Source organism: Microbacterium pumilum (genome assembly GCF_039530225.1).
Taxonomy (GTDB): Bacteria; Actinomycetota; Actinomycetes; order Actinomycetales; family Microbacteriaceae; genus Microbacterium; species Microbacterium pumilum.
Window position 1 is genome coordinate 2,233,858 of sequence record NZ_BAAAOH010000001.1, and the last position, 56,772, is coordinate 2,290,629.

Annotated in this window: 57 protein-coding genes and 1 tRNA gene (2 of these 58 cut by a window edge); 44 read left to right on the forward strand and 14 right to left on the reverse strand. The window is 68.7% G+C overall.

Translation table 11 applies throughout. The annotated features are described in order from the left end of the window. Positions 1-631, reverse strand: the 5' portion of a protein-coding gene (locus ABD188_RS09755) for an SMP-30/gluconolactonase/LRE family protein (RefSeq protein WP_344061196.1). 236 nt of this gene lie to the left of the window's left edge; only the first 631 of its 867 coding nucleotides appear in the window; it begins with the start codon at positions 629-631; its stop codon lies off the left edge, out of view. Between the two features lie 115 nt (positions 632-746). Between ABD188_RS09755 and ABD188_RS09760 the strand changes: the two genes are divergently transcribed. Together ABD188_RS09760 and ABD188_RS09765 are read left to right on the forward strand one after the other, a co-directional pair. After that, entirely contained in the window at positions 747-1,562 is an 816-nt protein-coding gene (locus tag ABD188_RS09760) for an SDR family NAD(P)-dependent oxidoreductase (RefSeq protein ID WP_344061198.1), read from the forward strand. A 52-nt stretch (positions 1,563-1,614) separates the two neighbouring features. Further along, positions 1,615-2,667: a mannonate dehydratase gene (locus ABD188_RS09765; RefSeq protein WP_344061201.1), complete on the forward strand. Its 1,053-nt coding sequence runs from the start codon at positions 1,615-1,617 to the stop codon at positions 2,665-2,667. A gap of 36 nt (positions 2,668-2,703) precedes the next feature. Here the strand turns inward: ABD188_RS09765 and ABD188_RS09770 are convergent, their stop codons facing one another. Then, a complete protein-coding gene (locus ABD188_RS09770; protein WP_344061204.1) occupies positions 2,704-3,132 on the reverse strand; it encodes a cupin domain-containing protein in 429 nt (142 codons plus the stop codon). A 102-nt stretch (positions 3,133-3,234) separates the two neighbouring features. On the opposite strand from ABD188_RS09770, the gene ABD188_RS09775 reads away from it, so the two are divergent. Continuing rightward, entirely contained in the window at positions 3,235-3,621 is a 387-nt protein-coding gene (locus ABD188_RS09775) for a glucose-6-phosphate dehydrogenase (protein ID WP_344061207.1), read from the forward strand. Between the two features lie 74 nt (positions 3,622-3,695). Here ABD188_RS09775 and ABD188_RS09780 read toward each other — a convergent pair whose 3' ends face one another. The 4 genes from ABD188_RS09780 to ABD188_RS09795 form a co-directional block, all read right to left on the reverse strand. Then, positions 3,696-4,133, reverse strand: a complete 438-nt coding sequence (locus ABD188_RS09780) for an SRPBCC family protein (RefSeq protein WP_344061210.1) — start codon at positions 4,131-4,133, stop codon at positions 3,696-3,698. Positions 4,134-4,205: 72 nt separating this feature from the next. Continuing rightward, entirely contained in the window at positions 4,206-4,331 is a 126-nt protein-coding gene (locus tag ABD188_RS09785; RefSeq protein ID WP_344061213.1) for a hypothetical protein, read from the reverse strand. Positions 4,332-4,477: 146 nt separating this feature from the next. Beyond that, positions 4,478-4,553: transfer RNA gene (locus ABD188_RS09790), tRNA-Arg, on the reverse strand. A 43-nt stretch (positions 4,554-4,596) separates the two neighbouring features. Further along, positions 4,597-5,406 (reverse strand): SGNH/GDSL hydrolase family protein, encoded by an 810-nt coding sequence (locus ABD188_RS09795; protein WP_344061217.1) that lies wholly within the window; start codon positions 5,404-5,406, stop codon positions 4,597-4,599. A 136-nt stretch (positions 5,407-5,542) separates the two neighbouring features. Here ABD188_RS09795 and ABD188_RS09800 point away from each other — a divergent pair, with 136 nt between their 5' ends. The 13 genes from ABD188_RS09800 to ABD188_RS09860 all read left to right on the forward strand — a co-directional run bounded on the left by ABD188_RS09800 (position 5,543) and on the right by ABD188_RS09860 (position 19,782). After that, a complete protein-coding gene (locus ABD188_RS09800; protein ID WP_344061219.1) occupies positions 5,543-6,403 on the forward strand; it encodes a transglutaminase-like domain-containing protein in 861 nt (286 codons plus the stop codon). Positions 6,404-6,465: 62 nt separating this feature from the next. Beyond that, positions 6,466-6,792 (forward strand): ArsR/SmtB family transcription factor, encoded by a 327-nt coding sequence (locus ABD188_RS09805; protein ID WP_344061221.1) that lies wholly within the window; start codon positions 6,466-6,468, stop codon positions 6,790-6,792. After that, positions 6,789-7,697, forward strand: coding sequence for an SRPBCC family protein (locus ABD188_RS09810; protein WP_344061223.1), 909 nt, complete (start codon positions 6,789-6,791; stop codon positions 7,695-7,697). Before ABD188_RS09805 ends, ABD188_RS09810 begins: the two co-directional genes overlap by 4 nt. Before the next feature lie 78 nt (positions 7,698-7,775). Further along, complete coding sequence (gene argS, locus ABD188_RS09815; protein ID WP_344061226.1) at positions 7,776-9,440, forward strand: arginine--tRNA ligase; 1,665 nt, start codon at positions 7,776-7,778, stop codon at positions 9,438-9,440. Positions 9,441-9,445: 5 nt separating this feature from the next. Beyond that, on the forward strand, positions 9,446-10,270 hold the full coding sequence (locus tag ABD188_RS09820; protein WP_344061229.1) for an LmeA family phospholipid-binding protein: 825 nt from the start codon (positions 9,446-9,448) through the stop codon (positions 10,268-10,270). A 98-nt stretch (positions 10,271-10,368) separates the two neighbouring features. Further along, complete coding sequence (locus tag ABD188_RS09825; RefSeq protein WP_344061232.1) at positions 10,369-10,650, forward strand: hypothetical protein; 282 nt, start codon at positions 10,369-10,371, stop codon at positions 10,648-10,650. A gap of 239 nt (positions 10,651-10,889) precedes the next feature. Further along, positions 10,890-12,377, forward strand: coding sequence for a diaminopimelate decarboxylase (gene lysA / locus ABD188_RS09830; protein ID WP_344061235.1), 1,488 nt, complete (start codon positions 10,890-10,892; stop codon positions 12,375-12,377). Beyond that, positions 12,374-13,735, forward strand: coding sequence for a homoserine dehydrogenase (locus ABD188_RS09835; RefSeq protein WP_344061238.1), 1,362 nt, complete (start codon positions 12,374-12,376; stop codon positions 13,733-13,735). Before lysA ends, ABD188_RS09835 begins: the two co-directional genes overlap by 4 nt. A 1-nt stretch (position 13,736) precedes the next feature. Next, a complete protein-coding gene (gene thrC, locus ABD188_RS09840) occupies positions 13,737-14,825 on the forward strand; it encodes a threonine synthase (RefSeq protein ID WP_344061241.1) in 1,089 nt (362 codons plus the stop codon). After that, positions 14,822-15,781, forward strand: a complete 960-nt coding sequence (gene thrB, locus ABD188_RS09845; RefSeq protein ID WP_344061244.1) for a homoserine kinase — start codon at positions 14,822-14,824, stop codon at positions 15,779-15,781. The genes thrC and thrB overlap by 4 nt, the downstream gene beginning before the upstream one ends. A 173-nt stretch (positions 15,782-15,954) precedes the next feature. After that, complete coding sequence (gene rho, locus ABD188_RS09850; protein ID WP_344061247.1) at positions 15,955-18,078, forward strand: transcription termination factor Rho; 2,124 nt, start codon at positions 15,955-15,957, stop codon at positions 18,076-18,078. 37 nt (positions 18,079-18,115) lie between these two features. Continuing rightward, positions 18,116-19,195 (forward strand): peptide chain release factor 1, encoded by a 1,080-nt coding sequence (prfA, locus tag ABD188_RS09855; protein ID WP_344066996.1) that lies wholly within the window; start codon positions 18,116-18,118, stop codon positions 19,193-19,195. Between the two features lie 185 nt (positions 19,196-19,380). Continuing rightward, complete coding sequence (locus tag ABD188_RS09860; RefSeq protein ID WP_344061250.1) at positions 19,381-19,782, forward strand: hypothetical protein; 402 nt, start codon at positions 19,381-19,383, stop codon at positions 19,780-19,782. A gap of 208 nt (positions 19,783-19,990) precedes the next feature. Here ABD188_RS09860 and epsC read toward each other — a convergent pair whose 3' ends face one another. From epsC to cysK (ABD188_RS09875), 3 genes are read right to left on the reverse strand one after another with little or no spacing between them, the layout of a single operon-like run. Further along, positions 19,991-20,572, reverse strand: a complete 582-nt coding sequence (epsC, locus tag ABD188_RS09865) for a serine O-acetyltransferase EpsC (RefSeq protein ID WP_344061252.1) — start codon at positions 20,570-20,572, stop codon at positions 19,991-19,993. Then, positions 20,569-21,522: a cysteine synthase A gene (gene cysK, locus ABD188_RS09870; RefSeq protein WP_344061254.1), complete on the reverse strand. Its 954-nt coding sequence runs from the start codon at positions 21,520-21,522 to the stop codon at positions 20,569-20,571. Before cysK (ABD188_RS09870) ends, epsC begins: the two co-directional genes overlap by 4 nt. Before the next feature lie 31 nt (positions 21,523-21,553). Continuing rightward, positions 21,554-22,492, reverse strand: a complete 939-nt coding sequence (cysK, locus tag ABD188_RS09875; protein ID WP_344066999.1) for a cysteine synthase A — start codon at positions 22,490-22,492, stop codon at positions 21,554-21,556. Positions 22,493-22,597: 105 nt separating this feature from the next. On the opposite strand from cysK (ABD188_RS09875), the gene prmC reads away from it, so the two are divergent. From prmC to ABD188_RS09940, 13 genes are all read left to right on the forward strand, one after another. Next, positions 22,598-23,473 carry a peptide chain release factor N(5)-glutamine methyltransferase gene (gene prmC, locus ABD188_RS09880; RefSeq protein ID WP_344061257.1) on the forward strand — a complete coding sequence of 292 codons (876 nt, stop codon included), beginning with the start codon at positions 22,598-22,600 and terminating at the stop codon, positions 23,471-23,473. 81 nt (positions 23,474-23,554) lie between these two features. After that, positions 23,555-24,241 carry an L-threonylcarbamoyladenylate synthase gene (locus ABD188_RS09885; RefSeq protein WP_344061260.1) on the forward strand — a complete coding sequence of 229 codons (687 nt, stop codon included), beginning with the start codon at positions 23,555-23,557 and terminating at the stop codon, positions 24,239-24,241. Further along, positions 24,238-25,410 (forward strand): MraY family glycosyltransferase, encoded by a 1,173-nt coding sequence (locus ABD188_RS09890; RefSeq protein ID WP_344061263.1) that lies wholly within the window; start codon positions 24,238-24,240, stop codon positions 25,408-25,410. The genes ABD188_RS09885 and ABD188_RS09890 overlap by 4 nt, the downstream gene beginning before the upstream one ends. After that, positions 25,407-25,886 (forward strand): Cg1360 family ATP-synthase-associated protein, encoded by a 480-nt coding sequence (locus tag ABD188_RS09895; protein ID WP_344061266.1) that lies wholly within the window; start codon positions 25,407-25,409, stop codon positions 25,884-25,886. Before ABD188_RS09890 ends, ABD188_RS09895 begins: the two co-directional genes overlap by 4 nt. 276 nt (positions 25,887-26,162) lie before the next feature. Beyond that, the gene (gene atpB / locus ABD188_RS09900; protein ID WP_344061269.1) at positions 26,163-26,852 is read left to right on the forward strand and encodes a F0F1 ATP synthase subunit A; all 690 of its coding nucleotides are present in this window, start codon (positions 26,163-26,165) and stop codon (positions 26,850-26,852) included. 49 nt (positions 26,853-26,901) lie between these two features. Further along, the gene (gene atpE, locus ABD188_RS09905; RefSeq protein ID WP_179437659.1) at positions 26,902-27,123 is read left to right on the forward strand and encodes an ATP synthase F0 subunit C; all 222 of its coding nucleotides are present in this window, start codon (positions 26,902-26,904) and stop codon (positions 27,121-27,123) included. A gap of 27 nt (positions 27,124-27,150) precedes the next feature. Next, entirely contained in the window at positions 27,151-27,699 is a 549-nt protein-coding gene (locus ABD188_RS09910) for a F0F1 ATP synthase subunit B (protein WP_344061273.1), read from the forward strand. Beyond that, the gene (locus ABD188_RS09915) at positions 27,699-28,490 is read left to right on the forward strand and encodes a F0F1 ATP synthase subunit delta (protein WP_344061276.1); all 792 of its coding nucleotides are present in this window, start codon (positions 27,699-27,701) and stop codon (positions 28,488-28,490) included. Before ABD188_RS09910 ends, ABD188_RS09915 begins: the two co-directional genes overlap by 1 nt. A 68-nt stretch (positions 28,491-28,558) precedes the next feature. Continuing rightward, positions 28,559-30,196: a F0F1 ATP synthase subunit alpha gene (gene atpA, locus ABD188_RS09920; RefSeq protein WP_344061279.1), complete on the forward strand. Its 1,638-nt coding sequence runs from the start codon at positions 28,559-28,561 to the stop codon at positions 30,194-30,196. A gap of 23 nt (positions 30,197-30,219) precedes the next feature. Further along, positions 30,220-31,116: a F0F1 ATP synthase subunit gamma gene (locus ABD188_RS09925; RefSeq protein ID WP_344061282.1), complete on the forward strand. Its 897-nt coding sequence runs from the start codon at positions 30,220-30,222 to the stop codon at positions 31,114-31,116. Positions 31,117-31,138: 22 nt separating this feature from the next. After that, the gene (gene atpD / locus ABD188_RS09930; RefSeq protein ID WP_344061285.1) at positions 31,139-32,596 is read left to right on the forward strand and encodes a F0F1 ATP synthase subunit beta; all 1,458 of its coding nucleotides are present in this window, start codon (positions 31,139-31,141) and stop codon (positions 32,594-32,596) included. Between the two features lies 1 nt (position 32,597). Then, entirely contained in the window at positions 32,598-32,858 is a 261-nt protein-coding gene (locus ABD188_RS09935) for a F0F1 ATP synthase subunit epsilon (RefSeq protein ID WP_344061288.1), read from the forward strand. A gap of 73 nt (positions 32,859-32,931) precedes the next feature. Then, positions 32,932-33,681, forward strand: coding sequence for a YaaA family protein (locus tag ABD188_RS09940; RefSeq protein WP_344061291.1), 750 nt, complete (start codon positions 32,932-32,934; stop codon positions 33,679-33,681). 43 nt (positions 33,682-33,724) lie between these two features. Here the strand turns inward: ABD188_RS09940 and ABD188_RS09945 are convergent, their stop codons facing one another. After that, entirely contained in the window at positions 33,725-34,216 is a 492-nt protein-coding gene (locus ABD188_RS09945; protein ID WP_344061294.1) for a DUF4282 domain-containing protein, read from the reverse strand. A gap of 152 nt (positions 34,217-34,368) precedes the next feature. On the opposite strand from ABD188_RS09945, the gene ABD188_RS09950 reads away from it, so the two are divergent. The 9 genes from ABD188_RS09950 (at position 34,369) to ABD188_RS09990 (ending at position 47,327) form a co-directional block, all read left to right on the forward strand. Beyond that, positions 34,369-35,289 (forward strand): large exoprotein, encoded by a 921-nt coding sequence (locus tag ABD188_RS09950; RefSeq protein ID WP_344061297.1) that lies wholly within the window; start codon positions 34,369-34,371, stop codon positions 35,287-35,289. 82 nt (positions 35,290-35,371) lie between these two features. Beyond that, entirely contained in the window at positions 35,372-36,364 is a 993-nt protein-coding gene (locus tag ABD188_RS09955; protein ID WP_344061300.1) for an aldo/keto reductase, read from the forward strand. Positions 36,365-36,429: 65 nt separating this feature from the next. Next, a complete protein-coding gene (locus tag ABD188_RS09960) occupies positions 36,430-37,044 on the forward strand; it encodes a TetR/AcrR family transcriptional regulator (RefSeq protein ID WP_344061303.1) in 615 nt (204 codons plus the stop codon). Between the two features lie 2 nt (positions 37,045-37,046). Next, positions 37,047-38,780: an ABC transporter ATP-binding protein gene (locus ABD188_RS09965; RefSeq protein WP_344061306.1), complete on the forward strand. Its 1,734-nt coding sequence runs from the start codon at positions 37,047-37,049 to the stop codon at positions 38,778-38,780. Continuing rightward, positions 38,777-40,858, forward strand: coding sequence for an ABC transporter ATP-binding protein (locus tag ABD188_RS09970; protein WP_425561339.1), 2,082 nt, complete (start codon positions 38,777-38,779; stop codon positions 40,856-40,858). Before ABD188_RS09965 ends, ABD188_RS09970 begins: the two co-directional genes overlap by 4 nt. Positions 40,859-40,932: 74 nt before the next feature. Then, entirely contained in the window at positions 40,933-41,712 is a 780-nt protein-coding gene (locus ABD188_RS09975) for a PP2C family protein-serine/threonine phosphatase (RefSeq protein WP_344061312.1), read from the forward strand. Between the two features lie 65 nt (positions 41,713-41,777). After that, a complete protein-coding gene (locus tag ABD188_RS09980; RefSeq protein ID WP_344061315.1) occupies positions 41,778-44,708 on the forward strand; it encodes an FtsK/SpoIIIE domain-containing protein in 2,931 nt (976 codons plus the stop codon). Between the two features lie 21 nt (positions 44,709-44,729). Next, positions 44,730-46,298 carry an APC family permease gene (locus ABD188_RS09985; RefSeq protein ID WP_344061318.1) on the forward strand — a complete coding sequence of 523 codons (1,569 nt, stop codon included), beginning with the start codon at positions 44,730-44,732 and terminating at the stop codon, positions 46,296-46,298. Between the two features lie 162 nt (positions 46,299-46,460). Next, the gene (locus ABD188_RS09990) at positions 46,461-47,327 is read left to right on the forward strand and encodes a hypothetical protein (protein ID WP_344061321.1); all 867 of its coding nucleotides are present in this window, start codon (positions 46,461-46,463) and stop codon (positions 47,325-47,327) included. Between the two features lie 95 nt (positions 47,328-47,422). On the opposite strand, the gene ald is transcribed toward ABD188_RS09990, so the two are convergent. Both ald and ABD188_RS10000 read right to left on the reverse strand, forming a co-directional pair. Further along, on the reverse strand, positions 47,423-48,538 hold the full coding sequence (gene ald / locus ABD188_RS09995) for an alanine dehydrogenase (protein ID WP_344061324.1): 1,116 nt from the start codon (positions 48,536-48,538) through the stop codon (positions 47,423-47,425). A 56-nt stretch (positions 48,539-48,594) separates the two neighbouring features. Then, the gene (locus ABD188_RS10000; RefSeq protein ID WP_344061326.1) at positions 48,595-49,584 is read right to left on the reverse strand and encodes an asparaginase; all 990 of its coding nucleotides are present in this window, start codon (positions 49,582-49,584) and stop codon (positions 48,595-48,597) included. A gap of 52 nt (positions 49,585-49,636) precedes the next feature. On the opposite strand from ABD188_RS10000, the gene ABD188_RS10005 reads away from it, so the two are divergent. Beyond that, positions 49,637-50,125 carry an OsmC family protein gene (locus ABD188_RS10005; RefSeq protein WP_344061329.1) on the forward strand — a complete coding sequence of 163 codons (489 nt, stop codon included), beginning with the start codon at positions 49,637-49,639 and terminating at the stop codon, positions 50,123-50,125. Here ABD188_RS10005 and ABD188_RS10010 read toward each other — a convergent pair. Next, on the reverse strand, positions 50,094-50,810 hold the full coding sequence (locus tag ABD188_RS10010) for a lysophospholipid acyltransferase family protein (RefSeq protein ID WP_344067002.1): 717 nt from the start codon (positions 50,808-50,810) through the stop codon (positions 50,094-50,096). The genes ABD188_RS10005 and ABD188_RS10010 overlap by 32 nt on opposite strands. A 204-nt stretch (positions 50,811-51,014) precedes the next feature. Here ABD188_RS10010 and ABD188_RS10015 point away from each other — a divergent pair, with 204 nt between their 5' ends. After that, complete coding sequence (locus tag ABD188_RS10015) at positions 51,015-51,965, forward strand: FKBP-type peptidyl-prolyl cis-trans isomerase (protein ID WP_344061332.1); 951 nt, start codon at positions 51,015-51,017, stop codon at positions 51,963-51,965. Between the two features lie 88 nt (positions 51,966-52,053). Next, a complete protein-coding gene (locus tag ABD188_RS10020; RefSeq protein ID WP_344061335.1) occupies positions 52,054-53,142 on the forward strand; it encodes a 1-deoxy-D-xylulose-5-phosphate reductoisomerase in 1,089 nt (362 codons plus the stop codon). 15 nt (positions 53,143-53,157) lie between these two features. Here the strand turns inward: ABD188_RS10020 and ABD188_RS10025 are convergent, their stop codons facing one another. Next, positions 53,158-54,780, reverse strand: coding sequence for a Mur ligase family protein (locus ABD188_RS10025; RefSeq protein WP_344061338.1), 1,623 nt, complete (start codon positions 54,778-54,780; stop codon positions 53,158-53,160). 129 nt (positions 54,781-54,909) lie between these two features. Here ABD188_RS10025 and ABD188_RS10030 point away from each other — a divergent pair, with 129 nt between their 5' ends. The 3 genes from ABD188_RS10030 to ABD188_RS10040 all read left to right on the forward strand — a co-directional run. Next, positions 54,910-56,262 (forward strand): M50 family metallopeptidase, encoded by a 1,353-nt coding sequence (locus ABD188_RS10030; RefSeq protein ID WP_344061341.1) that lies wholly within the window; start codon positions 54,910-54,912, stop codon positions 56,260-56,262. 83 nt (positions 56,263-56,345) lie between these two features. Continuing rightward, a complete protein-coding gene (locus ABD188_RS10035) occupies positions 56,346-56,714 on the forward strand; it encodes a YciI family protein (protein WP_344061344.1) in 369 nt (122 codons plus the stop codon). Next, positions 56,711-56,772, forward strand: partial view of an RNA polymerase sigma factor gene (locus ABD188_RS10040; RefSeq protein ID WP_344061347.1) — the start only. It continues 1,192 nt past the right edge of the window; 62 of the gene's 1,254 nt are visible here — the first part of the coding sequence; its start codon is at positions 56,711-56,713; its stop codon lies off the right edge, out of view. Before ABD188_RS10035 ends, ABD188_RS10040 begins: the two co-directional genes overlap by 4 nt.

Sequence of the window (56,772 nt, forward strand, 5' to 3'; positions counted from 1 at the left end):
CGGCCACCCACAGGTGGCCGAGGCTGTCGACCGTCAGCCCGTCGGGCAGCCCCGTCGGGAACGCGTCGGCGCCGACGAGGATCGACCCTGCCGAGGTGAGAGTCCCCGACCGGGGATCGAAGCCGAAGCGCAGGATGACGCGCGCCTGCGTCTCGACGAGATAGAAGACGCTGCCATCGGGACTCCAACCCAGCCCGTTCGGAAGGGTGAGGCCGGGCAGGATGAGCGTCGCCTCCCAGTTCTCATCGAGCCGCCAGAGTCCCCCGAGCCCTTCGGCGAAGCCCATCTCGCAGCTGCCCGACCACAGGCGGCCCGCGGCGTCCGTCTTCGCGTCGTTCATCCGTATCCCGTCGGGCAGGATGTCGAGGCGACGATCCACATCGCCGGCCGGATCGAGCCCGACGAACCCGCTCGCCACGGCCGCGACGACGCCGCCTTGCGACCGCGGAGCAACTGCTCCCACCATCTCCGGGTATCGGATCACCCGCGTGTCGCCGCTCACGAAATCGGTGAGCAGGATCTCGCCCGAGATGATGTCGACCCAGTGCACCCCGCCGCTCGAGGCATCCCAGACCGGTCCTTCGCCGCACTCCGCCCGCCTCGACACCGCGATGCTCACGTGTTCCGACATCCACATCTCCCTCGATGGTTGATCCACGGACCGACAATCTCATCATGGTCGACTGGCGCATTTGCCGCTCCGGGGTGCTGTGATTGGGGGACCAGCAAAACGCGAGGGAGCGGGCATGAGCGAATCCGGACGGGTTCACGACGGAAAGGTGGCGCTCGTCACCGGCGGGTCCCAGGGCATCGGTCAGGGGGTCGCGATGACCCTCGCTCGGCGGGGCGCATCGGTCGTGGTGCACGGGCTCACCGAGGACTACGTCGACGAGACCGTCGCTCTGATCAGAGAAGCCGGCGGCAGAGCGATCGGCTCGTTCGGACCGATAGATCAAGAGCAGACGAGCACGGATGCCGTGGCCCGCGCGATCGAGACGTACGGACGTCTCGACCATCTCGTCACCGCGGCGGGCATCCAACGTTACGGCGACGCCGTGGACACCCCGATCGACACGTGGGACGAGGTGTTCGCCGTGAACGTGCGAGGCGTGTTCCTCGCCGCGCGCGCGGCGCTGCCCCACATCCGCCCGCGGCGCGGCACGGTGACTCTGATCTCGTCGGTGCAGGCGACTGCGACGCAGAACAATGTGGTCGCGTACACCGCGAGCAAGGGCGCGCTGAACGCGCTGTGCCGTGCCATGGCGGTCGATGAGGCCGCATACGGGGTGCGGGTCAACTCGATCGCACCCGGCTCGGTCGACACTCCTATGCTGCGGACGTCCGCCGCCGCATGGTCGGACGGATCGCCGGAGGGCATCGAGCAGACCATCGCGAACTGGGGGACGATGCACGCGCTCGGGCGGGTCGCCCGCCCCGACGAGATCGGCGAGGCCGCATCGTTCCTCGCGAGCGATTCCGCCGGCTTCGTGACCGGATCCGAGCTGCGCGTGGACGGTGGCCTGCTCGCGCGTCTCGCCGCTCCGCTCCCGAGTCGCGACTGATCGCCCAGCCCCACGACGCACCTCCGCCGAACGAAAGATGGGACCCAGACCGATGATCCAGCTGAGCGAATTCCTCCCACCGCGTCCCGAGGAGTCGTGGAAGCTCATCCGCCAGGTGGGCGTCGACACCGTCGTCGGCGTGCTCAACGGCGCCGAGCAGGACCAGCGCATGTTCGCGTCGGTCGGTGCCGGCGGATGGAAGGCCGACGATCGCACTGAGGTCCCGTGGAGCGAAGCGGCCCTCTCGCACAACATCCAGACATACGACGAGCATGGCTTCACCCTCGTCGCGCTCGAAGACACGGCGCCGATCGACAAGGCGAGGCTCGGCGTCGAGGGGCGCGACGAACAGATCGACCAGGTGATCACACAGGTTCGCGCGATGGGGCGGCTCGGCATCCCGACCCTCGCCTACAACTGGATGGCGCTGTCGAGCTGGGGACGCACCGACATCGCGATCGCTGACCGCGGTGGCGCCCTCGTCACCGGCTACGACCGCGCGGACGCACGGGCGTGGGGTCCGCTGATCGAGGAGGGCGAGGTCACCCACGATCAGATGTGGTCGGCTCTCGAGTACTTCCTGAATGCCGTCGTGCCCGAGGCCGAGGCTGCCGGCGTCCGCCTGGCGATGCATCCCGACGACCCGCCGCAGCCGGTCGACCGCAACCTGCCGCGGATCATGAGCTCGGTGGAGTCCTTCCGCCGGCTGCTGTCACTGCATCCGTCGGAGAACAACGGCATGACGTTCTGCCAAGGCAACTTCGCCCTGATGCCGGAGGTGATCGACGGGACGACCTCGATCCCGGAGCTCATCAGGGAGTTCGGCACCGCACAGATCCCGTTCGTGCACTTCCGTGACGTCAAGGGAACCGTGGAGCGGTTCCAGGAGACCTTCCACGATGCCGGCCAGACCGACATGCCGGCGTGCATGGAGGCGTACTACGACATCGGGTTCGCGGGTCCCATGCGGCCCGACCACGTGCCGACACTCGCGGGCGAGCTCAACACCCGTCCGGGGTACGAGACCCTCGGCCGACTCTTCGCGATCGGGTACATCCGCGGGTTGGAGCAGTCGACGTACGGGCATCCCGCCGGCCGGTCCTGATCCCCGCCGCGTGAACCGCCGTGACGCGCAGCCGCGTCACCAGGGTGACGGACGATCCTCGTCGCGCTCGCTGTCGTCCGGAAAGTGCGGCAGCTCGTAGCCGCCCGCTCGGATGCAGAGCCAGCGCAGCTGCTCCGGGCTGTCGGGCACACACCGCCAGGTGCGCCACACGCCCTGCCCGACCCGCACGACGGTTCCGGCGCCGACGTCGACGACATCGGCATCGAGCCCCATCTGTCCTTGCCCCGAGAGGAACACGTAGAGCTCCTCGACCCGCGCGTGCTGATGCCAGTATCCGGCTTCCTCGCCCGGCTCGAACGCGTTGGCGGTCATCCCGATGTATTGCATCGTGAGGTCGTGGTCGACCACACGCCGGCCGTCCCGCGAACTCGTCGGACGGAAGCCGCCGTAGTGCTCGCGCCACTCGTCGAGTCCGCCCATCTCCAGCACCTGATAGTCGCTCACGAGGTCACAGTAGCGGCTCACCTCCCCCCTCGGCCCGCCCACCGGTGACAACCACACAGCTGGACGTGCGACCATCGAGTGACTCCCACGAAGGGCACGACAATGAAGGTCGCCAAGACAGCTGACTGGCGCGACGCCGTCGGATTCGACTCACCGATGCTGGTTTCGGACCTGGTGCCCGGCGAACCGACGCGGTGCTCGGTGTGCGGCAACGACTCCGAGCCGCTGAGCCGGACGGAGCTGTGGGCGGTCAAGCACCGGCATCCGCACCACCACGACGGCTACGTGCGCTTCTACTGCGTGGACCACGTGCCGCGAGCGGACCACACCTTGACCCGGACCGCCCCGACCGCGACCCGGGGCGAGCGCCGACCGCCGGTCAGGCGCACCCCGGCGGCCAGCGACACGGTGCGCGCGATGTGCCCGGACTGCTTCATCGAGATCTCGGCGACCGGTCTGTGCGGAAACTGCGGCCAGCAAGTCGCCTGATCGCAAATCGGCGGTGACCCTCCGGGCCGCCGACCGGCCCACATCCGGAACCCGCTGCGGGATGTCGCGGACAGCTAGCCGGCGAGGAGGCGGTCCAGTTTTGCGAAGGTGCGTCGCCAACCTTGCGCGTGGTCATGATCCGACCCGCCCCGGAGCTCGCCGTGCACGAAACGCATTCGCGTTCCGGTCTCATCCGCCGCGAACACGACATTCACTCGTGATGGGGTGTTGGTTTCGCTGAGCCACGACCAGGTGAAGTCCAGCTCCCTCATCTCCGCGACGTGGAGGTACTCGCCGGTGCAGGTGTGCACGTCACCGCTGGAATCACGAAATGAGATGACGAAACGGCCGCCGGGCCGGACGTCGAGCGCTGCCGATGTCACGACGCCGTCGGGATCCGAGCCCCACCAGCGACGCACGACCGCCGGATTCGTCCATGCGTCCCAGACGACTTCCTGGACAGCATCGAAGTGGTGATGGACGGTGATCGATGATGCGGGCTCCTCGGCCATGCGACGAATGCTATCGCCGCGGTATCCACGTGGGCACACCGAGGGCGAAATGCCTGATCGAAGCTGGTTTCCTCACTGCTCGAGCATGACCCGCTCACTGATGCAGGGCGCCGCCGAATAGCCGCCGTTGAACTCGGCCTGCGAGACGCGACCTCCGCCGACGGTGCCATGGAACCCGAAGCGGAAATCCGAGGGCATATCCCACGAGATCGACGGCCGCTCCCTGGTGATCGCCGGCTCGACCTCGGCCGAAGGTCACGCCCATCCAACCCGGTTGGGCCGTGACTGCCATTCCAGAAGAAAGGGATCGCGAGTCCTGAAGACCCTCGATCCCTTGTCCCGACTGGTGCCCCCGACTGGAATCGAACCAGCGGCCTTTGGTACCGGAAACCAACGCTCTATCCCCTGAGCTACGGAGGCGTACCGATCGAGATTACCACCCGCGCCGCGTGCTCCCCGCCGCCTACGGCGCGACGAGCTCGTCGTCGAGCGGGGCGTCGGCGACGACCTCCGCGCCTCCGGCAAGTGTGTCGAGGACGGCCGCAAGACGATTCGCGAGATACGCATGTCCACTCGTGGACGGGTGGTCGCGGCCCGCGCGGTTGTCGATCAGCTCGGCATAGTTCTCGGGCGTGATCCAGTCCTCGGCGATCGGCGAGATGTACCACCAGCCGCGGGCGGCGGCGAGTTCGGCGAGGTCGCCATCGATCCGCGCGGTCGCCTCCTCGACGGGAAGCACCTGGGGAGCGGGTCCGAGGACCACGATCCGCGCATCCGGGTACAGGTCCTGGAGAGCGTCCCATACGGCGGTGACGGCCTCGCGATATCCGCTCGCGGGAAGCCGCCTGTCGTTGATGGACCCCTCGACGATGACCAGGTCGGGATCGAGTGCCGGGTCGAGCGCGCCGATGCGTTCGCCGTAGGTGCCACCATCGATTCCCGTCTTCAGGTACCCGCTGCCGCGGACGCCGTCGATCACGGTGTCCCAGCCTTCCGTCTCGCTGATGCGGTATGCGAAGCCGAGGGTCGGAACGATCGCGGCGGATCCGTACACCCACGAGTCGCCGAAGATCAGCACGCGGGCCCCGTCGGGAAGCGCGAGGGGGGCCGGAGCAGCTGCTGCGACAGCCGGTGAATCCGCGCCGGCGACCGGCACGGATGACGCTGTCCAGGGCCGCCATGCGGCCACTGCGCACACCAGCGCAACGGCGATCGCGGCGCCGACGATCGGCAGCCACGGACGCCGTGCGCGGAGGCGTCCGGGCGCGTGCATGGATAGAGATTACGTCACCTGATCGGCCTCCCAGACCGTGCCCCGTCCGGCCGGCTGGGACCGCTCCCGGAACCCTCGTGCACAGGCTGTGAGATCGCCGTGCAGAGCAGCCGTTCCGGCATGCGAGGATACTTCGGTGCAACGCATCCTGACCGCCGAACTCGACCTCGATCTGGGGTCCTCCGTCGACCTCATATTCCAGGTCACCGCGGCCCAGGGAGTGCCCCTCGTCAGCGAGCAGTTGACCTTCACACAGGGCGAGCGCGTGTACACCCCGACCGAGATCGTCGACCAGTCCGGCAGTCGCCTTCACCGACTCACCGGCGAGGCCGGACGCCTCGAGGTGCGCTACCAGGCGACGGTCGACGGCCAGACCTCGACCACCCGCACGAGCGACCTCGAAGCCATCACGTACCTGCGTCCCAGCCGGTACTGCCAGTCGGATGAGGTCTTCCAGCAGGCGCGTCGCCAGTTCAAAGGGCTGCAGGGACACGACCTCATCGCGGCGGTCTCGGACTTCGTCGCGACGAGCACCACCTACACTCCCGGGCTCAGTCACGGCACCGACAGCGCAGTGACGACCCTCATGACAGGCCAGGGCGTCTGCCGGGATTACGCCCACGTCGTCATCGCGCTCCTGCGCGCCATGGACACGCCGGCCCGTTACGCCGCCTGCTTCGCACCCGGCCTGCAGCCGATGGACTTCCACGCGGTCGCCGAGGCCTACCTCGACGGCGCGTGGTACGTGATCGACGGCACGCGTCTCGCGAATCGCCGGTCGCTGGTTCGCATCGCGACAGGGAGGGATGCCGCCGACTGCGCGTTCCTCAGCTACCACGGAGGCTACGTCGGCCTCGAGCGCATGCGTGTGGATGCTGCGGTCATCCCGGATGCGGCACTCGACATCGACGGGCAGCCCGAAACGCTGTGGCCGGATGACGCAGACCCTGCCGATCCCGCGTTGGACGACTTCACGACGCTCGTGCAGCTCGCCTGAGCCCTTCCGACCTTTTCATATCAGCTCTTGCTGATATCAGTATCCGCTGATATAAATGTGGAGTGCATGCGCTCGACGTCCTCGGTGATCCGGTCCGGCGACGCCTGGTCGAATTGCTCGCGCAGGGCGACCGCGCATCGGGCGACCTGACCGAGGTGATCCGCGACGAGTTCGGGATCAGCCAGCCGGCCGTCTCGAACCACCTCAAAGTGCTGCGCGATTCGGGTTTCGCGCGGAGCGCCGCGGCCGGATCGCGGCGCATCTACTCGCTGTCGGGTGAGCGCATCGCCGAGGTGCAGTCCTGGGCGGCTGAGCAGCTGCTCTTCTGGGGCAATCGACTGGACGCGCTCGACACCGAACTGCATCGCCGAGGCAAGGAGACGTTATGAATGCCGAAGACCCCTTCGTGCGAGCACTGACGGGAGACGACGAGGAGCAGACGGTCACGCTGGTCCGGCACTATCGGGCGCCGCTCGCCGCGGTGTGGAGCGCGCTCACGACACCTTCGCGGATCGCACGCTGGTACGGCACCATCACGGGGCCCGAGCCGCGCGCCGTCGGTGACCGATTCGCCGTCGACATCGGTGGGGGGATGGTCCGTCAGGCGCAGATCGCGGCATGCGACGCGCCGACCGCGCTGAGCTACACCTGGTGGTCCGGAGACCACGACCCGGGTCTGGTCCAGCTGCGTCTCGAGCAGGTCGGCGATGCCGAGACCAGACTCAGCGTGCAGCATGACCGGCTTCGACCTCATCGGACGGTGCAGTACGGCGCAGGGTGGGAGAAGAACCTCGTGGCTCTCGCGGATGTCGTGGGTGCACCGGTCGGCGAGTCCGAGGGAGCGGCAGTCGGCGCCCGGCGATGGGAGATGCTGCGAGAGCGTCCGCTGCAGGTCGCGCTGTCGATCGAAGCTCCCGTCGCGCGGGTGTGGGCTGCGTGGTCGACCGGCGAAGCGCTCGCGGGCTGGTGGTGGAATCACTGGGACGACGTGACGATCGATGCCGACGTCCGGCCTGGCGGCGGCTACCGGATCGTCGCCGAGCGGCATGGCATCGCGGTGTCGGGGGAGTATCTGGTCGTCGACCCGGAGCACCGCATCGCGTTCACGTGGATCTGGACTGACGATGACGGCGCGAGCAGCGACGAGGCGGTCGATGTGACGTTCCGCGAGCGCGCGGGTGTCACCGACGTGGTCGTCCGACACACCGGACCGTGGGATTCGGATGCTCCCGCCGATTCATACCGGCAGGGGTGGGAGTTCGTGCTCGCCGAACTGTCCCGCAAGGTCGTCTGACCCCGCCGCCGCAGGGCCCGCATCGACCCTGCTGGCGCCGCGGGAGCGGATACCGCGTCGAACTAGACTTGACGAGCCATGAATCCCGACGCCCTCGCCGCCGCCCTGCTCGCCGTCATCGTCCCGCTTGCCGAGGCGCGACGCGAGGGTTCGACGGACGGTCTGACCGTCGCGGATCTGCCGCTCGACCGGCCGAAGAACCGCGACCACGGCGACTGGGCCTCGAACGCGGCGCTCAAGCTCGCGAAAGCCGTCGGCGTGAACCCCCGCGAACTCGCCGCCGAGATCGCGGCTGGACTCGAGGCCGTGCCGGGCATCGCGAGCGTCGAAGTCGCAGGCCCCGGCTTCATCAACATCCGGCTGGATGCCGCGGCCGCCGGCGCGCTCGCGAAGACGATCGTCGACGCCGGGGCATCCTTCGGCAGGAACGACTCGCGTGCCGACGAGATCATCAACCTCGAGTTCGTGTCGGCGAATCCCACGGGGCCGATCCACCTCGGTGGCACGCGATGGGCTGCTGTCGGCGACTCGCTCGCCCGCATCCTCCAGTCCCAGGGTGCTTCCGTGACACGCGAGTACTACTTCAACGATCACGGCGCACAGATCGACCGCTTCGCGCGGAGTCTGGTCGCGGCCTATGAGGGCGCGCCGTCGCCCGAGGACGGCTACGGCGGCGCCTACATCGCCGACATCGCTCGGCGGGTGGAGCTCGCGTATGACGGCGACCTGGCCGCACTCAGTCCCGCGGAACGCCAGGAGGCGTTCCGCTCGATCGGCGTGAACTTCATGTTCACCGAGATCAAAGCGAGCCTCCACGAGTTCGGCGTCGACTTCGACGTCTACTTCCACGAGAACGAACTCCACCAGTCCGGTGCCGTCGAACGCGCGGTCGCGCGACTGCGCGAGCTCGGCCACATCTTCGAAGCCGACGGTGCGACGTGGCTGCGCACGACCGAGTTCGGCGACGACAAGGACCGTGTCGTCATCAAGTCGGACGGTCAGCCGGCCTACATCTCGGGCGACCTGGCGTACTACCTGAACAAGCGCGAGCGCGGCTTCAATCGCTGCATCATCATGCTCGGCGCCGACCACCACGGCTACGTCCGGCGACTGATGGCGATGTGCGCGGCGTTCGATGACGAGCCCGGCGTGAACCTGCAGATCCTGATCGGGCAGCTGGTCAACCTGGTGAAGGACGGCCAGCCGGTGCGCATGTCCAAGCGCGCGGGCACGGTCGTCACCATGGAGGATCTCGTCGAGATCGTCGGGAAGGATGCCGCGCGCTACGCGCTCGCACGCAGCTCTGCGGACTCGAACCTCGACATCGATCTGGACGTGCTGCAGAGGCGCACGAACGACAATCCGGTCTTCTACGTGCAGTACGCGCACGCCCGCACCCACAACGTCGCCCGCAACGCGGCGGCATCCGACGTGGACCGCTCGGAGTTCGCACCCGAGCTGCTGACCCACGAGACCGAATCGGCCCTGCTCGGCGCGCTGCAGGAGTTCCCGCGCATCGTCGCCTTCGCGGCTGAGGTGCGTGAGCCTCACCGCGTCGCGCGGTACCTCGAGGAGCTGGCCGGGCTCTATCACCGCTGGTATGACAACTGCCGCGTCATCCCGCTCGGCGACGAGCCGGTCGAGCCAGTGCATCGCACGCGTCTCTGGCTCAACGACGCCACCGGTCAGGTGCTCCGGAACGGCCTCGATCTCCTGGGCGTCGACGCCCCCGAACGGATGTAGGGACCATGAGCGCAGGCGACACCCAGCCGACACAGCCCATCCCCGGCGAGTGGGCGATCGCCGAGGCGCCTGCACCGCGTCGTCGGCATCGCGTGTGGCCGTGGATCGTCGGCTTCGTGATCGTCATCGGCCTCGCGGTCGTCGCGTGGTTCGCCGCCGAAGCACTCGCGAAGAACCTGGTCACCAAGACCATCCGCGACGAGGTCGTCACCCAGCTCTCGCTGCCCGCCGACCAGGACGTCGACGTCGAGGTTGCGGGGGCCGTCATCCCGCAGCTGATCGCAGGGAGCTTCGGCGAGATCACCGTTGCCTCCGATGATGTGGTCGTGGACTCGTTCTCCGGAGACGTCGTCGTCACGGCCACGGACGTTCCGATCCGGGGCGGTGAGCTCGGCGGCGCGACCGCGACGGTCACGCTCGACGAGGACCAGGTCCGTCAGCTGATGTCGACCGTGGACGGCTTCCCGGCCGACTCGCTCGGTTTCGCGGCGCCCGACCTCACCATGCAGACCGAGCTCTCGCTCTTCGGCATCGCCGTGCCGGTGGGTGTGTCGCTCACTCCCAGTGCTGTCGATGGTCAACTTGTGCTCTCGCCGTCCTCCTTGCAGGTCGCGGGTGCCACGGTCACGGCGAGCGGCCTCCAGCAGCAGTTCGGGGCGGTGGCGGATGCGGTGCTGCGCGACTGGCCGGTGTGCCTCGCCCAGTACATTCCTGCAGGGATGACGCTGACGGATGTCGCCGTCGACGGCGACGTGCTCGTCGCCGACTTCGACATCGACGGGGGCATCATCTCGGACCCCGCCCTGCAGGCGACAGGTACCTGCGGCTGACCTCGCCGTCCACCCCGCCCGAGGGCGGCGGGTGGCCTACCGGCACGATCGCGGCGGGTTTACCATTGCGGCCAGGGGAGCGCTTTCAAGGAGTTTCCATGGATACCGGGACCATCATCGGAGCTGTCGTCCTGTTCCTCATCGGGGTGGCGCTCATCATCATCGGGATCAGCTTCGTCGCGGACATCCGCCAGGGCTTGGGCCCCGGCGCCGAGGCGGCGGTCTCCGAATCGCCGGGGCGGCCGAACCAGCGTGCGCGCACCACCTACACGTTCCTTCGGGTCGAAAGCCGGACGGTGGCGTGGATCATCACCGTGATCACGTTCCTTCTGGGGCTCGCCGCCATCGTGTGGGGGATCGTCCTCCTCGCGACCGGCTGATCGCCGGCGGCACGCCGACACGGCCGATCGTCGGGCCGATGCTCCGCCACGCCTGCGACTCGGACGACGCTTCCGATCGGGAGCATCATGCGGGGTGCCCTAGACTTCATGGACTGCCCGGCGCGTGCGTCCACCGGCCCCGGCCGTCGGACTCGACGCGAAGCCCGAGCATCGAAATCCCGAGCCGATCGGACTCTCCGGACGGCGTGCGTCGAAGCTCCCAGTGATTGGTCCCCTGTTTGTCCGCCGCCTCGCAGCCCCGCACGCTGGCCCCGTCGTGGCTTGTCGTGCCGGATGACGCGAACGGGCTCGCACCGGCTGTCTGGCCGTCCGGTGCCGACCGTGACGACGACGGCGTGCTCCGACTCGGCGGCATCGCCGCGACGGAACTGGTCGAGCGATTCGGCACTCCGCTCTACGTGCTCGATGAGGACGATGTGCGACACCACGCCCGTCGGGCCCTCGATGCCTTCCGCGCCGCATCCGCCCTGCACGGCGTCCAGGCCCGCGTGTACTACGCGGGCAAGGCGTTCCTCTGCACCGAGGTCGTCCGGTGGGTGACCGACGAGGGACTTGCGGTCGACGTGTGCACCGGTGGCGAACTCGCAGTCGCGCTCGCTGCGGGCGCGGATCCGACCCGACTCGGATTCCACGGCAGCAACAAGAGCGCGGCAGAGCTCGAACGGGCCGTTGAGGTCGGCGTCGGGTCGATCGTGATCGACAGCCTCCTCGAGATCGAGCGCCTCGGAGCGATTGTCGAGCGCCGCGGCGCCACTCAGAATGTGCTCCTGCGCGTCAACAGCGGCGTGCACGCCGAGACCCACGACTTTCTCGCCACCGCCCATGAAGACCAGAAGTTCGGGTTCGCCCTCGAGGATGCGCCGGCCGCGGTCGCGCGCATCCGCGAGGTGACAGGTCTGTCGTTCATCGGCCTGCACTGCCACATCGGCTCGCAGATCTTCGGCGCAGCCGGTTTCGAGGAGTCGGCCGCCCGGATCGTCGAGCTGCACGCGTCCCTCCTCGGCGGCGGCGCGATTCCCGTCCTGAACCTCGGCGGAGGGTTCGGCATCGCCTACACCGCGGCCGACGACCCGACGCCCATCGAGGAACTGGCGGCCCGGATCGCCGACGCCGTCGCACGCGAGTGCGAGGTGCGCGGCATCCCCATGCCACACCTCGCCTTCGAACCCGGCCGCACCATCGTGGGGCAGGCCGGCGTGACACTGTACGAAGTGGGGACGACCAAACCCGTCGTGCTCAGCGAGGGCGTGACGCGGCTCTATGTCAGCGTCGACGGCGGGATGAGCGACAACCCCCGCGCAGCGCTCTATGGCGCGCAGTACTCGGCGCGGATCGCCTCGCGCGAGAGCGCTGCCGCCCCGGTGCTCGCCCGCGTGGTCGGCAAGCACTGCGAATCGGGTGACATCGTGGTCGACGCGGAGTACCTGCCCGGCGACATCGCCCCGGGTGACCTCGTCGCCGTCCCCGCGACAGGTGCCTACTGCTTCTCGCTCGCGAGCAACTACAACTACGTCCCCCGACCGCCCGTCGTCGCGGTGCGTGGGGGAGAGGCGCGCGTCATCGTGCGCGGCGAGACGGTCGACGACCTGATCGCCCGCGACGCGGGCGTTCACCAGACCTCGATGGAAGGGACCAAAGTGCCTGTACTGAGCGAGCGGCGCTCGTTGAGCGAGCCCCAGGCGAGACGAAACGCAGAGCCGAAGTGACCGACTACCGCCGCCTGCGCGTCGCGCTTCTCGGCGCCGGAGCCGTGGGCTCGCAAGTCGCATCGCTGCTGCGCAAGCACGGCGACGAACTCGCCGACCGCGCCGGAGCCACTCTCGAGCTGGTCGGCATCGCGGTCCGCGATGTCGATGCGCCCCGTGACGTCGACCTCCCGCGCGAGCTCTTCACGACGGATGCCGAGACGCTCATCATCGGCGCCGATATCGTGATCGAGCTCATGGGCGGCATCGAACCGGCGCGGGAGTATCTCCTGCAGGCGATCAACTCGGGTGCCGACGTCGTGACGGCCAACAAGGCGCTGCTTGCGACCCACGGCCCGGAGCTCTTCGACGCCGCCGATCAGGTGGGCGCCCAGGTCTACTACGAGGCGGCCGCGGCAGGGGCCATCCCGATCATCCGGCCGCTGCGCGACTCTCTCGCGGGCGACCGCGTGCAGCGGATCATGGGCATCGTCAACGGCACGACCAACTACATCCTCGACCGCATGGACAAAGAGGGCGCCGAGCTGGGCGACGTGCTCGCCGACGCGCAGCGCCTGGGCTACGCCGAGGCCGACCCCACGGCCGATGTCGAAGGCTACGACGCGGCGCAGAAGGCGGCGATCCTCGCGAGCCTCGCGTTCCACACCACCGTGCCGCTCGAGATGGTCCACCGCGAAGGCATCACGGGCATCGACAAGGCGACGATGGATGCCGCGCGCCACGCCGGCTACGTCATCAAGCTGCTGGCGGTGTGCGAGCGTCTCATCGGAGAGCCGGATGCCGCGAGCGGCGCAACGGGCGCTTCCGCGTCTCGCGAGGCGATCTCGGTGCGGGTCTACCCCGCGCTCATCGATCGGGACCACCCGCTCGCCAGCGTGCACGGCGCGAACAACGCGGTGTTCGTGCAGGCCGAAGCCGCAGGAAACCTGATGTTCTACGGCGCCGGCGCCGGTGGTGTCCAGACGGCCTCGGCCGTGCTCGGCGACGTCGTGTCAGCCGCCCGCCGGCACATCGCGGGCGGAGTGGGTGTGGGCGAGTCCACACGTGCGAACCTGCCGATCGTGCCGATCGGGCGGGTCACCACGCGGTACCAGATCACTCTCGAGGTCGACGATCAGCCCGGCGTGCTGGCGACGGTCGCCGGCATCCTGAGCGGCGGACGCGTATCGATCGCCACCGTCGAGCAGACGGTCGAGCGCGACCCCGACCACGACGGCGAGGAGGGCACGGGCGTCGCCCGCCTCGTCATCGGAACTCACAAGGCCTTGGAGCAGGACCTCAGCGACACCGTCGACAAGCTCGCCGCGAGCGGGGTCGTCGAACGTGTCGTGTCGGTGCTGCGTGTGGAAGGAGACTGAAATGGCACATGTCTGGCGCGGAGTCCTCCGCGAGTACGCCGACCGGCTCGGCGTCACCGACGCCTCGACCGTCGTCACCCTCGGCGAGGGCGGCACGCCGCTCCTGCCGGCACCGGCCCTGTCGCGCCTCACCGGCACGGACGTCTGGGTGAAGTTCGAGGGGATGAACCCGACGGGTTCGTTCAAGGACCGCGGCATGACCGTCGCCGTCTCGCGGGCGATCGAGCACGGCGCGAAGGCCGTCATCTGCGCGTCGACCGGCAACACATCGGCGTCCGCCGCTGCGTATGCGGCGCATGCGGGCATCAAGGCCGCGGTGCTCGTGCCCGAGGGCAAGATCGCGATGGGCAAGCTCAGCCAGGCGGTCGCGCACAACGGCGAGCTGATCCAGATCCGCGGAAACTTCGACGACTGCCTCGAGATCGCCCGCGAGCTCGCCGACCACTATCCCGTGCACCTGGTCAACTCGGTGAACCCCGATCGGATCGACGGTCAGAAGACGGCGGCGTACGAGGTCGTCGAGACGCTCGGCGACGCGCCGGACTTCCACTTCATCCCGGTCGGCAACGCCGGCAACTACACCGCCTACTCGCGCGGCTACCGCGAAGAGGCCGAACGCGGCATCTCCACCCGCATCCCGCGCATGTTCGGATTCCAGGCCGCAGGCTCTGCGCCGCTCGTGATCGGCGAGGTGGTGAAGCATCCCGAGACGATCGCCAGCGCCATCCGCATCGGCAATCCCGCCTCGTGGGACCTCGCGCTCGAAGCGCGCGAGGCCACGGACGGCTGGTTCGGCGCGATCGACGACGACCGGATCCTCGCCGCCCAGAAGCTCCTCGCGGGCGAGGTCGGCATCTTCGTCGAGCCCGCCTCTGCGATCAGCGTGGCCGGACTGCTCGATCGCGTCGAGGCGGGAGTCGTCCCCGCGGGCGCTCGAGTCGTGCTGACGGTGACCGGCCACGGGCTCAAGGATCCGCAGTGGGCGCTGCGCAACGCCGACGGCTCGCAGGTGGAGCCGACGGTCGTCGATGCGACCACGTCCGACGTGGCATCCGTTCTGGGCCTGGTGGCTGTGGCGGCGGCCACGTGACTGCAGCCGCGGCTTCGCTCCCTGAGCTTGTCGAAGGGCGCACCGTCGTCGTCCGAGTGCCGGCGACGAGCGCGAACCTCGGTCCCGGGTTCGACACGCTCGGCCTCGCGCTGAGCGTGTACGACGAGCTGGTCGTGACCACGCTCGCCGAGGGCGAGCTCGAGATCCACGTGTCGGGTGAGGGCGCGGCCGACGTTCCGCGCGATGCATCGAACCTCGTCGTCCGATCGATCGCCTTCGCGTTCGAGGCCGTCGGTCGACGCCTTCCGGGCCTGCGCCTCGAGGCGCGCAACGTCATCCCGCACGGCCGTGGCCTCGGGTCGTCCGGCGCGGCTGTCGTGTCGGGCCTGCTCGCGGCGAAGGGGCTCCTGGAGGGGGAGGCCGAGTTCGGGCCCGACACGCTCCTGCGCCTGGCCACAGAGCTCGAGGGACACCCGGACAACGTCGCACCCGCTCTCTTCGGCGGTTTGACGATCGCCTGGCTCGACGAGCACGGACCGCAGCACAAGAAGCTGCTCGTGCACCGCGGTGTTTCGCCGGTCGTGTTCGTCCCCGAGTTCACGATGTCGACGAGCGTCGCACGCAGCCTGCAGCCCCTTCAGGTGCCCCGTGAGGATGCCGTCTTCAACGTGTCGCGGTCGGCTCTCCTCATCGCCGCCCTGACGCAGAGCCCCGAGCTGCTACTCGCCGCGACGGAGGACAAGCTCCATCAGAGCTACCGCGCCCAGGCCATGCCGCAGACCGACGTGCTCGTGCGGGCTCTGCGCCAGGCCGGCTTCGCCGCCGTGGTGTCGGGAGCCGGACCGAGCGTGCTCGTACTCGCCGACGGACCCGGCCGGCGCCTGGAAGCGGCAGAGCTCGCGGCCACCGTCGGGAACACCCCGTGGGAGGCGCACATGCTCGCCGTCGACTTCAAGGGTGGTACAGTGAGGGGGTACGCGGAGGGTTCCACGTAGTACGTGAATCTGGCCTCCGTCGCAAGTCTGCGAAACCACCGAATAGGCCCCCCACCCGCTGACGGTATCTAGCTGTCGAGGGTCCCCGAGTTCATCGAGGGGTTGGGCAGATGCCTGCCATGCAGCGCATCCGTGTGTTCGTGCAAATCCATTCGTTTCACAAGGGAGTACTCGTGGAGTCCATCTCCGAGGTCCACACCGACGCACTTTCCGACGATCGGGCCGAAGCGCCCGACAGCGTCGATGCTGTCGAGACCAACACCGAGACCGCGGCGGAGACTGCCGCCGTCGAAACGCCGGCCGAGAACGCAGAGCCGACCGAGAACGCAGAGCCGGCCGAGAACGCAGAGCCGGATGCAGACGCACCGGTCGAGAGCGTCGAGCTCGCCGCCGGCGCCGAGGCCGATGTCGAGCCGCAGGATGCCGCAGACGCGGCCGTCGTCGACGCACCGGCCGACGGCGCTCCGGCTGAGGCCGATGCAGCTGTCGTCGTGGAGGCCGAGCCCGCCGCCGATGCCGAGCCCGTTCCGGCCGTCGCGCCCGTCGCGAAGGCGCCGCGCAAGCGCGCGCCGCGCCGCGCCAAGAGCACCGACGTCGTCGAGGCGCCCGCCGCCGACGAGGCGCCCGCCGACGAAACCCTCGTCGCGGACGCAGCCCCCAGCGAGGCGCCCGCCGAGACCGACGTCGAAGCCCCGACAGAGGTCGAGACGCCCGCTGAGTCCGAGGCCGAAGCCACCGTCGAGGCCGAGACGCCCGCGGACGGCGAAGGCGACGACGAGTCCGGCGAGGGTGCAGACCAGTCCGCCGATGCCGCGTCCGACGAGACGCCGAGCCGCAGCCGAAGCCGCAACCGCAATCGCAACCGCAACCGAGCGCAGGGCTCCGGCCAGGGCGGTCAGAACGCTCAGGGAACCCAGAACGCACAGGGAAGCCCGAACGCCCAGGGCGGTCAGAACACGCAGGGCAGCCAGGGTGCCCAGAACAACCAGGGCAGCCAGAACGCGCAGAACCAGGGTCCCGATTCGGATGACGACGGCGCGCCGGGCAGTGCCCGCAACCGTCAGCGCAACAAGCGCCGCATCCAGCCCGGTGACGAGTTCGAGACCGAGATCGGCGAGGACGACATCCTCATCCCGATCGCCGGCATTCTCGACGTGCTCGACAACTACGCATTCGTGCGCACCTCCGGCTACCTGCCCGGCACCAGCGACGTCTACGTCTCGCTCGGCCAGGTCAAGAAGTACAACCTCCGCAAGGGCGACGCGGTCGTCGGCGCGATCAAGCAGCCGCGCGAAGGCGAGCAGTCCAGCCGCCAGAAGTACAACGCGCTCGTGAAGGTCGACTCGATCAACGGCCTTTCGGTCGAGGATGCCGCGACCCGCGTCGAGTTCGGCAAGCTCACGCCGCTCTACCCGCAGGACCGCCTGCGCCTGGAGACCGCGCCCGAGAAGCTCACGCAGCGCATCATCGACCTCGTCGCGCCGATCGGCAAGGGACAGCGCGGCCTCATCGTCGCGCCGCCCAAGGCCGGCAAGACGATCGTGCTGCAGCAGATCGCCAACGCCATCGCCACGAACAACCCCGAGGTGCACCTCATGGTGGTTCTGGTCGACGAGCGCCCGGAAGAGGTCACCGACATGCAGCGGACGGTTCGCGGCGAGGTCATCGCCTCGACCTTCGACCGCCCGGCCGAAGACCACACCACGGTCGCTGAGCTCGCGATCGAGCGTGCCAAGCGTCTGGTCGAGCTGGGCCGCGACGTCGTCGTGCTGCTCGACTCGATCACGCGCCTCGGCCGCGCCTACAACATCTCGGCGCCGACCTCGGGTCGTGTGCTGACCGGTGGCGTGGACGCATCCGCGCTCTACCCGCCCAAGCGCTTCTTCGGCGCTGCGCGCAACATCGAGAACGGCGGATCGCTCACGATCCTCGCGACGGCCCTCGTCGAGACCGGCTCCAAGATGGATGACGTCATCTTCGAGGAGTTCAAGGGCACCGGCAACAGCGAGCTGCGCCTGAGCCGTCAGCTGGCCGACAAGCGCATCTTCCCGGCGGTCGACGTCAACGCGTCGAGCACCCGTCGCGAAGAGATGCTGCTGTCCGCCGACGAGGTCAAGATCACGTGGAAGCTCCGCCGCGCGCTCGCGGGTCTCGACCCGCAGCAGGCCCTCGAGGTCGTGCTCGGCAAGCTCAAGGAGACGTCGTCGAACGTCGAGTTCCTGGTGCAGATGCAGAAGTCGATCCCCACCCCGACCGGCGGCGGTCACACCCACTCGCACGACAACAGCATTCGCTGATTCCCGGCGGGAGCCACCCATCGTGTCCGACTCCGGCATGTTCGATTCCGTGCGCGGGCTGATCGAAGAGCACAAGGCCGTCCAGGTCGAGCTCTCCGACCCAGCCGTGCACGCTGATGCAGCGCGCGCGAAGAAGGTCAACCGTCGCTACGCCGAGCTCAGCAGGATCGTGGCGGCCTACGACGCGTGGATCGCGGCATCCGACGATCTCGAGGCGGCGCGCGAGCTCGCCAAAGAGGATGAGGCGTTCGCCGAGGAGGTTCCGGCGCTCGAGGCGAAGCTGGCCGAGACCCAGGAGAAGCTGCGGCGCCTGCTGATCCCGCGCGACCCGGATGACGCACGCGACGTGATCATGGAGATCAAGGGTGGCGAGGGCGGCGCCGAGAGCGCCCTGTTCGCGGCCGACCTCTTGCGCATGTATCTGCAGTACGCCGCGTCGAAGGGCTGGAAGACCGAGCTGCTCGAGCGCACCGAGTCCGACCTCGGCGGCTACAAGGACGTCCAGGTCGCGATCAAGAGCTCCTCGACCGACCCCGCGCAGGGCGTCTGGGCGCACCTGAAGTACGAGGGCGGCGTGCATCGCGTGCAGCGGGTTCCGGCGACCGAGTCGCAGGGCCGCATCCACACGTCCACCACCGGGGTGCTGGTGTTCCCCGAGGTCGATGAGCCCGATGAGGTCGACATCAACCCCAACGACCTGAAGATCGACGTGTTCCGCTCGTCGGGTCCGGGTGGCCAGTCGGTCAACACGACGGATTCGGCCGTCCGCATCACCCACCTGCCTACGGGCATCGTGGTCTCGATGCAGAACGAGAAGTCGCAGCTGCAGAACCGCGAGGCGGGCATGCGGGTGCTGCGGGCTCGCATCCTCGCCAAGCAGCAGGAAGAGCTGGATGCGGCGGCATCCGATGCCCGCAGATCGCAGATCCGCGGAATGGACCGCTCCGAGCGGATCCGCACCTATAACTTCCCCGAGAACCGCATCGCCGATCACCGCACCGGCTACAAGTCGTACAACCTCGATCAGGTGATGGATGGCGCACTCGACCCGATCATCGAGTCTGCGATCCATGCCGACGAAGAGGCGCAGCTCGCGGCGCTCGGCGACAACTCCTGAACCCGTCGCGGCCATCCGGTGAGCGGTCGCTGAGCCTGTCGAAGCGTCCGCGGACGCTCGCCGGCCACCGCGCCGGCCCTTCGACGGGCTCAGGGACCGGTGCTCCCTCAGCGACCAGGCGGTGCCGTGGTTCGAGACAGGCGCGGCGCCGGAGAGGCCGCGCCCGTGCGTACTAGCCTGAGCGCGTGATCACTTTTCTGATCCGGGCGGCGATCTTCCTCGTCTCGGCCTTCCTGGGGCTCGTCGCGGCGGACCTCATCCTGCCGGGCTTCTCTCTGCATTGGAACGACTGGTGGGGCGTCCTGCTCGCCGTCGTGATCTTCGCGGTGCTGCAGAGCATCCTGGCCCCCTGGCTGTTCAAGATCACACGACGGCACGCCAATGCGTTCCTCGGCGGAATCGGCCTCCTCTCGACCTTCGTCGCGCTGCTCATCGCGGTCGTGATCCCGGCAGCCGGCATCGGCATCGACGGTCCGGTCGCCTGGATCATCGGCACGCTCATCGTCTGGCTCGTCACAGCGCTCGCGACGTGGCTGCTGCCGCCGCTGCTGATCAAGAAGAAGGTCGACCAGCGGCGCGACGTGTGACGGATGCGGCATCCGGCGCGACGATGAATGCATGACGAGTCGCATCAGCGCCGGTCCGACGGCGTCCCTCGCGACTGGTCGTCGGACCCGTCGACCGGATCAGGAGAATCGACCCATTCAGGACGGTTCCGCGCCGATCGTCCTGATTCCGTCGATTCGCCTGGTCTCGTAGCGGATGCTGGAGGCCGCGACGCGTGGCCCGCCGGGCTCAGATGATGTACTCGGGGGCCATCAGAAGCGCCTTGGTGTCTTCGCCCACCCTGCGCGATCGGGGCTTCGCGGGCACGCCGACGAGCACGCTGTCTGCCGGCGCATCCCTCGTCACGACCGCGTTCGCGCCCACGACCGAGTGCGCGCCGATCGTGATCGGCCCGAGGATCTTGGCGCCCGCGCCCACGGCGACACCGTCCTCGATCGTGGGATGCCGCTTGCCCCCCTCGCGCTGCCGACCGCCGAGGGTGACGCCGTGGTACAGCATGACGTCGTCGCCGACCTCGGCGGTCTCGCCGATGACGACGCCCATCCCGTGATCGATGAAGAAGCGCCGACCGATGGTCGCGCCGGGGTGGATCTCGATGCCGGTGAGCCAGCGCGTGATCTGCGATCCGGCCCGGGCGACGAAGCGCAGGTCACGCGTCCACAGCGCATGCCACGCCCGGTGCGCCCAGATCGCGTGGAGGCCCGGGTAGAGCAGCGCGATCTCGATGCTGCTGCGCGCCGCGGGATCCCGCAGCTTCGCCGCCGCGAGGTCTTCCCTCAGGCGCGCGCCGACGCCGATGGGCTCGTTCATGCTGTCGCCTTCTCGGGCTCGCGCAGGTGCTCGTACAGCGCCGTGGAGAGGTAGCGCTCGCCGGCATCGGGGATGATGACGACGATGCGCTTGCCGGAAGCCTCGGGCCGCGCGGCGATCTGCAGCGCCGCCCAGACCGCGGCGCCTGCCGACATCCCGGCGAGGATCCCCTCGCGCGTCGCGAGCTCGCGCGCGACGCGGATGGCGTCGTCGAACTCGACGTCGAAGATCTCGTCGATGACCGATCGGTCGAGCACGCTGGGGACGAAGTTCGGGCCGATGCCCTGGATGCGGTGCCCGCCGGCCCGCCCTTCGGACAGCATGGGGGAGTCCTTGGGCTCGACGACCGCGATCTTGACGTCCGGATTGCGCTGCTTGAGCACCTGCCCCACGCCCGTGATCGTGCCGCCGGTGCCCGAACCCGCGACGAAGTAGTCGACGGACCCGCCGGTGTCGCGCCAGATCTCCTCGGCCGTCGTTCGACGGTGGATCTCGGCGTTCGCCGGGTGGTCGAACTGGCGCGCGAGCACGGCACCCGGCGTCTCCGCGGCGATGCGCTCCGCGGTCGCGACGGCCTCCGTCATCCCCTTGTAGGGATCCGTGAGGACGAGCTCGGCGCCGTATGCCTTCAGCAGGGTTCGCCGTTCCTTCGACATGGATGCCGGCATCGTGAGGATCACGCGGTAGCCGCGTGCCGCCCCGATGAGGGCGAGCGCGATGCCGGTGTTGCCGCTCGTGGACTCCACGATGGTGCCCCCGGGCTGCAGACCTCCCGATGCCTCGGCGGCATCGACGAGCGCGACGCCGAGTCGATCCTTGACGCTGGATCCGGGGTTGTAGAACTCGAGCTTCGCGACGACCTCGGCACCCAGCCCTTCGGTGAGCGCGTTCAGCCGCACCAGCGGGGTGTTGCCGAAGGCGGAGGTGATGTCGGAGTGGATCCCGGTCACGGATCGCCTTTCAGTAGGGGGCAGTGGCGCGTCAATCCTCGCGCAGATCCTCATAGAGCGCGGTCGACAGGTAGCGCTCGCCGAAGGACGGGATGATGACGACGATGTTCTTGCCGGCGGCCTCGGGTCGCGCGGCGATCTGCAGCGCCGCCCACACGGCGGCACCCGACGAGATGCCGACGAGGATGCCGTCCTTCGTGCCGACGTCGCGCGCCGTCGAGATCGCGTCGGCGAACTCCACGTCGATGACCTCGTCGATCACGCTCTGATCGAGGATCGGCGGGACGAAGTTGGGTCCGATGCCCTGGATCTTGTGAGGGCCAGGGGTGCCCTTGGTGAGCAGCGGCGAATCGGCGGGCTCGACGGCGATCACCTTGGCGTCCGGCACACGCTCCTTGAGCACCTGACCGACGCCGGTGATGGTGCCGCCCGTGCCGATGCCGGCGACGAAGTAGTCGACCTTGCCGTCGGTGTCGCGCAGGATCTCCTCGGCCGTGGTCTTGCGGTGGATCTCCGGGTTGGCCTCGTTCTCGAACTGGCGGGCGAGCACCGCGCCCGGCGTGTCGGCGATGATCTCCTCGGCCGTGGCCAGGGCGCCCTTCATCCCGCCTGCGGGATCGGTGAGGACGAGCTCGGCGCCGTAGGCCTTGAGCAGCAGCCGGCGCTCGATCGACATCGAGGACGGCATGGCGAGGATCACCTTGTAGCCGCGGGCGGCTCCGACCATCGCCAGAGCGATGCCGGTGTTGCCGCTCGTGGCCTCGACGATGGTGCCGCCGGGCTGAAGCTGACCCGACGCCTCGGCGGCATCGATGATCGCGATGCCGATGCGGTCCTTGACGCTCGCCGCAGGGCTGTAGAACTCCAGCTTCGCGAGCACGATTCCTGCAACACCTTCCGCGACGCGGTTCAGGCGGACGAGGGGGGTGTCGCCGAAGGCAGACGTGATGTCGGGGTGGATGCCGGGCATGGGTTCGGGCCTTTCGCGAGTCGTCATCGATGCGCTGTACAGCCTATTGGAGGGGGAACACGTGAGTCCTTGTGTGACGACCGCTGGCCTAGGCTGGTTGCGCCCATGCCGCCAGAACATCCCCCCACACTCGCGGATGTCCTCCGCCACGCCGTCGACCGCCTCGCCCGAGCCGGCGTGCCCGACCCGCAGGTCGACGCCGAGCTGCTCGCGGCACACGTGATGGGGTTCGGCCGCGGCGGAGTCCAGGCAGCCCTGGCGCGCGGCGACGCCATCGACGATCACGCCGCCGCGGCGCTCGAAGCGCTCGTCGTGCGGCGTGCGACGAGGGAGCCGCTGCAGCACATCACCGGTCTCGCGCCGTTTCGGCACCTCGAGCTGCGCGTCGGTCCGGGCGTGTTCGTGCCGAGGCCCGAGACCGAGATCGTCGCTCAGCTCGCCATCGACATGCTGCGGGCTGCGGCATCGCCTTCGCCCGTGGCCGTGGACCTGGGGACCGGCAGCGGTGCCATCGCCCTGGCCCTCGCTACGGAAGTGCCGCACGCCCGGGTCTACGCCGCCGAGAACTCCGTCGACGCCTTCGTGTGGACGAGGGAGAACTTCGCGCAGACCGGCGCCGACAACGCGACGCTGGCGTTCGTCGACCTCGAGCACGCGTTTCCCGAGCTCGACGGAACCGTCTCGGTCGTCGTCTCGAACCCTCCCTACGTTCCGGATGCCGCCATCCCGCGTGATCCGGAGGTGCGCCTCTTCGATCCGCCCGCCGCGCTGTACGGCGGCGACGACGGACTCGACGTCGTGCGGGTGGTGAGCACGGTGGGGCTTCGGCTCGCGCACCCCGGCGGGACGATCGTGATCGAGCACGGCGAGTGGCAGGGTGAGGCGATCCGCAGCATCCTGTCGGCCGACGGGTGGCGTGCGACGGCGACGCACCCCGATCTGACGATGCGCGACAGGGCAACGACCGCCGTGCATCCCTGAGGGGCTTCGGCGAGACCCCGGCTCGCTGACGCACGCCCCGTGCGGGTGCGGTTCAGAAGCCGCACGTAGACTATCCGCGACATGTCCCCGATCTTCGACTGCCGTGATGAGGCGCAGCTTCTCACGGGCATGCGCCAGGCTCGCCAGGCCATCGGCAAGGGCGAACTCGTCGTCCTTCCCACCGACACCGTCTACGGCATCGCAGCGGACGCGTTCGATCCTCGGGCGGTCACCAGGCTCCTCGAAGCGAAGGGTCGCGGCCGGCAGTCTCCGCCGCCGGTGCTCGTGGCAGGAATCACGACCCTGCGCGCACTCGTGGCCGAGGTGCCAGAGCCCGTCGAGCGGCTCGTCGAGGAGTTCTGGCCGGGCGGACTCACGATCGTGCTGCCGTCGCAGCCCTCTCTCACCTGGGATCTCGGCGAGACCCACGGCACCGTCGCGGTCCGCATGCCCGCGCACCGGATCGCCCTCGAGCTTCTCGAAGAGACGGGGCCGCTCGCGGTCTCGAGCGCGAACCTGACCGGTATGTCGCCGGCGATCGCCGCGGATGACGCGGAGGGCATGCTCGGCGAGTCGGTCGCGGTGTATCTCGACGCGGGTCCCTCCGACACCGGCATCGCGTCGACCATCATCGACGCGACGAGCCTGGTCGGCGGCTCCGACCCTGTCATCCGTGTGCTGCGTGACGGCGCCGTCGACCGCGTGCAGCTGCGCGGCATCCTCGGCGACCTGCTCGAGCCGGACCCGCAGGAGTCGGACTCCGCGTGAAGCAATACGTCTTCACCATCCTCTTCACGGCGGCCATCACATTCGGGCTGTCGTGGGGCGTCTGGCGACTCAGCCTGAAGTACAAGCTGTACCCCGGCATCCGCGAGCGGGACGTCCACAAGACGCCGACACCCCGACTCGGCGGTGTCGCGATGTTCCTTGGGGTGACAGCCGCGTTCCTGGTGTCGTCGCAGAATCCCTTCTTCGCGATCGTCTGGGTGGACCCGATAGCGGTGTGGGCCATCCTGGGCGCGACGCTGCTGATCGTGCTGGTCGGCGTCGCCGACGACCTGTGGGACCTCGACTGGATGATCAAGCTCGGCGCCCAGTTCCTGGCGGCGGGGATCATCGCCTGGTTCGGGCAGCTGCAGATCTACTCGCTGCCCATCGGCGGCGTGGCGGTGGTCTCGAGCTGGGTGAGCTTCACCCTCACCGTGTTCTCGATCGTGGTCGTGATGAACGCCGTCAACTTCATCGACGGTCTGGACGGACTCGTCGCGGGCGTCTGTCTCATCGCCAACGTGATCTTCTTCGCGTACTCGTACCTGCTCGTGCGCGACCACGGCGCGAGCACGTACTTCAACCTGGCGTCGTTCATCGCGGCCGTGCTGATCGGGGCATGCATCGGCTTCCTGCCTCTGAACTGGAGTCCCGCCAAGCTGTTCATGGGCGATTCGGGCGCACTGATGCTCGGCCTTCTGATGGCGACGTCTGCGATCGCGATCACCGGCATCCTCGATCCCGCCATCGTGGGCGACAACGACGAGTTCGGCCGTTCGCAGCTGCTGGGTGCCTTCATCCCCATCCTGCTGCCGGTCGTCATCGTGCTGCTGCCGCTCCTGGACTTCGGCCTCGCCGTCATCCGGCGGATGAGGGCGGGCAAGTCGCCGTTCTCACCCGATCGCAAGCACCTGCATCACCGCATGCTCGACATGGGGCACTCGGATCGCGACGCGGTCCTGATCTTCTACGCGTGGACCACCATCGTGAGCATGTCCTTCCTGTTGATGTACATCGGCACGCAGTACCAGTGGCCAGGCGACTACATGCTCGGAGTGGCATTCGGCGTCGTGGGTGTCGCGGCATGCCTGGTCGTCACCCTCCTTCCCTCGCGTCGCGCCGCTGCGGCGCCGCCGAGCCTTCAGCCCACCAGAGAGGCCGTCGCATGACCTCCGCTCCATCGTCCAGTTCCGTCATCCTGCGTTCGACGCTCGTCTGGGGTGCCGTGATCACCGGCATCCTCGCCGTGCTCGGGGCGGTAATCGGCTTCCTCGTCGCCGGCGTCACCGGTCTTGCGAGCGCGCTCGTCGGCGTGCTGCTGGCGGGAGTCTTCCTCGGGATGACGGCACTCATCATCCTGATCGCCGGACGCCTTCCACCCGGACCCGCGCAGATCCCGACCTTCTTCGGCATCGTGCTCGGCGGATGGGTCGTCAAGCTCATCGTCTTCATCGTCGCGCTGGTCGTGCTGCGCGGGCAGCCCTGGATCGAGCCGTACGTCTTCTTCTTCTGCGTACTCGCGAGCGTCATCGCATCGCTGGTCGTGGACCTCGTCGTGATGGCGCGCGCCCGCGTCCCGTACGTCGGCGACGTCGACCTGCCGACGTCTGTGGATCCCTCCCCGGGAGACACCCCCGGTTCCTGAGGCTGGGAATTCCTTGATAGGGTTTAGACGTCGCCGAGACCGGGCGCGAACCGCCTGTGTGGCGGCATGCCCGGCCGGATGACGCTCGTGACCATCGTCGCCCCGGCTTAGACCGGTGCCCCGAAGCCGGAGCCTCCACTGCTTACCCACGTCGCATCCCTGATCGCCAACGCCGCCGCGAGCGATGACGATGGCGGGTTCCACGGGCCCTCCATCGAAGAGTTCTTCCCGCCTGTCCTGCTGTTCGACGGCACGCCGTTCGCCATCGATCGCGTGATGGCCATCCGGATCCTGATCGTCGTGCTGATCATCGTGATCTTCTGGCTCGGCACCCGCAACATGCAGATCGTCCCGAGGCGCGGCCAGGCCGCGCTGGAGTACATCTTCGGCTTCGTGCGTCAGAGCATCATCTTCGACACCCTCGGTGAGAAGCGGGGTCGCCGCTACGAGCCGATCCTGATGACGTTCTTCTTCCTGATCCTCTCGATGAACCTGACCGGCGTCATCCCCGGGCTGCAGCTCGCCGGCACGGCGCGAATAGGGCTTCCGATCGTGCTCGCGATCGTCGCCTGGATCATGTTCATGTATGCCGGCACGAGAGAGAAGGGCGGCAAGTTCTGGAAGGACTCGCTGTTCCTGCCCGGAGTGCCGTGGCCGCTGTACTTCCTGCTGGTGCCGCTCGAGTTCTTCTCGACGTTCATCCTGCGACCGATCACGCTGACGCTCCGACTCACGATGAACATGATCGCCGGGCACATGCTGCTCGTGCTCTGCTTCTCTGCGACGCAGTTCTTCTTCTTCACGGTGCTCGCGGACGGCAACCTCATCGGCCTGCTCGGCATCGGCTCGTTCGCATTCGGCGTCGCCTTCACGGTCCTCGAGCTCTTCGTCGCGGCTCTGCAGGCGTACGTCTTCACCATCCTGGCCGCCATCTACATCCAGCTCGCGGTCGCCGAAGAGCACTGATCGCTCGCCGGCACCGTCCCCCAAACCCCTTTCGAAAGGAACCACCCCCGTGAACATCGTCGGACAACTCGCTCCTCTCGCCTTCGGCCTTGCGGTCATCGGCTCCGGTATCGGCGTGGGCATCATCGTCGGCAAGACCATCGAGTCGGTGGCCCGCCAGCCCGAACTCCAGGGTCGCCTCAGCAGCCTGATGTTCCTCGGTATCGCACTGACCGAGGCCCTCTGCTTCATCGCGATCGCCGTCGCCTTCATCCCGTTCCCCGCGCCGTAACCCGGCTCGGACACCCAAGGAGTCTGAATGCTGACCTCAACGGTCATCAGCGCAGCGGAAGAGAGCGTCAACCCGCTCATTCCGACCATTCCGGACCTGGTGTGGGGCACGCTCGCGTTCGTCATCGTTCTGGCCTTCTTCTTCTGGAAGATCCTTCCGGCCATGAACAAGGCGCTCGACGCGCGGCGTGAAGCCATCGAGGGCGGCATCCAGCGCGCCGAAGAGGCGCAGGCCAAGGCCACCGCCGCGCTCGAGGAGTACACCGCGAAGCTCGCAGAGGCCCGCGGCGAGGCCGGAACGATCCGCGACCAGGCGCGCGCCGATGGCGCGAAGATCGTCGCCGAGGCCAAGGAGACCGCTCAGGCCGAAGCCGCCCGCGTGACCGCGAACGCCCAGGCCCAGATCGAGGCGGAGCGCCAGTCAACGCTGGTGTCGCTGCGCAGCGAGGTGGGCACTCTCGCCCTCGACCTCGCCGGTGGCGTCATCGGAGAGTCGCTCACCGAAGACAAGCGTGCGCAGTCCGTCGTCGATCGGTTCCTCGCCGAACTCGAAGAGTCTGAGAAGGCCTCGAAGTAATGGGCAGCGCGACCACCCAGGCTCTCTCCGCGACCACGGCGGCGCTGAATGCCGCCGGAGACGTCGACCTCGACACCGCCCGCGAGCTGTTCGCCGCGGCGCGGATCGTGGGGGACTCGTCGCACCTGAGCGGCGCGCTCGCCGATCCTGCTGCGCCGGCCGCGGCTCGCACCCAGGTGGTGACGGCCGTCTTCGGCGGCACATTCTCCCCGACGACGGTTTCGCTCCTGACGACGGTCGCCGCGCAGCGCTGGTCGCGTTCGGGTGACCTCGTCGCGGTGATCGAAGAGACCGCCATCCGCGCAGCAGCGATCGCCGAGCCCGGCGTCGACATCGAGGGGGAGCTGTTCGAGGTGTCGCGGGTCGTCGCGAGCGATCCGCAACTGGAGCTCGCACTCGGCAGCCGTCTCGGCGACGCCTCGGTGAAGGGTGCGCTCGCAGACAAGCTCTTCGACGGCCGGGTGAGCCCCGCGACTTCGCTCATCGTGTCGTCGCTCGTTCAGCAGCCTCGCGACCGCCGCGTGCGCGAACTGCTCGCATCCGCGATGCGGACGGTGACCGACCAGCGCGGGCGCACGGTCGCCACCGTCACGACGGCCACGCCGCTCAGCTCAGCGCAGGTCGAGCGCCTGAGTGCGGCTCTCGGAAAGAAATACGGGCGGGATGTCGCGCTCAACGCGATCATCGACCCCTCGGTCGTCGGCGGCCTGCGGGTGCAGATCGCGGACGACATCATCGACGGCAGCATCTCCGGTCGTCTCGCCGACCTCCGCCAGAGGCTCGCCGGCTAATACGCTTCCGCCTCGCAGGCGGCGCGGGCACCACCCGCACACAGCTCTCATACACAAAGGGAACAGCAATGGCAGAACTAACGATCAGCCCCGACGTCATCCGTGACGCGCTGAAGGACTTCGTCGCCGCCTACGAGCCCACCGGCGCCGCGGCGACCGAGGTCGGCACGGTCATCGACGCCGCCGACGGCATCGCGCACGTCGAGGGCCTGCCGGGCGTCATGGCGAACGAGCTCGTGTCGTTCGCGGACGGCACGCAGGGCCTGGCTCTCAACCTCGACGAGGACGAGATCGGCGTCGTCGTCCTCGGTGAGTTCTCCGGCATCGAGGCCGGCCAGCAGGTCACGCGCACCGGCGAGGTGCTCTCGGTGGCGGTCGGCGACGGCTACCTCGGCCGCGTCGTCGACCCCCTCGGCAACCCGATCGACGGTCTCGGCCCGGTCGCGACCGATGGTCGCCGCGCTCTCGAGCTGCAGGCCCCTGGCGTGATGTCGCGCAAGAGCGTGCACGAGCCCATGCAGACCGGCATCAAGGCGATCGATGCCATGATCCCGATCGGCCGCGGCCAGCGTCAGCTCATCATCGGCGACCGCCAGACCGGCAAGACCGCGATCGCCATCGACACGATCATCAACCAGAAGGCGAACTGGGAGTCCGGCGACACCGACAAGCAGGTGCGCTGCATCTACGTCGCCATCGGCCAGAAGGGCTCGACGATCGCGTCTGTCAAGGGCGCGCTCGAGGATGCCGGTGCGATGGAGTACACGACGATCGTCGCGGCTCCGGCATCCGACCCCGCAGGCTTCAAGTACCTCGCCCCCTACACCGGCTCGGCCATCGGCCAGCACTGGATGTACGACGGCAAGCACGTCCTGATCATCTTCGACGACCTCACGAAGCAGGCCGAGGCGTACCGCGCCGTGTCGCTGCTGCTGCGTCGTCCGCCGGGCCGCGAGGCATACCCCGGTGACGTGTTCTACCTGCACTCCCGCCTGCTCGAGCGGTGCGCGAAGCTGTCGGACGAGCTCGGCGCCGGATCGATGACGGGCCTTCCGATCATCGAGACGAAGGCCAACGACGTCTCGGCGTACATCCCGACCAACGTCATCTCGATCACCGACGGCCAGATCTTCCTGCAGTCCGACCTGTTCAACTCGAACCAGCGCCCCGCAGTGGACGTCGGCATCTCGGTGTCGCGCGTCGGCGGAGACGCACAGGTGAAGTCGATCAAGAAGGTCTCCGGAACACTCAAGCTCGAGCTCGCGCAGTACCGCTCACTCGAGGCGTTCGCGATGTTCGCGAGCGACCTGGATGCGGCATCCCGTCGTCAGCTCTCGCGCGGAGCCCGCCTGACCGAGCTGCTCAAGCAGCCGCAGTACTCGCCGTACCCCGTCGAGGAGCAGGTCGTCTCGATCTGGGCCGGCACCAACGGCAAGCTCGACTCGATCGAGGTCGAAGACGTCCTGCCGTTCGAGCGCGAGCTGCTGGACTACCTGCGCCGCAACACCACGATCCTCGACACGCTCCGCGACACGAACGTCCTCGACGACGACACCGCCGCCGAGCTCGCGAAGAAGACCGATCAGTTCATCCTCGAGTTCCGATCCGGCAAGGGCCAGGCGATCGACAACCCGGGTCACGAGGAGCATGCGGCAGCGGATGCCGACGACGTGAACCAGGAGAAGATCGTCAAGGGTCGCCGCTAAGGCGAAACCGGACAACACAAACCATGGGCGCACAACTCCGGGTCTACAAGCAGAAGATCAACACTGCTCAGACGACCAAGAAGATCACGAAGGCGATGGAACTCATCGCGGCTTCGCGCATCCAGAAGGCGATGGCGCGCGTGCGCGCGTCGACGCCCTTCGCGCGCGCCGTGACCCGAGCCGTCTCCGCCGTGGCGACGCACTCGAACGTCGAGCATCCGCTCACCCGTGAGCGCGAGGTCATCAAGCGCGCGGCCGTCGTGATCTTCGCATCCGACCGCGGCCTCGCCGGAGCCTTCAACTCGCAGATCCTTCGTGAGGGTCTCGAGCTCGCGGAGCTCCTGCGGCAGCAGGGCAAGGAGCCGGTGTTCTACGCCGTGGGTCGCAAGGCCGTCGGGTACTTCGCATTCCGCAGGATCGAGACGGCCGCCGAGTGGACCGGCGACACGGACACCCCGCAGTTCCACACCGCGGAGGAGATCGCGGCCACGCTGCTCGATTCGTACAATCGGGGCGGCGACGACGGCGGCGTGGATGAGATCCACCTCGTCTACAACCGCTTCGTCAGCATGATGACGCAGTCGCCCGAGACGGTCCGACTGCTTCCGCTCGAAGTGGTCGAGGCCGAATCGCGCGAGACGGCGAGCGTATACCCCCTCTACGAGTTCGAGCCCGAAGCGGCCACCGTGCTCGACGCGCTCCTGCCGGTCTACATCCAGAGCCGGGTCTACAACGCCCTTCTGCAGTCGTCCGCAGCGAAGCACGCGGCGACCCAGAAGGCGATGAAGTCCGCCAGCGACAACGCCGACAAGCTCATCACCGACTACACCCGCCTGCGCAACAATGCCCGGCAGGCCGAGATCACGCAGCAGATCGCCGAGATCGTCGGCGGCGCCGACGCGCTCTCGTCCGGCAAATAGACCTCAACCGAAAGACACAACAATGACTCTCATCGCTCCCGCCGAGACGACGGAGACCGCTGCCGTCGTCGGCCGCGTCGCCCGCGTCACCGGTCCGGTCGTCGACATCGAGTTCCCGCACGACTCGATCCCCGACATCTACAACGCGCTGAAGACCACCATCGTCATCGGCGATGAGTCCACCGAGATCACGCTCGAGGTCGCACAGCACCTCGGCGACGACCTCGTGCGCGCCATCTCGCTCAAGCCCACCGACGGCATGGTCCGCGGCCAGGAGGTGCGCGACACCGGAGACCAGATCACCGTGCCCGTCGGCGACGTCACCAAGGGCAAGGTCTTCAACGTCATCGGCGAGGTCCTCAACGCCGAACCCGGTGAGACCATCGAAATCACCGAACGCTGGCCGATCCACCGCAAGGCGCCCAACTTCGACCAGCTCGAGTCGAAGACGACGATGTTCGAGACCGGCATCAAGAGCATCGACCTGCTCACCCCGTATGTGCAGGGCGGCAAGATCGGCCTGTTCGGCGGCGCCGGTGTCGGCAAGACCGTCCTCATCCAGGAGATGATCCAGCGCGTCGCACAGGATCATGGTGGCGTCTCGGTGTTCGCCGGTGTCGGCGAGCGCACCCGTGAGGGCAACGACCTGATCCACGAGATGGAAGAGGCGGGCGTCTTCGACAAGACCGCCCTGGTCTTCGGCCAGATGGACGAGCCGCCGGGCACGCGCCTGCGCGTGGCGCTGTCGGCTCTCACGATGGCGGAGTACTTCCGCGACGTGCAGGGTCAGGACGTGCTGCTGTTCATCGACAACATCTTCCGCTTCACCCAGGCCGGCTCCGAGGTCTCGACGCTGCTCGGCCGCATGCCCTCCGCGGTGGGCTACCAGCCGAACCTCGCGGACGAGATGGGCGTGCTCCAGGAGCGCATCACCTCGACCCGAGGCCACTCGATCACGTCGCTGCAGGCCATCTACGTGCCGGCCGACGACTACACCGACCCGGCGCCGGCGACCACCTTCGCGCACCTGGATGCGACGACCGAGCTCTCGCGTGAGCTCGCGTCGAAGGGTCTCTACCCGGCGATCGACCCGCTGGCCTCGACCAGCCGCATCCTCGACCCCCGTTACATCGGCGAAGACCACTACCGCGTCGCGACTTCGGTCAAGCAGGTGCTCCAGAAGAACAAGGAGCTCCAGGAGATCATCGCGATCCTCGGTGTCGACGAGCTGTCCGAAGAGGACAAGATCGTCGTCTCGCGTGCTCGTCGCATCCAGCAGTTCCTCTCGCAGAACACCTACATGGCGAAGAAGTTCACCGGTGTCGAGGGTTCGACCGTTCCCATCAAGGAGACGATCGAGTCGTTCGACGCGATTGTGAAGGGCGACTTCGACCACGTGGCGGAGCAGGCGTTCTTCAACGTCGGCGGTGTCTCGGACGTCGAAGAGAAGTGGGCTCAGATCCAGAAGGAGAACGGCTGACATGCCGCTCAAGGTGAGCCTGGTCTCCGCTGACGCAGAGATCTGGACGGGTGAGGCGTCGATCGTCGTCGCCAAGACCGTCATCGGCGAGATCGGCCTCATGGCCGGTCACGAGCCCGTGCTCGGCATCCTCGCGGGCGGCGAAGTGCGCATCACAGAGACCAGCGGCTCCAAGATCATCGTGAACGCGCAGGACGGGTTCCTCTCGATGGAGGGTGACGACGTGACGATCGTGGCGGGCAACGCGGCGATCATCTCCTGACGCTTCCCCGTCCGCGCCGCCCCGTCGCCTCCGCGGCCGGGCGGTGCCGCGTTTCCCCCGCCGAGCCACTGTCATGCTGATCCTGATCCCACCCTCCGAGACCAAGCGCGCGGGCGGTCGGCTTCGTCCCCTCGACGTAGCGAGGCTGGCTCTGCCCTCGCTCACCGTCCAGCGCGAAGCGGTCGTCGACGCACTCGTCTCGCTCGCGGCGGACGAGGACGAGGCCGCGCGTGTGCTGCGACTCAGCGCCTCGCAGCGTGCCGAGATCGCCGCCAACGCCCAGCTGCGGACCGCTCCGACGATGGCGGCCATCGACCGTTACACCGGAGTCCTCTACGACGCGCTGGACGCGGCATCCTTCTCGCCCGCAGCGCGGGCATGGGCCGGCCGGCACGTGCTCATCCACTCGGCACCGTTGGGCCCGGTCGCGGCACTGGATGCGATTCCCGCCTACCGGCTCGGCGCGTCCGCGTCACTGCCCGCGCTGCCGCCACTGACCCGCGTGTGGGGGCATGCCGTGACAGGAGCGCTGGCGGGAGCATCGCCGACCTTCGTGCTCGACATGCGCTCAGAGGCATACGCGGCGCTCGGGCCTGTTCCCGCGAGCGTGCCCGCGGTGTACCTCCGGATCGTCGAGGAGCGCGATGGGGGAGCGGTTCGCGCCCTGAACCACTTCAACAAGCACGCCAAGGGCGCGCTGGTGCGGCGGCTCGCGCACGACCGTCCGCGCGTCTCGTCGCTCGCTGGGTTCGTGAGATGGGCGGATGCCGCGGGCATCCGCGTCCGCGAAGGGGCACCGGGAGAGCTTCAGCTCTTCGTCTGACGCACCGGTCCTGAGCCTGTCGAAGGGTCGATGCCGTGCGGTGTCAGTGCCTGGTGTGCTGGGCCGTGCGCTCGGTGTTCTCGGCGATCGCGATGAGCGCGACGACGGCCTCGATGACGAACCTCAGGATGATGACGCTGATGAAGGTCACCAGTGGAACCAGGATGAGCGTGGCGACGATGAGACTGATGCCCGCCCCGACATTGAGCCCCAGCAGACCGATGCCGTTGAACAGGCCGCTGGCGAGGTAGACGATGAAGCCGATCGCGATCGCGATCAACCCGACGATGTAGAAGACGCTCGCGAGACGCCGAGTGATGAAGGTGCGGAACGAGACGTCGAAGAGCGCCGAGAAGAAGCCGCGCCCGATGTCGTCGACCTGACCGCCCAGGGTGCTCGGCACCCCGGTGTCGTCCGGATCGGCCGCCGGGTCATAGGCGGGAGCCGTCGCTTCGGCGGGGGTCTGCGGTGCGCGGGCGGCTTCGGCTGCCGGCTGCTCGGGAAGCGGGGGGACGGGGGGAGTCGCGCTGCTCATGTTCGGTGGTGCCTTCCGGATGATCGATCGGTGGACAGTCGATTGCGCCAGGCTATCGACACTCGCCGCTGTGCGTGCCTCCTGCGGCGGAGAACGTCCTCTCGCTACGATGAGGGGCGCGGGCCCTGTGTGGGACCGGTTCGAGAAACCCGATGACAACGAATGGGGCTCTTATGGATTACGACGACGGCAGCGGATACGGAGCGATGCTGGCCTTCTGGCTGCTCCTGGCTCCGCTCATCCTCCTTTTCGCCTTGGCCGGATACATCATCGGCTCTTGGTTCCTCATGAAGGTGTTCGAAAAGGCCGGGGTCGAAGGCAAGTGGCGGGCGTGGGTGCCGGTGTACAACACCCTGATCTTCGTCAAGCTCGGCGACCTCAACCCGTGGTGGCTCCTGGTCCTGTGGGGTGCGAGCGCGGTCCTCGGCTGGGTGCCCGTCCTCGGCACGCTGATCGGCATCGCGACATTCCTCTACACCCTCCTTGCGGCATGGCGAGTCGGCCTGAAGCTGCAGAAGGAGGCTGTCTGGCTGATCCTGTACTTCTTCCTCGCCATCGTGTGGCTCGGAATCAACGCGTTCGACAAGTCGCGCTGGAACACCGCGATCCCCGCCGCTCCGTGGGCCGGAAACTTCCTCGCCGACAGCACGAAGTGGTCGGGCATCCCCAGTCAGGTACCGGCAGGCGGCTTCCCCGCGAACCCTGTCGCCGGCCCCGGCTATGCGGCGCCGGCCGGATATCAGCCGCCGGCGGCGCCGGCCGGCTACGCCCCGCCGCCCGCTCCGCCGGCAGGTTACGAGCCGCCGCCGGCGACCCCGCCCACCGCGACTCCGCCTGCTCCTCCGGCGGGCTACGAGCCGCCGCCCGCGGCGGCACCGCCGGCAGCCGCCCCGCCTGCCGGTTACGAGCCGCCTCCGGCCGCGACCCCGCCCACGGCGACCCCGCCCCCGGCCGCAGCCGAGCCGCCCGCCGCGCCCGTGCCTCCGGTGGCTCCTGAGCCGCCGGCCGCGACTGAGCCGCCGCCTGCGACCGAGCCGCCCGCGACCGAGCCGCCCGCAGCTCCCAAGCCGTAGCGCGCCACCGCCGACCCCTCGCCAAGCGGCGGGGGGTCGGCGTCGTTCCCGGGGAGCCCTGCGCCGGGATACCGTGGATCCCATGACTTCCCCCGTACCCCTGCGCCGCGTCGGCGCATCCGGACTCCTCGTGTCGGCCGTCGGTCTCGGCTGCAACAACTTCGGTCGCGAAGGGACGCGGAGCGAGACGATCGACGGCACTCGCGCGGTGCTCGACGCGGCGATCGATGCAGGCGTCACCTTCCTGGACACCGCGGACATGTACGGCAAGGATGCCGGGCTCTCCGAGACCTTGATGGGTCAGGCGCTCCAGGGCAGGCGCGATCAGGTGACCCTCGCGACGAAGTTCGGCCACTTCGGACGCGACATCGGCTATCCGCCGTCCGGCGCCAAGGCATCCCGCAGCTATGTGCGACGCGCTGTCGAAGGATCCCTCAGCCGCCTGCAGACGGAGTGGATCGATCTGTACCAGCTCCACACGCCCGACCCGCAGACCCCCATTGAAGAGACCCTGGACGTCCTGGGCGACCTCGTCCGCGAGGGCAAGGTGCGCTACATCGGGCACTCGAATCTCGCAGGCTGGCAGATCGCGGAGGCCCACTACGTCGCGGCCGAGCGTGCCGGCATCCCTTTCGTGTCTGCGCAGAACCACTACAGCCTGCTCGCGCGCGCCGCCGAGCGCGAGGTGCTGCCGGCCGTCCGACGGTTCGGCTTGGGCTTCTTCCCGTACTTCCCCCTCCAGAACGGGCTGTTGACCGGGAAGTTCTCGCGAGACCACGCCCCGAAGGACTCCCGGATCATGCGGCAGCGTCAGCACGTGTGGCAGGAGGCGCCCTGGGATGCTCTGGAACGGTTCCAGGAGTTCTGCGACGAGCGGGGCATCACGATGCTGGAGGCGACGTTCGGCTGGCTGCTCGCGCGTCCCGCGCTGTCGAGCGTGATCGCGGGGGCGACCAGCCCGGAGCAAGTGCACGCGAATGCCGCCGCGGCCAGCGCGTGGGCGCCGACATCGGCCGACCTCGCCGAGATCGACGCGCTCTTCCCGCTGCCCGAGGATCCTGGCGCGAAGGTCTGAGCCGTTCGCCCTGGGCGTACCGGATGACGATGCGGAGTGAGTGCTCACTCACTTAGACTTCCGAGGTGATCGAAGCCGAAACCGTCGACGAGACTCCGCTGGCCCGCCAGCGCGCACAGCCCATGACCCCCGACGACCGGAGGGCCATGATCGCCGCGCAGGCGATTCCGCTGTTCATCGAGTTCGGCAGCTCACTGACCACCCGTCAGCTCGCCGAGCACCTCGGCATCGCCGAAGGCACGATCTTCCGGGCGTTCGGCGATAAGGACGCGCTCGTGCGTGCCTCGGTGCGTGCCTTCTTCGACCGCGCCGAGGCTCAGCTGTCGACGGGGATCGTCGACCCCTCGCTTCCCCTCGAGATGAAGGTCGCCCATTTCGTCCGCGGTGCCCGCGACCATGCCAGGGGGGTCTTCGCGATGCTGTCCCTGCTCGATCGCAGCGAGGCGGGCGAATACATCTCCCGTGCCCGCTCGGGTGCGTTCGAGGCAGCGATCGCCGACGCCTTCGCACCGGATGCCGCGGCCCTCGCCGTTCCGCCCGAGCAGGTCGGAGTGCTCCTGCGGATCGCCGTGATCGCGGCATCCGTCCCGTCTCACAATCAGCAGCCACGGCTGGACGATGACGAGATCGTCCAGTTCATCCTCTACGGCATCGCGGGTCGGCCCCGCGGAAAGGACTGACCGTGCTCGGCAGACTACTCGTGCGCTACCTGGTCCCCGCGTGGCCGCTCGTTGTCGCGGTCGTGGTGTTCCAGCTCGCGCAATCGATCGCGTCACTCATGCTCCCGACGCTCAACGCCGCGATCATCGATGACGGCGTCGTCAAGGGCGACATCCCGTACATCTGGTCGACCGGCGCCGTGATGCTCGGGGTCAGCCTCGTGCAGGTGATCTGCGCGGTGATCGCGGTCTACTTCGGCTCCCGCCTGGCGATGGGCATGGGGCGGGACCTGCGCGGTGATCTCTTCCACCGCGTGGTGGCGTTCTCGCAGCGGGAGGTCGGCCAGTTCGGCGCGCCGTCGCTCATCACCCGCAACACGAACGACGTGCAGCAGGTGCAGATGCTCGTCCAGGTGTCGGCGACGCTCATGGTCGCGGCCCCGATGCTCGCGATCGGCGGCGTCATCATGGCGATCCGTCAGGATGCGGGCCTCGCGTGGCTCATGGCGATCGCCGTGCCCGCCCTCCTCATCATCGTCGGCCTCATCGTGTGGCGCATGGTGCCGGCATTCACCCAGATGCAGGCGAAGATCGACCGCGTCAACCAGATCATGCGCGAGCAGCTCTCCGGCATCCGGGTGGTCCGCGCTTTCGTGCGCGAACGGGAAGAGCGTCAGCGGTTCTCGACGGCGAGCGAAGGTGTGATGGCGACGGGCCTGCGCGCCGGAAACCTCATGGCGCTGATGTTCCCGGCCGTGATGCTCGTGATGAACGTGTCGAGCGTCGCGGTGATCTGGTTCGGCGCCTTCCAGGTGCAGAACGCGGGTGTGCAGATCGGCACGCTCTTCGCGTTCCTGAACTACATGATGCAGATCCTGATGGGCGTGATGATGGCGACCTTCATGTTCGTGATGATCCCGCGCGCGGCGGTGTGCGCCAAGCGCATCGGGCAGGTGCTCGGCACGGATACTTCGGTCGCGGCGCCGGTCGACCCGGCCGACGCGCCGGCGCCCGCGGGTCGCATCGAGTTCGATCACGTCGACTTCGCCTACCCCGGGGCCGAGGAGGCCGTGCTGCATGACATCACCTTCACGGTGGAGCCGGGAACAACGACCGCGGTCATCGGCTCCACCGGAGCCGGCAAGACGACCATGATCGGCCTCGTGGCGCGCCTGTTCGACGTCACGGCCGGTTCGGTGCTGGTCGACGGGGTCGACGTGCGCACCTATGACCCCGATGAGCTGTGGCAGCGAGTCGGACTCGTCCAGCAGCGCGCATTCCTGTTCTCCGGCACGATCGCGTCCAACCTCCGCTACGGCGACATGGCCGCCACCGACGACGAGCTGTGGCGCGCCCTCGAGTTCGCTCAAGCCAGGGATTTCGTTGAGGCCATGCCCGACCAGCTCGAGGCGAAGATCGCGCAGGGCGGTACGAATGTCTCGGGCGGGCAGCGACAGCGACTGGCGATCGCCCGCGCGATCGTGAAGCGCCCCGAGGTCTACGTCTTCGACGATTCGTTCTCGGCACTGGATCTGAGGACGGATGCCGCGCTCAGACGCGCACTCGATACGCATCTGCCGGATGCCACGCGTCTGGTCGTGGCGCAGCGGGTCTCGACGATCCAGCACGCGGACCAGATCGTCGTGCTCGACCACGGACGCATGGTGGGCATCGGGACCCACGATGAGCTCGTCGAGACGTGCGAGACGTACCGCGAGATCGTCGAATCCCAGCTCTCGGTGGAGGCGGCAGCATGAGCGGCTCGCAGCAGACCCGGCCGGTTTCAGGTCCGGCTTCGGGTCCGGCGCCTCGGGGCCCCCTCGGGGGCGGCGGCCCGATGGGTCGCGGCGTGGGGTTGCCGGTCCAGAAGGCGCAGAACTTCGGTCCGAGCGCGAAGCGCCTGCTCGGCACGCTCCGCGTCGACACCCCGCTGCTGATCGTGGTGCTCGTGCTCAGCGTCATCAGCGTCGGGCTCTCGGTGATCGGCCCGAAGCTCCTCGGCAACGCCACGAACGTGGTGTTCGCGGGATTCGTCTCGATGCAGATGCCTGCAGGCGCCACGAAGCAGCAGGTCATCGATCAGCTCATCGCGTCGGGCAACCAGCAGCAGGCCGACATGCTCTCCGCGATGGACTTCGTCCCGGGCGCCGGGATCGACTTCCCACAGCTCGGCATGATCCTCATGGTCGTGCTCGCGGTCTACGTGTTCGCGAGCCTCTTCGGCTGGCTGCAGGCGCGGATCCTGAACGGCATCGTCCAGCGGGCGATGCACCGCCTGCGCAAGCAGGTGGAAGACAAGATCCACCGGCTGCCGCTCTCGTACTTCGACAAGGTGCAGCGCGGCGAGCTGCTCAGCCGCGTGACGAACGACGTCGACAACATCGGCCAGTCGATGCAGCAGACGCTCTCGCAGGTCGTGATCTCGCTGCTCACGGTGATCGGCGTCATGGTCATGATGTTCGTCATCTCACCGCTGCTCGCCGTCATTGCGCTGGTGACGATTCCCCTCACGATCTTCATCACGGTGGTGGTGGCGCGACGTTCGCAGAAGCTCTTCGTCGCGCAATGGAAGGCCACCGGCATCCTGAACGCTCGCGTCGAGGAGACCTTCTCGGGCCACTCGATCGTGAAGACGTTCGGCCACCAGCGCGAGGTCGAGGCGGACTTCCGCGATGAGAACGCCGAGGTGTACCGGGCGAGCTTCGGCGCCCAGTTCCTGTCGGGCACCATCATGCCGGCGATGATGTTCACCGGGAACCTCGTCTACGTGGCGATCGCCGTCGTCGGCGGTCTGCAGGTGGCCGCCGGACTGTTGTCGATCGGCGATGTGCAGGCCTTCATCCAGTATTCGCGTCAGTTCACGCAGCCGCTCAGCCAACTCGGCTCGATGGCCAACCTGCTGCAGTCCGGCGTCGCGAGCGGTGAGCGCGTGTTCGAACTGCTGGACGAGTCCGAACAGGAACCGGACGACGTCGACGCCGAGACGGTGCCGGAGTCGGCGAGCCATCTCGCCTTCGAGGACGTCACGTTCAGCTACAGCCCCGAAGAGCCGCTCATCTCCGGGCTGAGCCTCACCGCCGAGCCGGGCAGCACCGTCGCGATCGTCGGTCCGACCGGCGCGGGCAAGACGACGCTGGTGAACCTCATCATGCGCTTCTACGACGTCTCTGGCGGACGCATCTCGCTCGACGGCGTGGACACCATGCGCATGACGCGCGACGACCTCCGCTCTCGCACCGGCATGGTGCTGCAGGACACGTGGCTCTTCTCGGGCACGATTCGCGAGAACATCGCGTACGGACGCCCGGATGCCACCGAGGAGGAGATCGTCGCGGCCGCGACAGCGGCATACGTCGACCGGTTCGTGCACGCGCTGCCGGACGGCTACGACACGATGCTCGACGACGAGGCGACGAACCTGAGCGTGGGCGAGCGACAGCTGGTCACGATCGCGCGAGCGTTCCTCGCCGACCCGCGGCTGCTGATCCTCGACGAGGCCACGTCCAGCGTCGACACGCGCACCGAGCTGTTGATCCAGCGCGCGATGTCGAGGCTGCGCGAAGACCGCACCGCGTTCGTGATCGCCCACCGGCTGTCCACGATCCGGGATGCCGATCTCATCCTCGTGATGGAGGCCGGCGCGATCGTCGAGCAGGGCTCGCACGCCGAGCTTCTCGAGGCGAAGGGTGCCTACTGGCGGCTGTACAACGCACAGTTCGAGGCGGCGATCGAGGATGAGGACGACCGCGTGCCGGTGCTCGCCGGTGCCCCGCCGGTACCCACCGTCACGGAGCTGATCACGGCCGCCGAGGAGGGGTTCGAGGTCGAGGACTGACGGTCCACTAGGATGTGAGCACGCCGTCGGCCACCGGCCGCGGCTCGGTCGCCGGATTACGGGAGGGACGTGGCGTGCCCGAACCATCCACCCAATCCCGCTCGGTGACTGTGCCCGGCGGAACGCTCGAGCTCAACTGGGCCGCCGCGACGCACACCGGACGCCGCCGCGACGTGAACCAGGACGCGGTGTTCGCCGAGTTCCCCCTCTTCGTGGTCGCCGACGGCATGGGCGGGCACATCGGCGGCGAGATCGCGAGCGCGAGCACCATCGAACGGCTTCGGGATGTCGCGGGCACCGGAACCGTCACGCCGAAGTCGATCGAGAAAGCGCTCTCGCGCGCGGTGAAAGACATCGCGTCGCACCCCGAGACGACGGATGACGGGACGGGAACGACACTCACGGGCGTGTACCTCGACACGAGCGGCGACTCCGCGCACTGGGTGACACTGAACATCGGCGACTCCCGCGTCTACCTCGTGCGCGACGGTGCGATCGTCCAGATCACGACCGACCACTCGGTGGTGCAGGAGCTCATCGCCGCGGGGCGGCTGAGCCCCGAGGAGGCCGAGAACCACCCGTACGGCAATGTGATCACGCGGGCGGTGGGTCCCAGCGAGAGCGTCACCCCAGACTACGTCCGGCTGGATGTCGTCGCCGGCGATCGGTTCGTCATCTGCTCCGACGGGCTCACCAAGGAGCTCACGGATTACGGCATCCGTCATTTCCTCGACGAGAACAGCGATCCTGCGGCGGCCGTAGCCGCGATGCTCGACGCGGCACTCGAGAACGGCGGCCGCGACAACATCACGATCGTGGTCCTCGACGTCGAGTCCTCCCCAGCCGAAAGCTGAGTCCGGCCCTCCACAGTTCGGGCTTTCGGCGACTGCCGGCGTGCGGGCCGCGGTCGACTGGGCGAGTGCCTTCCTCACCGCCATGGGTCGCCCCGCCGCCGCTGGTCTCCGCTCCGTCGATCGTCGCTTCGTCGATCGCCGCGGCGCCGCTCGCTGCGGCGCCGCCGGTCGTCGCTGACGACATCCACGATGCCGAGCCCCTCGTCCTTCCGCCGCCGTGGACGCCGTCCCCGCGCGCGCCCCTTCCCATCGTGGCGTCGATCGTTCCGATGATCGGAGCGGTCGTGCTCTGGCTCGTGACCGGGTCGATGTTCGCGCTCCTGTTCGCGGCGCTGGGTCCGCTCATCGCCGTGGCCACTGTGCTCGATGCAGCTCGGGGCGCTCGGCGGGACCGCCGTCGCGCGGTGGCGGATGCGGCGGCCGCACACGACCGCGTGTCGGCCGAGATCGTGCGTCGGCATGATGCGGAGCGGCGCCGGCGCCGGGCGCGGCATCCCGACGTGGCTGCCTTCGTCGCGCGCGATGACGAGATCTGGCGCAGCGTGCCGGGGCGGACCGGGGTGCTCGTGATCGGCGCGGGAGAGGTGGCCTCCGCGCTCCGGGTCGCCGGCGGGGAGGGGGATGCCGATGCCGCGGCCATCCGCGGCCGAGCCGCCCGACTGACGGGCGCACCCGTCGTGGTGCCCGCCACGGCCGGCGTCGCGATCGTGGGTGGGCCCGCCCTCGGGGCCGCCGTGCAGCGCGCCCTCGCGCTGCAGCTGTGCTTCGCTCTGCCGCCAGGCGAGCTGCGCATCGTGGGTGCGCTGCGGGGAGACCACGCCTGGGCCGAGCAGCTGCCGCATCGTCGCGCCGCGTCGGGGCTGCGCCTCGCACTCGTCGGTCCCGACGAGACCGTTCCGCCCGATGCCGACGTCGTGATCGTGCGTCAGAACGTCGGCGCACCGCATCCGCCCGGCTGCGCGGTGTCGATCGCCGCTGACTCGCTGGGCAGCGCGAGGGTCGACTACGCGGGCGAGGTCGTACTCGTCGAGCTCGAGGCCGTCGGGGCGGAACAGGCGGCATCGCTCGCGGGCGAGCTGAGCGCCCGCGCGGAACGGAGTCTTGGATTGGCCGCCGGTCCCGATCTGCCGGTCTCGCTCGCCGACCTGCTCGGCGCGGCGCCGGCCGCACGCTCAGGCAGCCTGGCGGCGGTGATCGGCAGCGGAGGGGGCGAGCCGGTCGTCGTCGACCTCGTCGCAGATGGACCGCATGCCGTCGTGGCGGGCGTCACAGGCTCGGGCAAGAGCGAGCTGCTGATCACGTGGATCCTCGCGCTGTGCGCCACGCATTCGACGCGCGAGGTGAGCTTCCTCCTGGCGGACTTCAAGGGCGGCACCGCATTCGACGCCCTGGGCGCGGTGCCGCACGTCACGGGCGTCATCACGGATCTGGACGGCGCGGGTGCGAGGCGCGCGATCGAGAGCCTGCGCGCTGAAGTGCGCTGGCGCGAGGCGACGATCGCCGGCGCCGGCGCCCGAGACATCCTGGACCCGCGCGTCGATCTGCCGAGGCTCGTGGTCGTCGTCGACGAGTTCGCAGCGCTCCTGGGCGACCACCCCGAGCTGCACGCGGTCTTCTCGGATGTCGCGGCCCGCGGCCGCGCCCTGGGCGTGCATCTGGTGCTCGGCACGCAGCGCGTCTCGGGTGTGATCCGCGACAGCCTGCTCGCCAACTGTCCATTGCGGATGAGTCTGCGAGTGACGGATTCGGCCGACAGCCGCGCCGTGGTCGGCACCGACGATGCCGCGAACCTGCCGGGCGACACCGCTGGGCGGGGCCTCGCGCTCCTCCGCCGTGGGGGCGACCGCGCACCCCTTCAGGTGCGGATCGCCCTCTCCCAGCCGGCCGACATCGAGGCCGTCGTCGCCGGGGCGGACGGACCCTCACCCCGCAGGCCGTGGCTGCCGGCTCTCCCCACTCGCATCGCGCTCGACGAGCTGCGACTCACGTCGCACGAGCGAGGCGTGCTGGTGCTCGGCCTCGCCGACGAACCGGAGCGGCAGCGCCAACGAACCGTCGGGGTGCGGATCGCGGATCGTGGGATGCTGGTCGTCGGTGGCCCCGGCTCAGGCAAGTCGACCGCGCTGGCCGTCGTCGAAGCTCAGGCCCCGGCATCGATCGTCCGCATTCCCGCCGATGCCGAAGGGGCGTGGGACGCCGTCGCCGCGCTCTCGGAGGATCCGCCGGCGCCGGGCACCGTGGTGCTCATAGACGACCTCGACACGATCCCCGCGCGCCTGCCGCACGATCACGCCCACGAGTTGCTGGAGCGGCTCGAGCGCGTACTGCGCGGGGCGGGGGAGTCGGGGATCCTCGTGGTGGCGTCTACGCAGCGACTGACCGGCGCCACGGCGCGGCTCGCCGACCTGCTGCCACGTCGGATCGTCCTGCCCACTCCGTCGCGCGCCGACCACTTCGCGGCGGGCGGCGATCCGGCGCGGTTCGCGCCAGATGCGCCGCCCGGACGCGGTTCGCTCGACGGAGTGTCGGTGCAGTTGGCGCTCGTCACGGTACCCGCCGTGGTCCCGGTGGCGGGTTCGCCTGGCTGGCTTCCCCGCGGTCGACTGACCGGCTTCGCCGCGCGGCGGTCTCCAGCCGCCCGCGCTGCGCTGGCGGAGTGGGCGCAGCGGGGCTTCCGCGTGGCCACGCTCGACGAGTATGCGGCGGATCCGAGCATGATCGCGGAGGGCTTTGTGGTGCTGACCGGAGAGCCGGATGACTGGCAGCGCCATTGGCGCGTGCTCGCCGAAGCCCGGGCCGATCACGACCTGGTGGTCGATGCGTCGTGCGCGGCCGAGCTTCGGCTGCTGACCGGTTCTCGGTCCCTCGCTCCGTACTGCGAACCCGGCCGTGGCCGCGCCTGGCTCGTCTCCGCGGGTGCCGATCCGGTGCGGATCGCCCTCCCGGGCGCAGAGGCCGCCTCCCTCCCTCGCTCCGATGTCCTTGACCACCCGTGATGATGGCCATACCTTCACTGTGTGGCTACATCCCCGATAGACCTTTCCCGACCCGAAGGAAAAGGACTCGCAGCCGGAACGCTGGGACTGTGGGGCTCGACCGTCATCGGACTCGCCTCCACCGCGCCCGTCTACTCGCTGGTCGCGTCCCTCGGCTTCGTCGTGATCGCCGTCGGCGCGCAGGCGCCGATCGCGTTCGTGATCGCCTTCATCCCGATGCTCTTCATCGCGTTCGCCTACCGCGAGCTCAACAACGAGATCCCGGACTGCGGAACCACGTTCACCTGGGGGACGAAGGCTTTCGGTCCCTGGGTGGGATGGATGGGCGGATGGGGCGTCGCCGTGGCGGGCATGGTGGTGCTCGCGAACCTCGCGCAGATCGCCGGCATCTACTTCTGGGCGCTCATCGACGGCATCGTCCGCACCTCCGAGGATGCGCTCCTCGCCGACAATGTGCCGCTGGTGACCGCGACCGGGGTCGTGTTCATCGCCGCCATGACCTGGGTGAGCTGGCGTGGCGTCGAGATCGGCGAGCGCATCCAGAACGTGCTGCTCGCCATCCAGTACGTCGCGCTCGCGATCTTCGTCGTCGCAGCGCTGTGGCAGTTCTTCGCGGGAACCGCGCCCGATCCGACCCCGTTCGACTGGTCGTGGTTCAACCCGCTCGCGTTCACCGACTGGGGTGGATTCATCGAGGCGATCCTGCTGGCCCTCTTCATCTACTGGGGCTGGGACACCTGCCTCGCGCTCAACGAGGAGACGAAGGACCCCAAGCGCATCCCGGGCCGCGCGGCCCTCCTGACGACGGTCATCCTGCTCGTCACGTACGTCGGCGTCACGGTCGCCGCCATGATGTACGCCGGACTCGGCACCGACGGCACGGGCCTCGGCAACGAGGCGAACGCCGACGACTTCTTCCTCGCCATCAAGGACGGACTGCTCGGCCCCGTCGGCTGGGTGCTCGTGGTGGCGGTCATGATCTCGGCGATCTCGTCGACGCAGACGACGATCCTGCCGACCGCCCGGGGAACCCTCGCCATGGCCGCCTACAAGGCGCTCCCGCGGCGTTTCGCGACGGTCCACCCGCGTTACAAGACCCCGTCGTTCTCGACCCTCGTGATGGGTGTCGTGGCCATCGTCTACTACGTCGGCATGACGCTCATCAGCGACAACATCCTGCAGGACTCGATCCTCTCGCTCGGCCTCGCGATCGCGTTCTACTACGGGATCACGGGCTACGCATGCGTCTGGTACTACCGCCGCGAGCTGTTCTCATCGGCGCGCAACTTCTTCTACAAGTTCCTGTTCCCGCTGCTCGGCGCGCTGATGCTGACCTACGCTTTCGTCCAGTCGGCGATCGACATGTACAACCCCGACTACGGATACAGTGGCGGGATCGGCGTCATCGGCAGCACCTTCCTGCTCGGAATCGGCTCGCTCGGGTTCGGCGTCGTCCTGATGGTGCTCTGGTTCTTCTTCCCCCGAGCGAAGGCGTTCTTCCGCGGTGAGAGCCTGAACCGCGAGACACCGGTGCTTGTGCCCGAGGACCCCGCAGATTACAGCCGTTCCATAGACGGAGGCCTGGTCTGACCGCGGGCTCGACCGCAACCGACGCGGGAAGCGGCTTGCGCCGCTGACGCGTCTCGGCTCGTCGCGTTTCCGGCGACGAGCCTGTCTGCGCGCTCCTGTGAAGCCCTACGCTTCCGATCAGGCGGCGACCACTGGGACGCCCTCACGCAGGAAGGCACGTCCATGGCCAGATCCGTCATCGTCGCGATCATCTTCGCGACCGGTCTCGTCCTCGGAGTCGGAGGGACGATCGTCTCGCACAGCACGGCGATCGTGCCGAGCGTCGAGAGCCCGGTTCCCCGTCCGCCGGGGACGCCCGAAGGCGCTCGAGAGCCGGATGCCGTGGCCGTCGCGCTCGCGCCGCCGCCCATCCAGCGGCGCCCTCAGGCAGAGACCACCTTCGTCCCGATCTCGCCGTGCCGCATCGCAGACACGCGCGTCGCCGGCGGAGCGATCGCGGCGAATGCGACCCGAGCCTTCTATGTCCAGGGCACGAGCGGCTTCCTTCCTCAGGGCGGCACGGTGGGTGGCTGCGACATACCGGCGGGCGCTACCGCGGTGGCGCTGTCGGCAGCGGTGACTGACGCCGGCGCCGCCGGCAACATGACGGCCTATCCCACGGGAGGATCCAGCGGATCCGGCTTCATCAACGTCACTCCCGGCCAGGTGACGCGGGCGAGCGGGACGTTCGCCATCGCCCCATCCGGAAAGTCGCTCACGGTGCGCAATCGATCCGGGGCGCCCGCGGGCATCGTGCTGGATGTCCAGGGGTACTACGTGCCGCCGCTGGAGGCGATGATCGATCCCGCGGGAACCCCCTACTCCGGCTCCAGTCGGGTGCTCGGTGCGACGCAGGTGAGCACCGGCGTCTACGACGTCAGGTTCGACCGACAGGTCGTCTACTGCAGCGTCGTCGCGTCGACCTACTTCTCGCAGTTCACTGTCTCGACCGACACCTACCTCTGGGCGGATGACCGGGTGCGGGTGAAAATCACCACTGCCACGGGAGCGCCCGTGAACGAGTACTTCTACATCATCGTCTCGTGCTGAACGGGTGCAGGTCCCGGGTGGTCACTTCGGAGCAGCCGCGGCGGGAACTCACACGGTGACGTTCGACCGACCGGTGGACCAGTGCGGTGTCGTGGTCAGGTCAGGGCGCCGGTCAACGACGTCAGTTCGACACCGTGAGCGGTGGCCACTCCGGCGTTGACGACCGCACCGCCGTGGGTGTTCAGCCCTGCGGCCAGTGCCGAGTCGGCACGCAGCGCTTCCTTCCACCCGCGCCGGGCGATCTGGCGGACGTAGGGAAGAGTTGCGTTCGTGAGCGCCGATGTCGACGTGTTGGGCACGGCGCCCGGCATGTTCGCGACGCAGTAGAACACGCTCCCGTGCACGGTGAAGGTGGGGTCGGCGTGGGTGGTCGGGCGGGTGTCTTCGAAGCAGCCGCCCTGGTCGACGGCGATGTCGACCAGTACACTGCCGGGCCGCATCCGCGAGACCATGTCGTTCGTCACGAGCTTCGGCGCCTTCGCACCCGGGATCAGCACCGATCCGATCACGAGGTCGGAGTCGACGACCGCGCGGTCGAGGTCGAGCGGGTTGGATGCGGCGGTCTTGACCCGTCCCTGGAAGTGGTCGTCGAGGTACCGAAGTCGCTGCACATTCGTGTCGAACACCGTGACGTCGGCTCCGAGACCGACTGCGATCACCGCGGCATTCGCACCCGCCACACCGCCGCCGATCACAGTGACGCGAGCGGGTCGGGTGCCGGGGACGCCCGACATCAGAAGGCCGAGTCCGCCCGCCGAGCGCATGAGCGTCGCCGCGCCGACGGTCGGGGCCAGTCGGCCCGCGACCTCGGACATCGGTGCGAGCAGCGGCAGGCCGCCCCCGGCCAGCTGAACCGTCTCGTACGCGATCGCGGTGACCCTGTCCGCCACCAGGCGGTCGGTCAGCGGACGGTCGGCGGCCAGATGCAGGTAGGTGAACAGCACGAGGTCGTCGCGGAAGTTGCCGTACTCGCTCGCGATCGGCTCCTTGACCTTGAGCAGCAGCTCCGCGCGGGCCCAGACATCGGCGGCGTCATCGAGCATCGTCGCTCCGGCGACTTCGTACTCGGAGTCGGGCATCGAAGAGCCGAGGCCCGCGCCGCGCTGTACGAACACCTCGTGGCCGGATGCGACCAGGTCGTACACCCCCGCGGGCGTCAAGGCCACGCGATACTCGTTGTTCTTGACCTCGGTGGGGACGCTGATCCTCATCGTGTGATCCTTTCCGCTCCGCCTTTGGAGCGCTCGCGCTCCTTGTGGGAGCGCCTCTAAAACGCGGGGCGGATCGCCCCGACATCCTGACCGCCGCCGGTGACCGACAGCGGAAGCAGCTTCATCGCATCGGAGACGTCCGATGCGGACAGGGAACCGGCGCGCTCGAGAAGGCGCAGCGCGACGGCGGTCGCGGCGCGGCCGCTGCCATCGAGCATCTTCAGCGCCACCGTGGTGCCGTCAGGGGCGACCATGACCATGACGCCCTCGGCACCGCCCTTGGCGAACACGCCGAGGCGTTCGGTGACGATCGTGTCGGCCCGGCCGGGACCATCGATCGTCCACGGGTTCGTGCGGACCGCCTGGACCATCACGCCGGCGCTTCGGTGGAGGGCGAACGGCGACGTGGGCGAGGAGTTGCCGATGCGGTGGATCGCGCGTGCGAGACCGAACAGGCTCATCGCATACACCGGGGCGCCGCATCCGTCGATCGCCGTCGCGGCGGCCTTTTCGCCGATGAGACGTTCCACGACTTCGCGGATGTGAAGCTGCAGCGGATGCTCCGGGTCGAGGTATCCGGTGGTCGCCCAGCCGTTGGTCACGCATGCCAGCAGCATCGCCGCATGCTTGCCCGAGCAGTTCATGCGGATCCGCGACGGTTCGGAGTGCTCGCGCACCAGTTCGTCACGGGTGGCGGTGTCGCCCGGCCAGGATGCAGGGCACCCGAGCGACTCTTCGCCGAGCCCTGCGACATCCAGGATGTCGCGCACGACTGCGACGTGGCGGTCGGTGCCGGAGTGGCTCGCTGTCGCGAGCCCGAGACGCTCACCGTCGAGGGGTGCGCCCGCCGCCAGGCAGGCGAGCGCCTGCAGCGGCTTCAGGCTCGAGCGCGGCAGGACGAGCGATGCCGGGTCGCCGAGCCGTGCGGCGACGGTTCCGTCCGCGGCGAGGACGATCGCGATTCCGGTGTGGCGCGACTCCACGAACCCGCTGCGCTCGACGACTGCGAGTTCGACGGCGTCGGCTGCGGCGAAGGTCTGCGGCACCCGGCCAGCCTACCCGCCGGGAGGAGCGGATCCGCGTGACAGACTGTTGCGCATGTTCGGCGAGCACCGTTACTCCCTCCGCACCACGTGGACCGGCGATCGCGGCACCGGCACGTCCGGATACCGCGACTACGATCGGTCGGCGACGATCGAGATCGACGGCAAGCCTGCCCTCGCGGCATCCTCCGACAGGCCGTTCCGCGGGGACCCCGCCCGTTGGAACCCGGAAGACCTGCTGCTGGCCGCATTGAGTCAGTGCCATCTGCTGTCCTACCTGCACGCGTGCGTGAAGGCGGGCGTCGTCGTCGTCGCCTACGAGGATGACGCGGCCGGTCTCATGGTCGAGGACGGGCGCGGCGGCGGCGCTTTCATCGAGGTCGTGCTGCGACCCCGCGTGACGGTCGCCGACGCGTCGATGACGGATGCGGCGCTCGCCGCACATGTGCAGGCCCACGAGTGGTGCTTCATCGCGAACTCGGTGAACTTCCCGGTGCGCAACGAGCCGACGATCAGCGTCGCTCGTGTGGAAGAACCTGCTTGATGCGCTCGATCGGGGTGTGCGCCGGCACCTCGTTGTAGGCGTTCGCGAGCTCCTGCCCCGAGAGGGCGTGGATCGCAGCCATGATGTCGTCCGTGGCGAGGCGCCGGGCCTTGCCGGAGGCCGCGGGTCCATGGTGCGCGAGGTCGAGCGGCTCGCCGAACCGCACCGTCACGCGATGCCTGAGCGACGGCACCTTCGCCCCGACGGGCATGACCTTGTCGGTGCCCACGAGCCCCACGGGCACGACGGGTGCGCCTGTCTGCAGCGCGAGGAACGCCACCCCCGTGCGTCCCTTGTAGAGACGCCCGTCGAGCGATCGGGTGCCCTCGGGGTAGAGCGCGACGGCCTTGCCCTGCTCGAGGAGGACGCGCTGCTGATCGAGCGCGTCGAGCGCGGCCTGTCCTGCGCCGCGCTGCACCGGCACCGCGCCGATCGCGGTGAAGAACTCGCGAGACGCCCAGCCCGACATCCCCGTGCCCTCGAAGTAGCTCGCCTTGGCGAGAAAGTGCACCGGTCGCGGCGCAGCGACGGGGATCGCGATCGAATCGAGGAACGACATGTGGTTGCTTGCGAAGATGACCGGCCCGGTCTTGGGTACCGTCGATCGCCCCTCGATGTGCGGGCGATACACAACGCGTGCCAGCGGCCTGATGATGAACCGGCCGAGATAGTAGGTTGCTCCCATCGGACGCGCATCTTCGACCTCGTCAGTCGCGACGACAGCGCTCGGCCCGGGCTCGGGCGACGGCTCGGGTACTGCGTCGGAACTCACGCGTCGAGGGTACTCCGGATTCCATTCCGGTACCGGCATGGCGGTCTCCCAGCGGGGACAAAGGAAACATAGGGAAGGATGGAGGCTTCCCCACTCCCTTCTTTCTCGAGGTTCACCGTGCGCATTCGCCCGCTCGCCGTCCTGTCCGTCGCCGCCCTGTCCGCAGTGCTGCTCGCAGGGTGCGCGTCATCCGGTTCCGGGGCCGACCCGTCGCCGTCCGCCGCCGACGTGGATCTCTGCGGGGCCGTGGCAGCGCCGGGCGAGGCATCCGATGCCGTCACCGTCGACGGCGACGTCGGAGCCCCCGCGACTGTGACGTTCGAGTCTCCGCTCGACGTGACCGCGATCCAGAGCACGGTGGTCACCGAGGGCGAGGGCGACCCCGTCGTCGCAGGCGACCTCGTCTCGTACGCGCTGTCCGCCTTCAACGGCGACACGGGCGCAGAGCTGGGTTCATTCGGCTACGCCGACAGCCCGGTCCTCCCGCAGCAGATCTCGCCCGAGAGTCCGCTCGGCCAGATCCTCGGCTGCGCCACGCCCGGCACCCGAGTCGTCGCGACCTTCCCGGCAACCGAGGGGGGCACGAGCGAGGTCTATGTCGTCGACCTGCTGCGCGTCGTCCCGAACGCCGCGTGGGGCGAGCCGGAGGAGCCGGTGGCCGGCATGCCGACGGTGGAACTCGCCGATGACGGGGCGCCGACCGTGACGCTCCCGGACGGCGATATGCCCACCGAGTTCTCGAAGGCGACCCTCAAGAAGGGCGACGGACCGGTCGTCGCCGAGGGCGACGGCGTTCTCGTGCAGTACCACGGCGTCTCGTGGAACAGCGGGGAGGTGTTCGACGAGAGCTGGGGTGGTCAGCCGTTCTCGTTCACGGCCGGCAGCGGTGTCGTCCAGGGGTTCACCGACGCGGTCGTGGGTGAGACCGTCGGGTCGCAGGTCATCGCCGTGCTGCCCCCGTCGGTCGCTTACGGCGAAGGCGACATCAACGACAACGACCTCACCGGCCAGACCCTGGTCTTCGTGATCGACATCCTGGGTGTCCAGGCGGCCGCCGCGACGCAGTAGCGGTCGCGTCCCCCGAAGCCGTCGGCGACGAGTCTCGAGCTCGCGGACCGACGGCTTCGGCGTCTCGGCCCCTCGCTAGGCTGGTGCGATGCGACGCGTGCTGATCCTCGGCTCAACCGGATCGATCGGCACCCAGGCACTCGACGTCATCCGCTCGAATCCCGGCCGATTCGAGGTCGTCGGGCTCTCTGCGGGGTCCAATCGCCCAGCGCTGGAGGCCCAGGCGACCGAGTTCGGTGTGGAGTACACCGCGATCGGCGCTGAAGAGGCCGAGCAGCTTGTGAGGGATGTCGAAGCCGACGTGGTCCTGAACGGCATCACCGGGTCGGTCGGCCTCGGCCCGACGCTCGCCGCCCTCGAGGCGGGGCGCATCCTGGCGCTCGCCAACAAGGAGTCCCTCATCGTCGGCGGCGATCTCGTGACCGCGCGCGCGCGTCCGGGCCAGATCGTGCCCGTCGACTCCGAGCACTCCGCCATCGCGCAGGCGCTGCGGTCCGGAGAGCCCGGCGAGGTGGGAAGGCTCGTGCTGACGGCATCCGGAGGTCCGTTCCGCGGCCGCTCGCGTGAGTCGCTCGCAGGCGTCACTCCGGCCGAGGCCCTCGCCCATCCGACATGGGACATGGGCCGAGTCGTCACCACCAACTCCGCGACCCTCGTCAACAAGGGCCTCGAGGTGATCGAGGCGCACCTGCTCTTCGGTGTGCCCTATGGGAAAATCGACGTCGTCGTCCACCCGCAGTCGATCGTGCACTCCATGGTCGAGTTCGTCGACGGCTCGACGATCGCCCAGGCCTCGCCCCCCGACATGCGTCTGCCGATCTCACTGGGGCTCGACTGGCCTCACCGGGTTGCGGGCGTGGGACGCCCGCTGGATTGGAGTGTCGCCTCATCGTGGACATTCGAGCCGCTCGATGAGGCCGCATTCCCTGCGGTACGCCTGGCGAAGCAGGTGGGACGCGCCCGCGGAACGTACCCGGCTGTGTTCAACGCCGCGAACGAGCAGGCTGTCGACGCATTCCACGAGGGCCGACTCACGTTCCCCGGAATCGTGGAGACGATCGATCGCATCGTCGACCTTCACGAGGAGCCGGCGGCCTTGACGCGCGAATCGCTCGCCGAAGCGGAGCGGTGGGCGAGGGATGCCGCAGACCGGGCGATCGTGAAAGCCGCTGGCTGACCGTCTCCGGGAGCGTCAGTCCTCGGGCGGGTACGGCACCGGCCAGTGCGGGTCTGGCACCGGCCACCCGGCGGCCTTGAGAGCCCGCCGGGCGAGCTCGCGAGCGGAGTACGGCGTGCGGACGCCTCGGATGTCGCGGTAGTCCTGATGGCCAGGACCGGCCCACAGGATCGCGTCGCCGTCTCCGACCAGCGCGACGGCTTCGATGATCGCCCGCTCGGGCGGCGAGAACTCGCGGATGTCGGCATCCGGCCGCGCATGCCGTGCACCTTCGATGAGCGTCGCGCGGATGGAATCGGTGTCCTCGAAGCGCGGGTGATGGTCGGTGATCACCAGGATGTCGCTGCCCTCAGCGCCGGCGCGGCCCATGTCGTGCCGCTTGGTCGCGTCACGATCGCCATCCGCGCCGAACAGCATCAGCACTTTGCCGGGCGTCACCCGGCGGACAGCGGCGAGCGTCTTCTCGAAGGCGTCGGGGGAGTGGCCGAAGTCGACGTACACCGCCGGACCTCGAGCACCCGAGACGAGTTCGGTGCGGCCGGGCAGGTACGCGTCGATCCGCCCGCCGTCCAGCGCCGCGACGAGGCGCTCCCACGCGAAGCCGCCCTCCAGGATCATGACGATGGAAAGGCCGGCGTTCGCGGCCATGTGGCGTCCGATCACCGGCACGACGGTGGTCAGCGAGCGCCCGTCGCGCGATGCGAGTCGGAACTCGGTGCCGTCCTGACGCTCGTCGAGGATCTCGACCACCCAGTCCGCCGCGGCGGCGGCCGCGGCATCCACCGCGATGGCCGGCGTTCCCACCGTGACCGTCGGCACCTCGCTTCGAGCGACCACCTCGGTGCCCGCGGCGGAGTCGAGGCATACCACTGCGCGACGCGACCGGTCGGGCAGGAACAGCGGCAGCTTGGCCTCGAAGTACTCGCGCATGTCGGCGTAGTCGTCGAGGTGGTCGTGGGTCAGATTCGTGAACCCGGCGACATCGAAGACGAGTCCGTCGACGCGGCGTCGGCTGAGCGCCTGGGCGCTCACCTCGACGGCGACGGCCTCGACGCCCCGCTCGCGCATGAGCGCGAGCAGCGCGTGCATCTCGTACGCTTCGGGGGTGGTCAGGCGCGACACGATCACCTGCCCTGCGATGTGACGTTCGGCGGTCGACGAGAGGCCGGTCGTGACCCCCAGCTGGCCCAGGATGCCCTCGAGCAGGTGAACGACGCTGGTCTTGCCGTTCGTGCCGGTGGGGGCGAAGAGGATCGGCAGGTCGTCGTCGCGCCCGGTACCGTAGACCCACGCCGACAGCTCGCCGAGCAGTCCTCGAGGATCGTCCACGATGACCACCGGCAGCCCGCTCGCGGCGGCGCGGTCGGCACCTGCGGCATCCGTCACGATGGCGACCGCCCCCTTGGCGGCGGCGGCGGAGGCGAACTCGGCGCCATGGCGATTCGCACCGTGGACCGCGACGAAGACGTCGCCGGGTCGGAGGTCGGCCGTCGCCAGCGTCAGCCCGGCGAGTGCGACGTCCGCGGTGTCGCCGCGAACGCCCTCACCGAATCGGGCGGCCAGCTCGTCGAGCGAGTGGACGGGCGGTGCGTCCGGACGGAGCACGGGGGGCAGGTTCGAGGGCGCGTCGTTGGGCATGGCGGATCCATCTTCTCATCCGGAGCGGGCCGCGCCGGCTGCGCACCTCCTCGATGCGGAGGCGGTGCCCTGGCCGCCGCGATCGCAGGTCACGGCGAACTCAAAGCCCAGTGCGGGTACCGTGAGCGTGTGGATGTGATCGCGTTCGTCGTCGGTGTCGTGCTCCTGGTCGTGGGGCTCGCCGCGTCGATCGCTCTCCACGAGCTCGGTCACCTCATTCCGGCGAAGAAGTTCGGCGTTCGTGTCGGCCAGTACATGATCGGCTTCGGCCCGACGCTGTGGTCGCGCAGGCGCGGCGAGACCGAATACGGGTTCAAGGCCATACCGCTCGGCGGCTACATCTCCATGGCGGGCATGTACCCCCCTTCCCCCGCCGTCGCCGCGCGGACCGGCGCAGCGACGGGTGGGCACCGTACCGGCCGGGCGGGCGGTGGCTTCTTCGCGACCATGGTGCAGGATGCGCGGACGGCCAACGACGAGACCCTGCTGAGCGAAGAGGACGATCGCGTCTTCTACAAGCTGCCCGTCTGGCAGCGCATCGTCATCATGCTCGGTGGCCCCGTCATGAACCTGCTGCTGGCGATCGTGCTGTTCGCGATCCTTCTGTCGGGCATCGGCGTGCAGACAGCGACCACGACGATCCAGAGCGTCAGCGACTGCGTCATTCCCGCCGGCACCGACCGCACCGAGTGCGCGGCGTCCGACCCGGTGGCACCTGCGAAGGCCGCCGGGCTCGAGGCGGGTGATGTCATCGTCTCGGTCGACGGCACGGGGGTCGACACCTTCGCCGAGGCATCCGCGATCATCCGCGAGTCGCCCGGCCGCACGCTCATCGTGGTCGTCGAGCGCGACGGCGTCGCCCACAGCGCCTCGCTCACGCCCGTGGCCGTCACCCAGCCCGTCGTCGACGAGCTCGGCAAGCCGGTCGTCGACGAGAACGGGACTCCCGAGACCCAGCAGGTCGGCTTCGCCGGCATCCGTCAAGAGGTCGACTACCTTCGCCAGCCCATCTGGGCGGGACCGCAGGCCGCGTTCCAGAACGTCGGCGCGGTCGCCGGCGTCGTGTGGCAGATGCCGGTCAAGGTGTGGCAGACCGGAGTCTCGCTCGTGACCGGTGAGGAGCGCGATCCGAACGGTCCGCTGAGCGTCGTCGGCGCCGGCGTCCTGGCCGGAGAGGTCGCCTCGGCGGATGCTCCGGTGCTCAACCGTGTCGCCGGGATGCTCTCCCTGCTCGCCTCACTCAACATCGCGCTCTTCGTGTTCAACATGGTCCCGCTGCTTCCGCTGGACGGCGGGCATATCGCGGTGGCTCTGTGGGACGGGATCAAGCGCGCCTGGGCCAAGCTCTTCCACCGTCCGCCCCCGAAGCCCGTCGACGCGACGAAGCTCGTGCCCGTCACATTCGTCGTCGTCATCGCCCTGATCGCGATGGGGGCCGTGCTGATCCTCGCCGACATCTTCAACCCGGTTTCGCTGTTCTGAGTTTTTTCGGTTCGGATGTCGATTCCGGTCTTGTCCGTTCGCTGTGGGAATGAAACGGTTCCACTGACGAAAGGATCACCACCGTGAAGTACGTCATCATGTTCACGTCCACGCCGGAGCTCGATGCGGCCGTGCCGCCGGAGCGTGCGGAGCAGGTGTACCGCCGGGTCTACGACTGGTTCGGCACGCACGCCGACCAGATCTCCGACTCCGGCGCGGAGTTGCAGCCGGTCACCACTGCGACCACCGTCACCCACGGCGGCGACACTCCCGTCGTCGCGGACGGGCCGTTCTCCGAGGCGAAGGAGGTCATCGGCGGTTTCAGCGTGATGGATGTCGAGGACCTCGACGCCGCAATCGCGATCGTCAAGACCTGGCCGATGCTGGAGCTGCCCGGCACCTCGGTCGAGATCCGTCCAATGGTCGTGGACTACAGCCACATGGAGCAATGAGCGCGCCGGATGCCGCGGCACCGGGCTCGGGGGAGCCCCGGGCCGCGGCATCCGATCG

Excerpts from the sequence above, each read along its gene's own strand:
- ABD188_RS09760 (WP_344061198.1), top strand. The coding sequence starts at position 747 with ATGAGCGAATCCGGACGGGTTCACGACGGAAAGGTGGCGCTCGTCACC.
- ABD188_RS09765 (WP_344061201.1), top strand. The coding sequence starts at position 1,615 with ATGATCCAGCTGAGCGAATTCCTCCCACCGCGTCCCGAGGAGTCGTGG.
- ABD188_RS09775 (WP_344061207.1), top strand. The coding sequence starts at position 3,235 with ATGAAGGTCGCCAAGACAGCTGACTGGCGCGACGCCGTCGGATTCGAC.
- ABD188_RS09780 (WP_344061210.1), bottom strand. The coding sequence starts at position 4,133 with ATGGCCGAGGAGCCCGCATCATCGATCACCGTCCATCACCACTTCGAT.
- ABD188_RS09785 (WP_344061213.1), bottom strand. The coding sequence starts at position 4,331 with ATGCCCTCGGATTTCCGCTTCGGGTTCCATGGCACCGTCGGCGGAGGT.
- ABD188_RS09795 (WP_344061217.1), bottom strand. The coding sequence starts at position 5,406 with ATGCACGCGCCCGGACGCCTCCGCGCACGGCGTCCGTGGCTGCCGATC.
- ABD188_RS09810 (WP_344061223.1), top strand. The coding sequence starts at position 6,789 with ATGAATGCCGAAGACCCCTTCGTGCGAGCACTGACGGGAGACGACGAG.
- argS (WP_344061226.1), top strand. The coding sequence starts at position 7,776 with ATGAATCCCGACGCCCTCGCCGCCGCCCTGCTCGCCGTCATCGTCCCG.
- ABD188_RS09820 (WP_344061229.1), top strand. The coding sequence starts at position 9,446 with ATGAGCGCAGGCGACACCCAGCCGACACAGCCCATCCCCGGCGAGTGG.
- ABD188_RS09825 (WP_344061232.1), top strand. The coding sequence starts at position 10,369 with ATGGATACCGGGACCATCATCGGAGCTGTCGTCCTGTTCCTCATCGGG.
- thrC (WP_344061241.1), top strand. The coding sequence starts at position 13,737 with ATGGCACATGTCTGGCGCGGAGTCCTCCGCGAGTACGCCGACCGGCTC.
- prfA (WP_344066996.1), top strand. The coding sequence starts at position 18,116 with ATGTTCGATTCCGTGCGCGGGCTGATCGAAGAGCACAAGGCCGTCCAG.
- epsC (WP_344061252.1), bottom strand. The coding sequence starts at position 20,572 with ATGAACGAGCCCATCGGCGTCGGCGCGCGCCTGAGGGAAGACCTCGCG.
- cysK (WP_344066999.1), bottom strand. The coding sequence starts at position 22,492 with ATGCCCGGCATCCACCCCGACATCACGTCTGCCTTCGGCGACACCCCC.
- prmC (WP_344061257.1), top strand. The coding sequence starts at position 22,598 with ATGCCGCCAGAACATCCCCCCACACTCGCGGATGTCCTCCGCCACGCC.
- ABD188_RS09885 (WP_344061260.1), top strand. The coding sequence starts at position 23,555 with ATGTCCCCGATCTTCGACTGCCGTGATGAGGCGCAGCTTCTCACGGGC.
- ABD188_RS09895 (WP_344061266.1), top strand. The coding sequence starts at position 25,407 with ATGACCTCCGCTCCATCGTCCAGTTCCGTCATCCTGCGTTCGACGCTC.
- atpB (WP_344061269.1), top strand. The coding sequence starts at position 26,163 with ATGGCCATCCGGATCCTGATCGTCGTGCTGATCATCGTGATCTTCTGG.
- ABD188_RS09910 (WP_344061273.1), top strand. The coding sequence starts at position 27,151 with ATGCTGACCTCAACGGTCATCAGCGCAGCGGAAGAGAGCGTCAACCCG.
- ABD188_RS09915 (WP_344061276.1), top strand. The coding sequence starts at position 27,699 with ATGGGCAGCGCGACCACCCAGGCTCTCTCCGCGACCACGGCGGCGCTG.
- atpA (WP_344061279.1), top strand. The coding sequence starts at position 28,559 with ATGGCAGAACTAACGATCAGCCCCGACGTCATCCGTGACGCGCTGAAG.
- ABD188_RS09925 (WP_344061282.1), top strand. The coding sequence starts at position 30,220 with ATGGGCGCACAACTCCGGGTCTACAAGCAGAAGATCAACACTGCTCAG.
- atpD (WP_344061285.1), top strand. The coding sequence starts at position 31,139 with ATGACTCTCATCGCTCCCGCCGAGACGACGGAGACCGCTGCCGTCGTC.
- ABD188_RS09935 (WP_344061288.1), top strand. The coding sequence starts at position 32,598 with ATGCCGCTCAAGGTGAGCCTGGTCTCCGCTGACGCAGAGATCTGGACG.
- ABD188_RS09940 (WP_344061291.1), top strand. The coding sequence starts at position 32,932 with ATGCTGATCCTGATCCCACCCTCCGAGACCAAGCGCGCGGGCGGTCGG.
- ABD188_RS09945 (WP_344061294.1), bottom strand. The coding sequence starts at position 34,216 with ATGAGCAGCGCGACTCCCCCCGTCCCCCCGCTTCCCGAGCAGCCGGCA.
- ABD188_RS09950 (WP_344061297.1), top strand. The coding sequence starts at position 34,369 with ATGACAACGAATGGGGCTCTTATGGATTACGACGACGGCAGCGGATAC.
- ABD188_RS09955 (WP_344061300.1), top strand. The coding sequence starts at position 35,372 with ATGACTTCCCCCGTACCCCTGCGCCGCGTCGGCGCATCCGGACTCCTC.
- ABD188_RS09970 (WP_425561339.1), top strand. The coding sequence starts at position 38,777 with ATGAGCGGCTCGCAGCAGACCCGGCCGGTTTCAGGTCCGGCTTCGGGT.
- ABD188_RS09990 (WP_344061321.1), top strand. The coding sequence starts at position 46,461 with ATGGCCAGATCCGTCATCGTCGCGATCATCTTCGCGACCGGTCTCGTC.
- ald (WP_344061324.1), bottom strand. The coding sequence starts at position 48,538 with ATGAGGATCAGCGTCCCCACCGAGGTCAAGAACAACGAGTATCGCGTG.
- ABD188_RS10005 (WP_344061329.1), top strand. The coding sequence starts at position 49,637 with ATGTTCGGCGAGCACCGTTACTCCCTCCGCACCACGTGGACCGGCGAT.
- ABD188_RS10010 (WP_344067002.1), bottom strand. The coding sequence starts at position 50,810 with ATGGGAGCAACCTACTATCTCGGCCGGTTCATCATCAGGCCGCTGGCA.
- ABD188_RS10020 (WP_344061335.1), top strand. The coding sequence starts at position 52,054 with ATGCGACGCGTGCTGATCCTCGGCTCAACCGGATCGATCGGCACCCAG.
- ABD188_RS10025 (WP_344061338.1), bottom strand. The coding sequence starts at position 54,780 with ATGCCCAACGACGCGCCCTCGAACCTGCCCCCCGTGCTCCGTCCGGAC.